Source organism: [Clostridium] polysaccharolyticum (assembly GCF_900111595.1).
Lineage (GTDB): Bacteria > Bacillota > Clostridia > Lachnospirales > Lachnospiraceae > Clostridium_AI > Clostridium_AI polysaccharolyticum.
The window spans coordinates 1-57,671 of sequence record NZ_FOHN01000009.1; the positions used below are offsets into that span (position 1 = coordinate 1).

Annotated in this window: 46 protein-coding genes, 2 pseudogenes and 1 other annotated feature (1 of these 49 running past the window's edge); of the genes and pseudogenes, 42 read left to right on the plus strand and 6 right to left on the minus strand. The window is 36.6% G+C overall.

From position 1 onward, the window contains the following. Positions 1-244: pseudogene (locus BMY85_RS07280) on the minus strand (IS21 family transposase); the annotation flags it as partial. A 196-nt stretch (positions 245-440) separates the two neighbouring features. Next, positions 441-1,623, minus strand: a pseudogene (locus BMY85_RS16260) (IS6 family transposase). Positions 1,624-1,827: 204 nt separating this feature from the next. Between BMY85_RS16260 and BMY85_RS07290 the strand changes: the two are divergent. The 15 genes from BMY85_RS07290 (at position 1,828) to BMY85_RS07350 (ending at position 21,076) form a co-directional block, all read left to right on the plus strand. Next, a complete protein-coding gene (locus BMY85_RS07290; RefSeq protein ID WP_092477620.1) occupies positions 1,828-2,625 on the plus strand; it encodes a polysaccharide pyruvyl transferase family protein in 798 nt (265 codons plus the stop codon). Positions 2,626-2,651: 26 nt separating this feature from the next. Then, a complete protein-coding gene (locus BMY85_RS15570) occupies positions 2,652-2,816 on the plus strand; it encodes a hypothetical protein (RefSeq protein WP_177180684.1) in 165 nt (54 codons plus the stop codon). A gap of 506 nt (positions 2,817-3,322) precedes the next feature. Next, positions 3,323-5,239 carry an alpha/beta fold hydrolase gene (locus tag BMY85_RS07295; protein ID WP_092477621.1) on the plus strand — a complete coding sequence of 639 codons (1,917 nt, stop codon included), beginning with the start codon at positions 3,323-3,325 and terminating at the stop codon, positions 5,237-5,239. Further along, the gene (locus tag BMY85_RS07300) at positions 5,236-5,787 is read left to right on the plus strand and encodes a DNA-3-methyladenine glycosylase I (protein WP_092477622.1); all 552 of its coding nucleotides are present in this window, start codon (positions 5,236-5,238) and stop codon (positions 5,785-5,787) included. Before BMY85_RS07295 ends, BMY85_RS07300 begins: the two co-directional genes overlap by 4 nt. Positions 5,788-5,806: 19 nt before the next feature. Then, complete coding sequence (locus tag BMY85_RS07305) at positions 5,807-6,814, plus strand: cysteine peptidase family C39 domain-containing protein (RefSeq protein WP_092477623.1); 1,008 nt, start codon at positions 5,807-5,809, stop codon at positions 6,812-6,814. 36 nt (positions 6,815-6,850) lie between these two features. Continuing rightward, a complete protein-coding gene (locus BMY85_RS07310; RefSeq protein ID WP_092477624.1) occupies positions 6,851-9,277 on the plus strand; it encodes a hypothetical protein in 2,427 nt (808 codons plus the stop codon). A 75-nt stretch (positions 9,278-9,352) separates the two neighbouring features. After that, positions 9,353-9,592 (plus strand): phosphopantetheine-binding protein, encoded by a 240-nt coding sequence (locus tag BMY85_RS07315; protein ID WP_092477625.1) that lies wholly within the window; start codon positions 9,353-9,355, stop codon positions 9,590-9,592. A 13-nt stretch (positions 9,593-9,605) separates the two neighbouring features. Continuing rightward, complete coding sequence (locus tag BMY85_RS15575; protein WP_177180685.1) at positions 9,606-10,919, plus strand: radical SAM protein; 1,314 nt, start codon at positions 9,606-9,608, stop codon at positions 10,917-10,919. Continuing rightward, a complete protein-coding gene (locus BMY85_RS07320; protein ID WP_177180686.1) occupies positions 10,912-11,340 on the plus strand; it encodes a VOC family protein in 429 nt (142 codons plus the stop codon). Before BMY85_RS15575 ends, BMY85_RS07320 begins: the two co-directional genes overlap by 8 nt. A 27-nt stretch (positions 11,341-11,367) precedes the next feature. Beyond that, a complete protein-coding gene (locus BMY85_RS07325) occupies positions 11,368-13,710 on the plus strand; it encodes a non-ribosomal peptide synthetase (RefSeq protein WP_092477627.1) in 2,343 nt (780 codons plus the stop codon). A gap of 3 nt (positions 13,711-13,713) precedes the next feature. Next, positions 13,714-15,360 carry a PhpK family radical SAM P-methyltransferase gene (locus tag BMY85_RS07330; RefSeq protein ID WP_092477628.1) on the plus strand — a complete coding sequence of 549 codons (1,647 nt, stop codon included), beginning with the start codon at positions 13,714-13,716 and terminating at the stop codon, positions 15,358-15,360. A 29-nt stretch (positions 15,361-15,389) separates the two neighbouring features. Then, positions 15,390-17,420, plus strand: a complete 2,031-nt coding sequence (locus BMY85_RS15880; RefSeq protein WP_242939696.1) for a phosphopantetheine-binding protein — start codon at positions 15,390-15,392, stop codon at positions 17,418-17,420. A gap of 3 nt (positions 17,421-17,423) precedes the next feature. Then, positions 17,424-17,858 carry a VOC family protein gene (locus BMY85_RS07340; RefSeq protein WP_092477629.1) on the plus strand — a complete coding sequence of 145 codons (435 nt, stop codon included), beginning with the start codon at positions 17,424-17,426 and terminating at the stop codon, positions 17,856-17,858. 256 nt (positions 17,859-18,114) lie between these two features. Further along, a complete protein-coding gene (locus tag BMY85_RS07345) occupies positions 18,115-19,299 on the plus strand; it encodes a pyridoxal phosphate-dependent aminotransferase (protein ID WP_092477630.1) in 1,185 nt (394 codons plus the stop codon). Beyond that, positions 19,286-21,076, plus strand: a complete 1,791-nt coding sequence (locus BMY85_RS07350; RefSeq protein WP_092477631.1) for a non-ribosomal peptide synthetase — start codon at positions 19,286-19,288, stop codon at positions 21,074-21,076. The genes BMY85_RS07345 and BMY85_RS07350 overlap by 14 nt, the downstream gene beginning before the upstream one ends. Positions 21,077-21,160: 84 nt before the next feature. Here BMY85_RS07350 and BMY85_RS07355 read toward each other — a convergent pair whose 3' ends face one another. Then, entirely contained in the window at positions 21,161-21,916 is a 756-nt protein-coding gene (locus tag BMY85_RS07355) for an alpha/beta hydrolase (RefSeq protein WP_092477632.1), read from the minus strand. A gap of 129 nt (positions 21,917-22,045) precedes the next feature. On the opposite strand from BMY85_RS07355, the gene metK reads away from it, so the two are divergent. From metK to BMY85_RS07410, 10 genes are all read left to right on the plus strand, one after another. Next, complete coding sequence (gene metK, locus BMY85_RS07360) at positions 22,046-23,245, plus strand: methionine adenosyltransferase (protein WP_092477633.1); 1,200 nt, start codon at positions 22,046-22,048, stop codon at positions 23,243-23,245. After that, positions 23,246-24,994 (plus strand): ABC transporter ATP-binding protein, encoded by a 1,749-nt coding sequence (locus BMY85_RS07365; RefSeq protein ID WP_092477634.1) that lies wholly within the window; start codon positions 23,246-23,248, stop codon positions 24,992-24,994. It abuts the gene before it with no gap. Beyond that, complete coding sequence (locus BMY85_RS07370) at positions 24,987-26,702, plus strand: ABC transporter ATP-binding protein (RefSeq protein ID WP_092477635.1); 1,716 nt, start codon at positions 24,987-24,989, stop codon at positions 26,700-26,702. Before BMY85_RS07365 ends, BMY85_RS07370 begins: the two co-directional genes overlap by 8 nt. 18 nt (positions 26,703-26,720) lie before the next feature. Further along, complete coding sequence (locus tag BMY85_RS07375; protein ID WP_092477636.1) at positions 26,721-28,373, plus strand: B12-binding domain-containing radical SAM protein; 1,653 nt, start codon at positions 26,721-26,723, stop codon at positions 28,371-28,373. Between the two features lie 33 nt (positions 28,374-28,406). Next, entirely contained in the window at positions 28,407-29,684 is a 1,278-nt protein-coding gene (locus BMY85_RS07380; protein ID WP_092477637.1) for a hypothetical protein, read from the plus strand. A 359-nt stretch (positions 29,685-30,043) separates the two neighbouring features. After that, positions 30,044-30,265, plus strand: coding sequence for a helix-turn-helix domain-containing protein (locus tag BMY85_RS07390; protein WP_092477639.1), 222 nt, complete (start codon positions 30,044-30,046; stop codon positions 30,263-30,265). 15 nt (positions 30,266-30,280) lie between these two features. After that, on the plus strand, positions 30,281-30,787 hold the full coding sequence (loaP, locus tag BMY85_RS07395; RefSeq protein WP_092477640.1) for an antiterminator LoaP: 507 nt from the start codon (positions 30,281-30,283) through the stop codon (positions 30,785-30,787). Positions 30,788-30,828: 41 nt separating this feature from the next. Continuing rightward, positions 30,829-31,857: a cysteine peptidase family C39 domain-containing protein gene (locus tag BMY85_RS07400; RefSeq protein ID WP_092477641.1), complete on the plus strand. Its 1,029-nt coding sequence runs from the start codon at positions 30,829-30,831 to the stop codon at positions 31,855-31,857. 256 nt (positions 31,858-32,113) lie between these two features. Next, a complete protein-coding gene (locus tag BMY85_RS07405) occupies positions 32,114-32,521 on the plus strand; it encodes a DUF4430 domain-containing protein (protein ID WP_143066343.1) in 408 nt (135 codons plus the stop codon). A 2-nt stretch (positions 32,522-32,523) separates the two neighbouring features. Further along, positions 32,524-33,033, plus strand: a complete 510-nt coding sequence (locus BMY85_RS07410) for a hypothetical protein (RefSeq protein WP_092477642.1) — start codon at positions 32,524-32,526, stop codon at positions 33,031-33,033. Between the two features lie 129 nt (positions 33,034-33,162). Here BMY85_RS07410 and BMY85_RS07415 read toward each other — a convergent pair whose 3' ends face one another. Further along, complete coding sequence (locus BMY85_RS07415) at positions 33,163-34,773, minus strand: CTP synthase (protein ID WP_092477643.1); 1,611 nt, start codon at positions 34,771-34,773, stop codon at positions 33,163-33,165. Between the two features lie 223 nt (positions 34,774-34,996). Here BMY85_RS07415 and ftsH point away from each other — a divergent pair, with 223 nt between their 5' ends. The 11 genes from ftsH (at position 34,997) to pfkA (ending at position 50,252) form a co-directional block, all read left to right on the plus strand. Next, positions 34,997-36,991 (plus strand): ATP-dependent zinc metalloprotease FtsH, encoded by a 1,995-nt coding sequence (gene ftsH, locus BMY85_RS07420; protein ID WP_092477644.1) that lies wholly within the window; start codon positions 34,997-34,999, stop codon positions 36,989-36,991. Between the two features lie 645 nt (positions 36,992-37,636). Beyond that, positions 37,637-38,440 carry a Cof-type HAD-IIB family hydrolase gene (locus BMY85_RS07430; RefSeq protein WP_092477645.1) on the plus strand — a complete coding sequence of 268 codons (804 nt, stop codon included), beginning with the start codon at positions 37,637-37,639 and terminating at the stop codon, positions 38,438-38,440. Positions 38,441-38,460: 20 nt separating this feature from the next. Then, entirely contained in the window at positions 38,461-40,347 is a 1,887-nt protein-coding gene (gene uvrC / locus BMY85_RS07435) for an excinuclease ABC subunit UvrC (protein WP_092477646.1), read from the plus strand. Positions 40,348-40,447: 100 nt separating this feature from the next. Beyond that, on the plus strand, positions 40,448-41,374 hold the full coding sequence (gene hprK / locus BMY85_RS07440) for an HPr(Ser) kinase/phosphatase (RefSeq protein WP_092477647.1): 927 nt from the start codon (positions 40,448-40,450) through the stop codon (positions 41,372-41,374). 80 nt (positions 41,375-41,454) lie between these two features. Beyond that, positions 41,455-42,396 (plus strand): ROK family glucokinase, encoded by a 942-nt coding sequence (locus BMY85_RS07445; protein WP_092477648.1) that lies wholly within the window; start codon positions 41,455-41,457, stop codon positions 42,394-42,396. A gap of 52 nt (positions 42,397-42,448) precedes the next feature. Continuing rightward, positions 42,449-43,372, plus strand: coding sequence for a UDP-N-acetylmuramate dehydrogenase (murB, locus tag BMY85_RS07450; protein WP_092477649.1), 924 nt, complete (start codon positions 42,449-42,451; stop codon positions 43,370-43,372). A 46-nt stretch (positions 43,373-43,418) separates the two neighbouring features. Beyond that, positions 43,419-44,279 (plus strand): RNase adapter RapZ, encoded by an 861-nt coding sequence (rapZ, locus tag BMY85_RS07455; RefSeq protein WP_092477730.1) that lies wholly within the window; start codon positions 43,419-43,421, stop codon positions 44,277-44,279. A 2-nt stretch (positions 44,280-44,281) separates the two neighbouring features. Further along, entirely contained in the window at positions 44,282-45,235 is a 954-nt protein-coding gene (gene whiA, locus BMY85_RS07460) for a DNA-binding protein WhiA (RefSeq protein WP_092477650.1), read from the plus strand. Positions 45,236-45,238: 3 nt separating this feature from the next. Then, positions 45,239-45,496 (plus strand): HPr family phosphocarrier protein, encoded by a 258-nt coding sequence (locus tag BMY85_RS07465; RefSeq protein ID WP_092477651.1) that lies wholly within the window; start codon positions 45,239-45,241, stop codon positions 45,494-45,496. Between the two features lie 148 nt (positions 45,497-45,644). Continuing rightward, positions 45,645-49,169 (plus strand): DNA polymerase III subunit alpha, encoded by a 3,525-nt coding sequence (locus tag BMY85_RS07470; protein ID WP_092477652.1) that lies wholly within the window; start codon positions 45,645-45,647, stop codon positions 49,167-49,169. 108 nt (positions 49,170-49,277) lie between these two features. Continuing rightward, positions 49,278-50,252: a 6-phosphofructokinase gene (gene pfkA / locus BMY85_RS07475; protein ID WP_092477653.1), complete on the plus strand. Its 975-nt coding sequence runs from the start codon at positions 49,278-49,280 to the stop codon at positions 50,250-50,252. 99 nt (positions 50,253-50,351) lie between these two features. Here the strand turns inward: pfkA and BMY85_RS07480 are convergent, their stop codons facing one another. Continuing rightward, on the minus strand, positions 50,352-50,636 hold the full coding sequence (locus tag BMY85_RS07480) for a hypothetical protein (protein ID WP_092477654.1): 285 nt from the start codon (positions 50,634-50,636) through the stop codon (positions 50,352-50,354). Between the two features lie 61 nt (positions 50,637-50,697). Then, complete coding sequence (locus tag BMY85_RS07485) at positions 50,698-52,203, minus strand: L,D-transpeptidase family protein (protein ID WP_092477655.1); 1,506 nt, start codon at positions 52,201-52,203, stop codon at positions 50,698-50,700. A gap of 275 nt (positions 52,204-52,478) precedes the next feature. Next, positions 52,479-52,794, plus strand: a binding site (T-box leader). 72 nt (positions 52,795-52,866) lie between these two features. Here BMY85_RS07485 and trpE point away from each other — a divergent pair. The 6 genes in view from trpE to trpB are tightly spaced (at most 32 nt apart) and all read left to right on the plus strand, a layout consistent with a single transcriptional unit that may run on beyond the window. Further along, on the plus strand, positions 52,867-54,276 hold the full coding sequence (gene trpE, locus BMY85_RS07490) for an anthranilate synthase component I (protein ID WP_242939697.1): 1,410 nt from the start codon (positions 52,867-52,869) through the stop codon (positions 54,274-54,276). An 11-nt stretch (positions 54,277-54,287) separates the two neighbouring features. Then, complete coding sequence (locus BMY85_RS07495) at positions 54,288-54,857, plus strand: anthranilate synthase component II (RefSeq protein ID WP_092477656.1); 570 nt, start codon at positions 54,288-54,290, stop codon at positions 54,855-54,857. A 26-nt stretch (positions 54,858-54,883) separates the two neighbouring features. Continuing rightward, complete coding sequence (gene trpC / locus BMY85_RS07500; protein ID WP_092477657.1) at positions 54,884-55,681, plus strand: indole-3-glycerol phosphate synthase TrpC; 798 nt, start codon at positions 54,884-54,886, stop codon at positions 55,679-55,681. A 14-nt stretch (positions 55,682-55,695) separates the two neighbouring features. Beyond that, the gene (sfsA, locus tag BMY85_RS07505; RefSeq protein WP_092477658.1) at positions 55,696-56,382 is read left to right on the plus strand and encodes a DNA/RNA nuclease SfsA; all 687 of its coding nucleotides are present in this window, start codon (positions 55,696-55,698) and stop codon (positions 56,380-56,382) included. 13 nt (positions 56,383-56,395) lie between these two features. Beyond that, on the plus strand, positions 56,396-57,019 hold the full coding sequence (locus tag BMY85_RS07510; RefSeq protein ID WP_092477659.1) for a phosphoribosylanthranilate isomerase: 624 nt from the start codon (positions 56,396-56,398) through the stop codon (positions 57,017-57,019). Positions 57,020-57,051: 32 nt separating this feature from the next. Then, positions 57,052-57,671, plus strand: partial view of a tryptophan synthase subunit beta gene (gene trpB / locus BMY85_RS07515; RefSeq protein WP_092477660.1) — the 5' portion only. Its footprint extends 568 nt past the window's final position; the window shows 620 of its 1,188 coding nt (coding positions 1-620); the start codon lies at positions 57,052-57,054; its stop codon lies off the right edge, out of view.

Consider the following 57,671-nt stretch of genomic DNA (forward strand, 5'->3'; position numbering starts at 1 on the left):
AATCGGAAAGCAGTTCTTCTATGATAGAATGAAAGTCATCTATAACAGATTTTTTCTTTCTTGTATGAGATTTTTCAAATCCATGCAGGTATTTGTCAACCGTTCGTCTATCGACGTTCCGTTCACGAGCAATTTGGCTCTTATTAATTTTCAATGTTGAATCCTCCAGAAAAGGTTTTAATTTAGTTAAATCATTTAAGGAATATATAGTTAAATCAGTGGTTATATTAGTTTGAATGATCATAATAGCGCCTCCTATCAGGAATCTATTATAATCAGCTTTTGTACATATTTATATTAGATTTTCTGTACTTATTTATGTTAGCATTTATAGGAACAGTTAAGTTTCACCGTCTGCTTCACAGCATTGTAGCATTGTTTCTATGTGCTATCAAGGGCACGTCCCTTCGGGATGGCTGGTATTCCCTCGGACTTGGAATCTAGGAACAGTCAGGCAGGTCAGTTTTTTGGAGCTGAAGAATTGTCTGCTGGCCTAAGAAAATAAGCATCTGCCACTTGGCAGGCATGTTTGGTGCATTTTCCAGCGTTTCAACCCTGTTCAGAACCTGATACTTGTTGTGTTTGTGTGGGCGCAGGAAGTTGTAGTAGGCAACCCACAGGGTAAGATCGTAGTTGGCACCGTTGTAGCTGTCAAAGCCGTTTGTAGGGCGGTAGGACATTTTGTAGGTGCGGTTCAGCCGTTCGATCATCTGTTTGTATGGTCGATGCTTCTTAGATACCTCATCATCATTGGTGAGGCCAATTACCTGTGTGATATCAAACTTGAATTTACCTTTCGATTCCAGATCAAACTGCTGGGCTGCAAGGGGATAGGCACTGTAGCCATCGGCAATGAATTTAAAGTTTTTTGGAAGCTTTTCTAAATGAAGAAATGCCTGGCGCATGGCAAGAATGCAGGGACCAACCCCGCGGTTGTCGGAAACCCGGTAGCCGATGATGGAGCGTGAAGCGGCATCCATGATGAACCAGATAAATCCTTTTACGCCACGAACCTTGATGTAGGTTTCGTCGGCGGTAAATACAGAGCTTTTTGGATAATGATAGTTGTCCACAAAAGGTTTTACGACAAGTGCTGCTGTCTTGCAGTAGCTGGCAACCTGCTGGTGTGAAATTTCAATTCCGTAGAGGTCTTTGAGAGCCTGTGCGGTCTTTCTTGTGAACCAGGGCATGGGAACAGTGGGGACATTTCAGAGTGTACTGTTTGTGAAAGCGGTTTTCTTCTGGTGAGAAGGCGGTCTGGCACACTTTGCATAGAATCTGGCCTTTCTTGCCATTGTTACGGTAGAGATAGGGCATGGGAGCGTTGCAGGAAGGGCAGTGGCAGTCTTCGGAGATGTCACATTCCTTGCGGCGTGCAACGGGTTTCAGCACCTTATTGTAGCGTTTGGCATAGTATTTTAAGAGGTCATTCCAGTCCCAGTCCTGCTTGTGGCAGATGACTTTTGGAAGATCATCGGTTTTAAATTTCTGGTACTCAGGGGAGTGGGAATCATCAAAAGCCCACTGCTTGAGATGGATGTATCTGCAGATAAATTTGATAAGAAAAATATTTTGTTGATAAAGGTATTGAATAATTTGTAGAAGATAAAGTATAATGTTCATGGCAATGATATCCTTTCATGTTGGGTTTGTTAGGCGATGAACATTATAACAGAAAAAGGGGGTCATTGCTTTTTTATTTGAAAAAAGTTAGAAATCCTTGAAAATAGAAGGTTTGAAAAATAGAAAAGGTAGTTAGGCTTTACACTACCTTATAGAAAGCGAGAGGAAGTTAATGAAGAAAATATATATATTCGTGCAGGTGTTTTGCCATATGAAACAGTTACTCCACAAGATTGTTTGATGAGAAATGTGGTAGGTGGCAATGCGGGAAACTTAGTGTATCAATATAGTGTATTTAATTCTCTTGCCACAGAGGATATGGAATTTGAAACAACTCGTTACCAGGCAAATTTAGAAGATGCAGAGCGTATCAGTCAAGAGTGTCAGGCATTCGTTATTCCATTAGCAGATGCATTTCGTCCGACTTTTATGCAATACTTAAAGGATTTGACCGCACTGATAAAGAAGCTTACTATTCCATGCATTGTAATTGGAGTAGGGATTCGTGCAGCTTATGAACCTGACTTTTCCGGTTTGGCATTCTTAGACGAAGATGTAAAGAATTTTGTAAATGCTGTATTAGAAAAGTCAGCTAAGTTAGGTTTGCGTGGAGAGTTTACAGCAACCTATTTAAAAAAATTAGGATATCGTGAAGAAAAAGATTTTACCATAATTGGTTGTCCTTCTGCTTACTTAAACGGAGCAGAGCTTTGTGTGAAAGAAGTTAAACTGAATACGGATTCTAAAGTTAGTCTTAATTCAGATATGTATCCCAATCTTCAATTTTCAGAGTTTCTTAGAAATGTTCAAAAAGATTATCCGAATTATCGTTTTGTAGGTCAGATTCATAATGAATTACGTTTGTTGTATACTGGTTGCCCATTTCCAGCAGGAGAGGCTTATCCTTGCAAGAATACAGAGTCACCTGCATATGTTAATCAGAATGCCAGATATTTTATCAATGTTCCATTGTGGATTGAGCATATGAAGAAAATGGATTAGATCATATATATAAACATGAGGATGGAGTGAATTACTTACAGCAAAGAATGGCTAGTGTGGATTTAAATCCAGGGGTAAAACCGTGGTTAGGCATTTTAGAGGAGGAGTATAGGTATCGAGTTGGATTAAGTTATGACTGGCTTGTAGATGAATGTTATAAGAAAAAAACAATTAAACTTTTAATAGTATAATAATTATAATAAGTAATTGCGAAGCTTATTCGCAATTTTAAACATTGACAAAGAAAAATTCTAGCAAAGTACGAATTTCAAAGTAAAATACGGAAAGTTGTGATTTTAGGTACACTTAAATAAGCCTTATGGCTTATGCAGTTGATAAGTCTTATGTTATAAGAGGTTTTAAGTTTCGAATGTATTCATAATGGTTGATTTTGTCTGCAAGAATACTGTAATAATCCAGGAAATACATGGAAGAATTAGATTAGAATGTAAGGTTTTCTCATTTTTAGTTCTGTGGTCTGCAAGGCAGAGGTTGTCTCCATAAGCTTGTAAAATACAAGCTGTAAATTATCTAAAAAATCCTGCTTAACTATACCTATAGCACATTTACGCATATGGAAATATAGGGTATGATAAAGACAATCTAATTCTGTTTCGGCGAATAGATATACAAGTGAATATAGAAAAACTGCGGTGGTCAAGATTCTGACAATTGAAAAAGCTAGGAGGAAATATTTTTGAAAAGAATAGTATTTTTCTTCAATATAAAAAGTTTTGTAGAACTTCGGTTAGCAGGACAGTTTATTGACAATGGGGATGTTGTTTACAGTAAAATCAGTAAATCCTTTTTTGATGTAGTATACGATATTCGGAATATTATGGAAAGAAAAGAATTTATTCGAATTCTTGAATGTATACATAGGATTACTTCAGAAATGGGTGGAAACGAAGACTATAAACAAATCTGCAAGGAACAGGAAGTTGTTGTCTGGCTTACGGACAGCTTTTGCGAACCAGTATTTCAATTTCAGCCATTCTCTGATGAAGTGAGGAAGCGACAGGAAGTAAAGAAGAGAGAAGAAGATAGGAAATATCTTCTTGGGGAGCTAAAGAATATTAAGGTCAGTGAACTTAACATAATTACTTCCATGTACAGAGACAGGGAGAAGGAACTTTCTTGCTTGTTGGAAAACATTATGGTACCAGTGAATTTTTATTATGTACCATGTTTGACCTATGATGTGGCAGATGGTGAAATGGATTTAATAAAGAGATGTGCGTATTGGCTTGCCTATTTCATAAGATGGGTTGAGCTAAGAATTCCAGATTATTTTTTAAAGCACAAACTTAATCTTCAGTATTATAAAAACAAAGTGCTCACCCTTGCAAATGAAATGGAACTGGTAAATTGGATTATGGAATGCTATAATAGAAAGGGGAAAAACAACAAATACTGGTTCCAATCAGGTGTTAAGGTTCTAGCTGAGTTTTTTTTAAGTAAGGTATGCGAGGGAGTTCAGAATGACAGCATAGAAAAAATCCAAATTGAATGGGTTGATTCTTTCAAGAAGCAGAACCTCATAGACAATCTGTTTCAGCGGATTATGGAGAGTTACCTTTCATTTTTGGTGGAAGAACAAAGGAACGAGGAGCATTGCAGCACGACAGAACTGGCTTCTGATGCTGGTTGGACATTATTTGCATGTACGAAAGATTCAGCTGTAAAATGTCTTTTAGAAAAACGGAGAACTGTACATAAAAATGTAAAAGTTATTACGATTGACGAGGAACAGAAATTAACTTACTACACAGTAGGCAATGGAATTCCGATTGTGATTGTGAATGCTTTGGGTGCATTTGTAGAAGCTTGGGATAATCTGATTTATGAGCTTGCCAAAAATTATTATGTTGTAATTTGGGATATCCGTGGGGTTGATACAGGTAATCAGGAATTATTTGCTAAAGGACTATTCGGAGTGGAATCACAAGTCAAGGATATAGAGAGAGTTGTGGCGAATGAAAAGTTACAGGATTTTCATTTATTAGCCTGGTGTTCGGGTGCAAAGTCATCAGTTATATATTCAGTACGGAATCCAGATAAAGTAAAGTCTCTCATGTTTTTGTGTGGTGATTTTGCACCTTATGATGGAATGAAGAAGATTTCGTCAAAGTTTCAGGACAATCTGCCTTTAGTAAAAGAGCTGTTAGATGGAAAGAGCAATCTGCTTAAAATTTATATGAATCTGATTTTTGATGGAATATTCCGAAATCCACCAGAAGAAATACCAATTGAAGAAGATTTTCAGTTTTTCGAAGTTCTGCCAGTTGAGTACAGGGATTATCTGTTAGCATTATTTCAGTCTGAGCAGCAGACTGCTAATTTTCTGCGGATCTGTATTGAATACTATGAACATGACATAACAGAGTATTTACAGCAAATAGAACACAATGTACTGCTTATTACAGCAGAACATGATAAGGTTGCTCCTATGGAGCAATCATACTGGGCTTATCAGCAGATAGAACATGCACAGATTTATTGTCTGCCTGCAGCAGTACATGTCATTATGATGGAAAGAAGCAGAGAAATAATGAATTATGTAAAGTATCACATTGATATGTGTGAGCAGAAAGAAAAGGGGAATTGGAAATGACAAAATTACGCAGATGCATATGGGTAGATGACTATACACAGAAATATCATGATGAGGAATGGGGAGAACCTGTTTACGATGACAGATTATTATTTGAAATGTTGGTACTGGAATCCTTTCAGGCAGGATTATCCTGGGTAATTGTTTTGAAGAAACGCGAAGGTTTCCGTGCCGCATTTGATAATTTTGATCCAGAACTTATTAAGGATTACTCACAGGAAAAGATAGAACAGTTGCAAACAGATGATCGTATCATAAAGAGCAAAGCAAAAATTGTAGCGACTGTAAATAATGCCAAAGTCTTCTTAGCAATACAGCAGGAATTTGGCAGTTTTGCCAATTATTTATGGAAGTTTACAGATAACAAGATTATAACCATTCATGATAATCAGTTACCAGAAGAATATCAGGGGCTAGCTGCTAAGATCTCGAAAAATTTAAAGAAAAGAGGGATGAAATTTATGGGAGAAGTTACAACCTACTCTTATCTGCAGGCTATTGGTGTTGTGAATAACCATGATAGTTTCTGTTATAAGTGCCAGGGGTAAAAGCTCTCGGAATGTAGTCATGAAAAAAATAGAACATATGGAACCATTCAATGAATTTTTTTATCGGGATTGTTATTATAATTCTTTATTCTCAATCCTTAAGCATTTTGAAGTTGATATATGGTCAGTAATTGCCAATGAGGTATTTTTATATTGCAGTACTCCTGAAAACTGCTTACATGGGACAGCCAGTTATCTATGTGCAAAGTCAATGGATCTGGTCTTGCGGGAACAAAATGTGAAATGCAGTTATGTTTACCAGCGAGAGAATATTATTCAACATGCGATTGAGGCCATAGACTATGACAGTCCAGTAATTGCCTTGGTAGACTGTTATGAGGAGGAGATAAGGAAAGATTTTTTCCATAAGGAACACTTGGATCATAGTATGTTGCTCTATGGATATGACGAAGTGGAAAAAGAGTTCATTGTAATGGAGCAGACGAAAAAAAATACTTTGAATTATTCCGAGAAGAGAATATCATTTCAAAGTTTGGAAAATGCTATAAATAGTTATCAAGAATTATATGGAAGACACAAAGCAGATGAGCCGTTACTCACCTGCTTTTCTTATGCCAAAAATGTAAAAAAACAAGAAATTGAAAGCATAAAGGAATCTGCTAAGTCCATATATGCAAGAAACTATCTTAAGATGTTACCTGAATTTGCAGTGCAGGACATGATAAGGATGCAGATGAAGAACAAGCTGTCGGAATATCTGTCGGATGGAGAGTATGCTGACGGGGTAATGGAGGAAGTTCTTGAGAGCCTAAATGCAATCAACAATGCATATCTTGTTGAGAAAATAAAATGGAATTTATTTTTGGAGAATAGAGAGCTAGAACAGCTTTTAGAGTCCATCTTAAGCAATTGGCAAGTGGTCCGTCTGGCAATTCTGAATACGATTTTCGAGGGAAATAACCTAGAAGAGAAAAGAAAAGAGGCAAAGAAGAAACTGATTCTATTAGAAGAGGAGGAGAAAAAACTAAATAACTTAGTTTTTTTTTATTTGACCAAAAATCTATGAAAAAACGCATAAAGCAAAGAAACGAGGTGATTGATAATGGAATATAAAGGAGTCCAGTTCCAGTGTGAGAATATTCATATAGAACAATATCTTGTGCTTGATGTGGAACAAGAAATATCCTTTGATTTGTTTTCTTTGGAGATACCTTCCAGGGTGCAGGACAAAATCAATTTGATGGAAGAACAGAAGGAAATGAATTTTCAAGTGTTTGAAGATACGAATATTTATTACGCCAATGATCTTAGCCGATTTGGAGAACAGAACACGGTTTATCTTTACGCAAAGGTTTTGACTGGATTTGCTCAAAAGGCATTTTTAGAAAGAGACATGCCAGGATTTAGTAAACTTTGGCTCAATGGAAGGCTGATTGATGCCTGTTCCGAAAGGCAGCAGGCAGTGCAGTATCAAGTACAGCTTAAGAGTGGGATAAACCATATTGTTTTAGCATTCCACAGAATACGTAAGAGTGTATTTCCGCCCTATGTATATCTTAACTTGTTGCCTTATGAGAATATAAACCATGAGTGTTTTCCTTTTCGCAGAAAGGAAATCTATCAGAAAGAGCATGTTTTGTTGCCAAGCCAGTATGATGACAAGGAGCAGATGCTTTGGTTCTTCCTGATACCACACAATAGTGACAGGCAGGAATATTCCATTATAATTGAGAAAAACCAGAGTGTGTATGATGAAATAATAATAGAACCATTTAAGCCATATAAAGTATCTGTTCCGTTACAAGAGAATGAATTGATGCAGGTAAAGGCAGTATGTGATGTTTTCACATATGCACCTGAAATTTATATAAAGCTGCCAGAGAAGAAAGTAGAACAGATAGTAGAACAAGCAATTCATTATATAGCATATCACAAAGAATGCAAGGAAGAGTGTTTTGGAAGGATTGCAAAAATCCAGAATGATTTAACATTCGAGAAAGATATATACCAGCTTTGTCAGGAACTGATGCAGATTTTCAATGGAAAACCATTAGAAGAAAAAATAATTAAGAGTGTATATTACTTATCAGATTTAGATTTATCCTATCAGGAAATGCAGGTTATGCTCCCCGCTGATTATGACAGAGATAAAACGTATCCTGTTATTTTTTGCCTTGGAATTCTAGATTTTGATTATATAAAGCTTGAGGAATTACCAAAAGAGCATATCATTGTAAATCTTTCAGGAAGAGGTATTCTAGGTGGAAGTTATATAAGTGAAGCTGCATATTTTGAAGGAATTGAGAAGATAAAACAGCTGTATGAGATAGATACAGACAGAATCTTTCTGATAGGAAAAAGTAATGGTGGTTATGGAGTATGGTCTCTGATTCAGAACTATCCTGACTTAGCAGCAGCAGCATTTCCAATATCGGGATATCCGTACGAGCCAAACATAAGAAATGTCGCAAATTTAGATGTGTACAATGTGATTTCCAATATGGACAGCTGCTATACAGGAAAAGAAACCGTGCTAAAAGAGCAGCTTGGAACCAATGACCGTTATAAGGAAATACGAGAGGATGGACTTCTTCATCACACGGTTACGAATTTTTCAATATACGATATTGAGGCGATATTCCAAGGAAAGATAAGAGAAGAGTATCCCAAGGAAATTTATTTCCGTACGGAACGCAATCGGAATATCAAAGCATACTGGATTTCTATCTGGGGAATTCAGAAAGGACAAAAGAGTGGATTGGTAAAAGCAAAAATACAAGAGGATGGTAATATTCTTCTCATTACAAAACATACAGAAGGAATTACAGTAGTTCTCCCACCAGAAGTGAACAAAAGAAAATTTTATGTGAATGTGAATGGTAATCTGGTATGGTTCTACAAATATAACAGAAATGAGATCGAAATTCGATTCCATGAAAAAGGTTCCTTTAAGATAAATCCCGATAGAAAACCTGAGAGAGACATGGCTAAGGGAAATGGACTTCTTGATGTATATACTGGTTCGGTACGGATTGTGGTGCCAAAGTGGTATTCGGACAAAGAGATGAGTGTTGCGAAAAAGTTCCAGTCACCAAAAAGTAATGGATATTACAACAGCATTCACGTCTGTTACCCGATTTATCAGACGGATACCATAAAGGAAGAACAAAAAAGCAAGAATCTGATTCTTATCAATCTGGATAGGAAACAGCTGGAAGAACAATATGGAATTTCATTGAACCGTTATATTTCGTTTGAACAAGAAGGATTTTTTTATGAAGGAAAAGAATACTGTGGACAATATTGTGTGATGCAGGTGATTGAAAATCCATCTAGGAAAGAGAGCAGTATTCTGCTCGTCAATACCAATGATGAGACGATGTTCCGCCACAATATGTTTCTTCGCAAGATTGCAATCCCGTTTGTTGTTTATGGGATGCATGAATACTGGAATAATGTAGCATTGATCCAGTGGCAGGATGATTTTTATGGGGTTTATGAATGGGGAAATGTTATGAAACCACTATAGAACATAAAGAGGGAAGTATTTGCAATATAATGCTTTATATTATAAATGCTTTAGATAAAAAAGGAGGACAAATGTATGACAATTGAAAAAGTTAAGTCAATAATGAAAACAATCATGATTGAAAAATTATCAATTGAGCTGCAGGAGGCTGATTATGAAAAAAAATTATTAGAGCTGGGGTTAAATTCTCTGCTTTTCATTAAGCTTCTTATAAACATGGAAAAAGAGCTGGATGTGGAATTTCCTGAGGAAATAATTGATCCAAATGGAGTAACCAATCTAAATCAGTTGGCACAGATTGTTTTATCTATGTAAAAGGAGGAGAACTATGTTTATTGATCAGATTATAACAGAGATTTGGAAACCAGTTACAAAACAATATAAGGAGGCATATGAAGCAGCAAAAAAACTTAGTGCAGAGGAACTGTACGAAAGACATATTGCGTCTGAAATGAAGTATTTTCCATATATTGGTGTAAATATGAATTATATTGACACATGTGGATGCCCATATAGAATGGCAGGAGGTCAGTTATCCGGTTGTAGTATGTGTGATTATCAGTCAGAACTTGCAAAACGTCAGGGAAGTCTGCTGGCTCTTAGGGAAATGTCTCCTGCTTTGTATGCCAAAGCAGTCAAACAAGGATTTATCAACTCACGAGGGGAAAATGCAAAAAGCAATGTAATTGAGAATGTATCTGGTTATGATTCGCTTGACCATAGTGAGGTACCAGAAGAATTATGTGAAGAGTTATTCAGAGAGGACATTTTTGAAGATGCACCTTTTATTTATAATGTAGAGGCTAGAGCATCAACTGTTACAGAAGAGAGACTTAAGTCGTTTAAAAAATCTGTTGCCAACCGAAAACGTGTTTCCATTGATTTTGGTGTTGAAGTATCTGATGAATGGATTCGAAATGAATGGCTAAACAAGAGTGTAACAAATGCACAAATCCAAGATGCAGTGGAACTGTTGCATAAGAATAAGTTTAAGGCAGTTGGGAATGTACTGTTTGGAGTGCCAGGATTAACAGAAGAACAGATGATAGAAGTGTTTGTCAATTCTGTATTATGGATGGACAGTATCGGAATAGATAAAATTGTCATTCATGTACTAAACCGTAAGCAGTATACATTGCAAGGATACATTTATCAGAAGCTTCGAAATGATGAGGAACTGTTGGAAAAAGGATTGGTTCAGGGTGAACATACAGGACTTCCTTGGGTATTTTCTGTCATTCGTGGACTAGAAAAGCTCTATAGGAAAAAGTCAGATATTTTCAAGAAAGCAGTTGTAACAAGAGTGGATGTGAACTTTAACTCTATTTCAAATAAAATCTGTTACAATGAAGCCGAAGGAGAAGAGAGTAACAAATACATTGATTATATTAACGGTTTGGCATTGAATAATAAATATGATACTCTTAAAGAGATGGTAGAAACCATAAAACAGGATACTGCGTATAAGGCGTATGAAGCATTACTTGAAAAACAGAAGAAATGTGGTAGCTTTGCAGATACATTTAAGCTTATGGGGAAAAAACTGGCTCAGTGTGTTGGTGGAGACAATTGGGAAACTTTATACTCTGAATTTGAGATTCCAGAAAAATTTATGCAGGAAAGAGGAAATAAAAATGAATAAGAAACGGTTACCAGAAAAGTATAGACTTCATCATATTGGGATTGTAGTCAAGGATGTTCATACAGCATTAAGAACATATCTGGACCACTTTGAGAGAACGGATATAACGTACAAATTCGAATTTGTTCCATCTCAGAAGGTGGAAATCTGTATGATAAGTACACTTGATCAGACAACAGTGGAATTCATAGAACCAGCAGGTGAAGATTCACCTGTTTTTGAATTTTCCAGAGATGGCGGAGGTTTACATCATCTATGCTATGAAACTGAAGATATTGAATCTGCCATTAAGGAGCTAGACATGAAGATAATTGAGAAGCCTGTTATTGGATTTGAAAGCAGGAAAATTGCATTTGTTTTCGAAAAGACAGGTGACATGGGTGTGTCTTTAATAGAATTGGCACAAACAAAAAACAATTAATCAGGAGAAAGAAGGGAGAATTTGGTTATGAATAAACTTGAGATATGTGGACAGCTCATTTACAGGGTATCAGAAGAATCTGTTACACTAGAGAATACGATGTTAGCCTGTTATGCAGTTCTGTTATCCAGAATGTATCAGAAGAATCAAGTAAGAATTCATGTAAAGAAGGGTGACAAAGCCTGCAACGTAAACTTTGAAGTAGAAGAGGATACGACAATAAAAGAGCTGATATGTCAGATGAAGCTGGAAACACTTTGTGATAAAAAACAATGTGCAGATGGCTTTTTTCATTATATAAAATCAGAAGTGGCTGAAGGCATGGAAAAGGAAGATAATCCAGTATGTGGCTGGCATCTTCAGTGTACGGAAAGGCAGAATGTAATTGAGATGCAGTTTTTGTGCAATGGATTCTGTGACACTTATTACAGGCTGATGTGTGGGCGGATGGATAAGCTAGTTGCACAGTTTACTTATGATGCAAATATGAAAGTTAAAGACCTAGATTGGAAAGCCAGAGAAGAAGCTCTTCTGCTCAATGAGTTTACAAAGATAACACGTAATGAGATAGATGATGTTACCTTTCATGAATTATTTGAAAGACAGGCAGCCAGTCATCCAGAGCGCATAGCTGTGCAGTGTGGGGCGGAATCTATTACATTTCAGGAGCTAAATGAACGTGCTAATCAAGTTGCACATTATATTTGTGAAATGTTAAGTGGCAGCCAGTCTTTTATTGGAGTATTTATGGAACGATCCATTGCATTTATTACGGCCATTCTTGGTATTATCAAATCAGGAAACGGTTATGTGCCAATCGATCCGGATACATTAAATCCAGGACATAACGGTGTATTTCCTACAAAGCGACTTAAATTTATGTTGGATGATATTCAGATGGAAATGATTGTTACTAATGACAAATACGAAGCATACCTTCCAGCGGGCAGCCAGCTCATGCTTAATGTGGATAAGGATATCCTTAGCTGTTATCCAAAGGAGAATCTAGATTTTCCAATCCATAAAGGTAACATTATATATGGAATCTATACATCTGGTTCCACAGGTTATCCTAAGTTATCCATTGTAGAACATAAGTCAGTAATTAACCTGTATCAGAATTTAGTGAAATATACATATCCATGTCTAGATGGAGTTGAAGTACCAGTCGTATCACAAAATGCACCATTTGGTTTTGATGCATCAGTACAGGAACTTGTTGGACTCCTTCATGGATATTGTGTCGCAATTATTCCAGAAGCAGTTCGGAATTCTGTTCATAAGATGCTTCAGTACCTGAAAGACAAGAAGGTAAATGTTTTTGACTGTACACCATCTCAGATGGATTTACTTCTAGAACAGCATATTCTGGATACCTGTCGTGATAATCTGAAACTTGTTCTTTTAGGTGGAGAAGCGATTCCTGCGAAAATGTGGAATGTTCTCCGAGAAGAAAAAGAAATTCAAATATTCAATGTATATGGACCTACTGAATGCACGGTTGACACTACATTCTATAAAATAAACGGCTGCGAATATGATTACCCAGTTCTTGGACGTCCGATCGATAATATGCAGATTTTCATTCTGGATGAGAATTTCAAAGAAGTACCTATTGGCTGCGAAGGAGAAATTTTTATTGCAGGAGAAGGTGTTTCGAGAGGATATTTTAACAGACCTGAACTAAATAAAAAATCCTTCTTGGCGGATGCGCCAGTTCAGTTTGAAGGCAGATATCTCTATCGTTCAGGAGATAAAGGAATTTACCTGTGTGATGGAACTATTCAGTATATGGGGAGACTTGACAGCCAGGTTAAGATACGAAGCCACAGAATTGAGCTGAATGAAATTACAACCATACTGAACCAGCATCAAAACATTAAGGATTCCCTTGTTGTCCTAGATAAAAGTACAGGCTATGAAAAAATCATTGCTTACATCAGATGGAAAGAGGCAAAGGAATTTGATATCGAGGAGCTGTCTCCTTACTTAGCACAGTATCTGCCATCTTATATGATTCCAAATCATTATATGGAAATTTATAAATGGCCTTTGACAGCCAATAATAAGATTGACCGGGCAAGACTCCCGCTTCCAGGTAAAATACGGAAAGAAAAAATGGAGAATGGAAATGCTCCAAAAGATGAGTTACTGAAAGGGATCACGGAAATTGTCTGCCGAATACTTAAGGTAGATAATATTCAACCTAATGAAAATTTTATGTTACTAGGTGGAGATAGTTTGCGGGTTATGACATTATTAGCTGAAATACTTTCATCTTATGGAGTTGAGGTTGATTTTGAGGATTTCTTTACGAATCCAACAATCTCCTATTTATATAAGAAGGTTAAGGAAGGAGGAGAGGTATAAAGTATGGATGTAGCAGGAATCATTATCGGATTCAATGATGAAAAAATGGAAACTATAATTAAAAGGATTGAGCCATATAAAACAAAAGGTGCATCTTATGAACATATGATTTCCAGATCTGCGTTAGTGGATGGAAAACGCCTCAAATATAGTGAACTTGTCACAGAAAGTATTACTCGGTCACTGGGGATGAAAAGTGATTTGTCTATTTACAGAATGCCAAATATGGCAGTTCATTACATCTGTAACTATTTCCAGAACCGAAATGTAATCATTGAACCAATTAATAATTACAATTTCGGCAAGGAGAGACTTCGCTATCTGCTTCAGAACAGTACACCGAAGTTCGTTGCAGTTTCTTCTACTTGTATCGTGGAAGCAGCTCCACTTCGAGAAGAAATAGAATACATAAGAAGCATTAACCCAGATGTAACAGTAATTGTAGGTGGACCATTTATCAACAGTATTAATTATGAGTATCATGATGAACAGCAGAAATATCTTTTGCAGCGAATTGGAGCAGATATTTTTATCCATGAACGTCAGGGAGAAGAAACCTTATATCGTGTTTATTTGGAATTATGTAAAGAGAAACCAGATTTGGCTTCTGTACCAAATATTTTATATAGGGAAGGAAACGAAATCCGAAGAACTGTAAAACAGGCAGAAAACCTGTCACTGGATATGGATCCAGTTAAGAAATTTACATTTTATGAAAATCACATTTTGCCACCAGTCTATGTGAGGACAGCCATTAGCTGCAGCCTGCATTGTGCATTCTGTCGTTATCCAATTCTTGGTGGAGAACTTATGTACATGCAGTTGGAGTCCATTGAAAAGAACTTTGATTATATTCACTCCATAGGTGTGAAGTACATTACCTTCATTGACGACTCCTTGAATATTCCGCTTGAAAGATTTAAGGCAATTATGCGTCTTATGATCCGCAAACAGTACAATTTCCGTTGGTGTTCCTTTTTCCGTATTTCTCATTCTGATGAGGAAACTTACGAGTTGATGGAACAGTCAGGATGTTTAGGAGTTATTCTGGGAATTGAATCAGGAAGCAATACCATTCTTAAGAATATGGACAAACGTGTTACTCGCGAAAAATTGTTCTGGGGTATCCAGCAGCTAACAAAGCACCATATTATCAGCTATGCATCTTGTGTAATTGGTTTTCCAGGTGAAACGAAAGAAACAGCAGCAGAAACCATCCGTTTTATCAGAGAAGCAAAACCTACGTTCTATGATTTGCAGTGCTGGTTTTTCGAAAATGCAGTTCCAATTAACGATGAAAAAAAATATTACAATTTAGAAGGTTATGGATACAGTTGGTCTCATAAAGACATGAACAGTGCAGAGGCAGGAAAAATCGTTACAGAAGCAATTCGTTCTATAGATGAAACATATTTCATGCCAGCACTGTCGTTTAATTTATGGTCACTTGCCTACTATATATCACAAGGAGCTACTATTAAGGAATTCTTTGAGTTCTCCAATATATTCAAAAACTTAATTAGTACAGAGCAAGATCAGGTAAATGAGTTTTACCAACAGAATGTAGATAAGCTTATGCAAGTATTCCGTAACAATAAGGCACTGGAAGCAAACTTGCGGATGCGGAATTCTTCGAAACAGGATGTTTAGTATAAAAAGAAGAAAAGGCAGGAACCAGTATGGAAAAAGTGTTTGCATTTACAGGAATTTATAGTGAAATGGAACAGCAGATAGCAAGTGCTTTGTCGGCTGCATATCAGATTCCAGTATATGATTTAGAAAGAAATAAAGGTGAACTAGTAGGAGATAGAGTGATTTTATGGTGTTTTGATCATCTTGTTTTTTTTGGTGCTACCTATATGGAGACGATGCAGGAAAAGTTTGAACAGTACAAGTTATGGATTGCCAAGGTGCTAAAAAACTTTCTAATTGAAGAGATACACTTAGTAGGAAGTATATACCAGGAAAGAGAAGCAGATGCTAAGAAAAAATCTGTATTTCAGCTTCAGCAGGAGTTGGAAAAATATCTTTGTAAGATTGCAAAAGAAAATCAGATACCAGTCCGGATTTATCAAACTCCTTATCTGGAGTTTGGTGAAGGAATGCCTGAGGATGGTGATATACGAAGTATTCTCGACTTAAGAATTCAAGATTTTGTTACTTGGGTTAACGATAGAATTCCTTCTTACTTTGAAGAATATCCATTGTTACTTTGTGAGAATGGAAACAGTGAAGTTTACAGCATTGAGAAAGAAAGTATTGTGAAAGAGATTGTAAAATTGGCAAGTAAGCCGATACAAGAAGATAAGGAATGTTATCAGCTGAGAAATGACAAAACAATATCATTGTCCGTATATTGTCAAGAACGACTCCGATTACAGTATAGGATAGACTCTAGACTGGATAAACAAGAAAAACTTGGAGTTATTGATCGTATTTTCTGGAACATCTATCAGGAATACATCCCAAAATTCCAACTGAAACCTGAAGAAAAGAAGAAAATCTTATATTCTATAAATGAGCATATTGATACAGAAGAAGTTGAGCAGAATGAAGTTCCTTTGCAACAAAAACAAGTGCTTTTACAGAATGGAAAAGAGTTAGTGTACTACACAGTAGGACAAGGAACTCCTATTCTAATTGTAAATGCATATGGAGTAGATTACAAAGCATGGAATCCATTGGTTTCCATGCTTTCCAGACACTACTATATGATCTACTGGAATATAAGAGGGATGTATGATATTGAGAAACCAGGTGAAGAGAAAGACTACATCTGTGGTGTAATGGATCAGGTCAAAGATATTGAGGCAGTCATTGAGAAGGAAGGAATCAGTAAGTTTCATTTGATGTCATGGTGTTCTGGTGCAAAAGCTGCTGTATTTTATAATATTTATCATCCAGAAAAACTATTGTCACAGATTTTTGTATGTGGGGAATTCGCACCATTTGAGGGAAGTAAACCATATCATTCAAAATTCCGTGAGAATATACAGCTTATTGCAGAGCTGATTCATAATAATCCTAAAATGTTGGATTTCTATATGAAAATTATACATAACGGTATGTTTAACAGGCCGATTAAAGATACAGAAGCATTAAGCGGAAACTATATTTATGAGATTATGCCAGCGAAACATAGAGAGTGTCTCCTGGCTCCATTTTCAATAAAAGAAACCATGGTGAATTTTTTAAATATGTGTATGGAATACTACACATACGATATAACAGAATTGTTGCAGCAGATAGAGACGCCAGTTTTATTCATTGGTGCAGAATGTGATCAGGTAGCTCCTTATATGCAGTCTGGATTTGCTTCTTCAAATGTAAAAAATTCACAATTCTCATGTCTTGTTTCAGGAACGCATTTAGTAATTTTAGAGCGTACCAAAGACGTATACAGGCTGATTCGACAGCACATGAAATATGTTGTTTCATTGGAAGGAGGTGAGAACATGAATATGAGAGAAACTGTGAAAGAGTATCTTTTAGCAAATGTTATTCATGATGTAGAGGATTTAGAAGATAACCAGCAGCTGATTGATAGTGGTTTTATTGATTCTATCAGTATTGTTAAGGTAATTATTTTCTTTGAAAATGAATTTGGTATTTCCTTTACTGAAGAAGATATGGCACCAGCTAATTTTGAAACATTAGGTGCAATGGTAGCAACTATAGAGAAAAAGATAAGTGAAAAGGACAGGAGATAACAGATGTTACTGCATGTTGATATTTTTGTAAACTCTATGGAGGAGATGATTGATTTTTACTGTGGTAAATTAGGAATGGAAATTGTGGCAGATCATGTAGTTTCTGGAGAACTGGTACGCTTTGCATCAGAAAACCGCTATGATTCATATCGGATTGTATTATTACGAATATCAAAAAGTGGTGCAATGATTGAACTGCTTCAGTACGTAAAATATGGAGTTCCATGTAAGGTGATAGAAAAAAGATCTGCGACAATAACGCTTCTGACCCTTTCTATTGAGAATAAAATCAAGCAGCTTAAGCAGCTTGGAGTTGAGAGGGAAAGTGAAATATTTGAAGTAGATATTCCAAAAGCAGGAAAGTCAAGAATTGTATTTTACAAAGATCCAGAAGGAAACAGGATTGAATTTCTTCAAATGGTTGAGGAATTTACCTAGAGAAGAAAACATTTGTGATTGCGATAGAAGATAAACTATCAAAGTCAATAAGTAAATGAAAAAAGTTTTTTACATATTTCGAGGATACTTATGCATCACAAAAAACTGCAAAAGCAAGTTTGAAAATATGTAGAAGAGAAATGATTATTCACGAAGTGATTGTATTTTATTGCATCAAAAAAATTAGCAATGACCAGTAGCTTCCATATCCACTTCAACTTATCAATCTAAATATATTATATAAGGAGAATTTAAAATGAAGAGTAGATTAGATATTGACTTTACAGACGAGCGCTTTCTCATGTTTGTAATAGATGATATGGCAAATCATATGGAATATGATGAAGGAAAAGAAGTAATCAGACTTACATTGGGAAAATCAGAACTTCCTCTCCATGATGATATTATCAAAGTCATGCAGAATGCACTTGGTGATTTTAAGAAGAGTGCACTGGTTTATCCTGGTGGACTCCCAGTTCTAAAGGAGGAACTTTCAAAATACTATAAGGAGGAATTTCAGGTTGATATACCAGCAAAAAACTTTATTATCGGACCTGGTACCAGTACCCTGTTCAGGAATTTGTTCGCAATTCTTTCGGACAAACGAGATGATGTGCTGCTTCCTCATCCATATTATTCCCTTTACCGATTTTCTGCAATGCTAGCAGGAGCGAATGTAAACTATTACAAGATTGATCCAAAAACAAAGCGGCTAGATTTAGATTCCTTCAAAGCTAACTTTACAGATAAGACAAAGATTGTTGTAATTAATACTCCAGGAAATCCTTTAGGAAATGTATTGACAGACGAGGAATTATATGCGATTGATGAAATTGTAAATGGACAGGCTGTTATCATCAATGACGAGATTTATGCGAATGTATACTTTGATCAGAAAAACAAATCCGTAATGAACTTGAAAAATACAAAGTCCACTTTCATTACAACGAATGCATTTTCCAAAGCATACCGAATGTATAGCAGAAGAGTCGGATATTGTATTGTTCCAGATGACTTTATCGAGCCTATGACAGTTATGTTACATCATACCCAGCTGACAGTTGATCCAGTGGTACAGTTTGGAGCAATTGAGGCATTGCATAAGCCGGAAGAAGTAAAAACGCTGGTGAAAGGGTATAAAGAACGCCGAGATTACACCACAGAGAAATTAAGAAATATTGAGGGAATTAAACCTATCCACTCGGAAGGAGGTTTCTATTATGTGGTAGACTGTGAAGAGTATATGAAGAAACATAACTATCCTACCAGTTTACGGCTAGCAGAAGACCTTATAATGCAGAAACAAGTAGCTACAGTACCTGGATCAGACTTTGGTTTGCCATACACAATCCGATTATCCTTCTCTGCAAAAAAATATAAGGAAGGTATTGATCGTTTAGTAGATTTTTTTCGAGAAGGAAGAATGAATGATGCAGACTAATATTTTTGATTCAATCAATCAAACAGACAAAAATTACCCTGATATTACCTTAAGTGAGTTTATCTTACAGGAGTGCAAAATATACCAGAGTCAGGTTGCAATCATAGATTACGAGAAAAAGATTACATATAAGGAACTAGGTCATGTCATTTTGCAAATTGCTTCGAATCTGCAAGGTTTTCATCTTGAGCCTAGAAGTGCAGTAATCGTACTAGGAGACAGGAGCTTTGAATTGATTGCAACAGCAGCAGCGGTTATGCATTGCGGAGGAATCTATGTCCCAGTTGATATTTCCTATCCTGCAAAACGGATCGAATATATGATAAAAAATACAGGTGCATCTATGGTGATTGATCTGACAAGGGAAGTTATTACCAGGAAAATCAAAGGACTAGAGAACATAAGATATACCTACAGCGAAATTGTCGGTAACCAGAATGAAAAAGAGCCACTGATGAGCAAAATACAAAATACAGATTCAACGGCTTACATCATCTATACTTCTGGTACAACAGGTAAACCAAAAGGAGTTGCTGTATCACACAAAGCAATTATGAATACATTATTCTGGTTAAGTGAGCAGTTTCTGCTTAATCAGAAAGATGTCATTGCGTTTAAAACTTCGATTGGGTTTACAGATTCCATATGGGAAATGTTTTGGCCTTTGCTCAATGGAGCAAAGCTATCTATAATCAAAAATGAGGACGCAAAAAGCATTTCTTTTTTGTATAAGTGGTTTGAGAGAGAGCAGATTTCCTATACGCAGTTTGTACCATCTATGATGAAAGTCTTTTTAGAGTATATAGAAGAGCAGGAAATTGAAAAACCTCTTCCAAATCTTTCTTGGGTATTTAATGGTGGAGAGCATATAAGCATTGATTTAGTTAAGAAATTCAATGACTGCTTTGAAAAAGCCAGAATAGCAGATATATATGGAATGACGGAATCTGCTATTTATGCTACCTATTACCTGATTGAAAAAGAACTGAATGAAAAATGGGACGAAACGCCAATTGGGATACCTATCGCCAACACAAAAGTCTATTTGTATCGTGAAGATGGTACGTTATGTACCCAAAATGAAATGGGTGAAATCTGTATAAGTGGCATTAGTATGGCAAAGGGTTACTGGAAGGATGAAGAAAGTACAGCCAGAAAGTTTGTTAAGACAGATGACGGGCAGGTGCGATATCATACAGGAGATTTAGGTATGATTGATGATTCTGGAGTATTATGGTATTGCGGCAGAATAGATGGACAGGTAAAAATCAGGGGAAACCGAGTTGAGATAAACGAAGTGGAGAAAGTGCTACATAATATTCCATCTATTGGACAGGTAGCAGTAATTGCCCAGAAGAATCACTACGGTGAAACAATACTGATATGCTTTCTGGATAATGAAGAAAAAGCATTTGCAGATATTCGGACATATCTGCGAGAAATCTTGCCAGAGTATATGGTACCGCAGAAATACTATTATGTAAAAGAGATGCCATTATCAGTAAACAACAAAATTGACAGGACTAAGTTACAGGAGATGTACAGTTATTTTATGGAAAACAAAGAAAAAGAGGAAGACAAAGAGGATTTGTTATATACAATCTGGAAGAATGTACTAGATCTGGATGAATTTAGTGGACAGGATGATTTCTTTGATATTGGAGGAGATTCAATTGGATTGGCAAGAGTGCAGATAGAACTGGAGAAACAAGGATATGCGGTTTCTTATGAGCAGCTTATGTCCAATCGTACGTTTGAAAAAATGAGAGCATTATGAAGGAACAGGTTTCAAATCATTAATCAGTAAAAAAGAGAATATGTCGAAAAATGTAATACGTACATATTCTCTTTGGATTATGTTTTATGCATAGTACTTATCTAAAACATGTTTTAAGGATTCATTCCAGAAATGCCAATTATGTTCACCGTCCCAGATTTCGAAGGTGTAGTCGAGATTAAGCTGTTTCATTTTCTTGCTGAAATCAATATTCGGTTCATATAGAAAATCCTGATTGCCAATGGACATATAAATTTTAGGGCTAAGGTCGGATTTATTTGCTTTTTTCGCAAGTTTAAGAAGCTCATCATCGTCATTGCATTTCAGTTCAGAACCAAATACAGATAACATATTGGGATTCTGGATGTCTTCCTTTTGTTCACGGAGTTCGTCCAGATATTCCCTAACTGTAACACATGCTGTGGAAAAAGAAGCACATAGGCTAAATTTTTCAGGATGCAGCAACGCACATTTTAGTGCACCATAAGCTCCCATGGAGTTTCCCATGATAGCAACATTTTCCCTGTCTGTAGGGAACTTAAAGATGTTACTAATCATGTCAGGCAGTTCCTGTACGACATAAGTAAAGTAATTACCACGATAAGGAATATCACGGTACCAGGTATTGCCGACTTCAGGAAGAATAAATACCACATTATATTCTTGGGCATATAGTGGAAGCATGGTGTTTTCAATCCAGTTGGAACTGTTTCCAGATGAACCATGTAGCATGTAGATTACTTTTGGGGGAACACTTTGGCAAGAACGGTCTGGATATACAATATGTAGCCATGTGTCAATATCAAGAGATTGAGAATAAATACTACCAGTAAAAATCATGTGATTAACTTCCTTTCAAAATAAATTTGTGTTATTTTTTAATACAAAAAAACTATAGCATAGGAAAAACAGAATATCAATATTTGCATGTATAATTTTAGAATTAGTTAGAAGTTATAGGAGGTCAAAATGAAAAATTATTTGTTTACATCAGAATCTGTAACAGAAGGTCATCCAGATAAAATCTGTGACCAGATCTCGGATGCGATTCTGGATGCATATTTAAAAGAGGATCAAAAAGCAAGAGTTGCCTGTGAAACAACGATTACAACAGGTGTAATTTACATTATGGGAGAGATTTCAAGTAAAGCCAGAATTGATATTCCTCAGATTGCTAGGAAAGTAGTCAACGATATCGGTTTTTGCGATGAGAGGTTTGGATTCAATGCCAATACTTGTGCAGTGATTACATCCATAGACAAACAGTCAGAGGACATTGCCCTTGGTGTTAATCAATCATTGGAACAAAAGAAGGGGGATCAAGTCAAAGAACTGGAAACAGGTGCAGGAGATCAGGGAATGATGTTTGGATATGCCTGCAAGGAGACAGAACAGCTTATGCCACTTCCAATCGAATTAGCTCATAAGCTTTGTTTTCAATTAACAAAAGTCCGTAAAGAAGGTCTGCTCTGTTACTTAGGACCTGATGGAAAATCTCAGGTTACCGTAGAGTATAAAAATGGAACTCCTGTCCATATCCATACAGTTGTTGTTTCATCACAGCATACAGACGAAATTTCCATGGATAAACTTCGTGAAGATATTGTAGAATATGTCATTAAGCCAATTCTTCCAGCAGATTTATTCAATGAAGAAACCAAGATTTTAATCAATCCAACTGGAAGATTTGTAAAAGGAGGACCTCATGCAGATAGTGGATTGACTGGAAGAAAAATTATTGTAGATACATATGGTGGCTATGCAAAACATGGTGGTGGAGCATTTTCAGGAAAGGATCCAACAAAGGTAGACAGAAGTGCCGCTTATGCAGCACGTTGGGTGGCTAAGAACATTGTTGCAGCTGGTTTAGCACAAAAATGTGAAATTGAGCTTGCTTATGCAATTGGTGTAGCAAAACCTGTTTCTGTATTAGTTGAAACATATGGATCCAGTATGATTCCAGAAGAAGTAATTGTAAAGGCAGTAGAAGAAGTATTTGATTTATGTCCTTCCACAATCATTGAGCAGTTTGACTTACGCCGCCCAATTTATCAAAAAACTGCTGCATATGGACATTTTGGCAGATGTGATGTTTCTTTGCCTTGGGAGCGTACCGATCAAGTGGAGAAACTAAAAAAAGCAGCTAAGCATATCATGGAGAATCAATAAATGAAGAAAGAGAATGAAAAAATCAAGTATTGTAAACTGTTTTTCTGGAGTCTTCAATATCTAAAAAAGTATGTTGTTTTTTTCGTACTTGCAATTCTGTTCCGTATTCTATTTGAAGCAGTTTCAGTTATGGTACTGATGTTGCTTCAGACATTTATTGATGCATTAGGGGATGAAACAACAGAAAAGATACTCGGGAAAATGCCTTGTTATCTAGCAATTCTTGTGATTGTCATGATAGCAGCCTACATACTCTTAAAGACATTTGAAATGATATATGCCGAGTGGGGAACCAAAGAAGTGCAGTTAGCTGTTTACAACAAGACAAGAGACATGGGAATGCATTACATTAACGAAGTTTCCATAGGAGAGGTTCTTTCATTACTTTCCAATAACGTAATTTCCTTTTATTTTTTATTTTCAGAATGTCTCCCTAAGTTTGTGACAGTTATTATTTCCAGTTTGCTTGCTGTTATCATGCTATGCATTCATCAAAGTTTCTGTCTTGCGGGAATCGTAATAGCTAGCTTTTTTTGTGTCGTGTTTTGTAATGTTTGGCTTCGGGAAAGAATCGAGAAAAATGGTCATGAAAATGCAGATGCAACCATGGAATTCAACCGGAATGCTTATGACATTATAGAAGCAGCTGAAGAGGTCAGAATTTTCAAGGCACAGGACTGGAGCAAGAAACGTCTGAATCAGGCATTGGAGAAAAGTATTGACACCAATATAAAGCGTTTTTTGCTAAGCAGTGAAAAAACAAGTGTGTTTTACATCTGCAAGATGATAGCGTTTTTTGTATATGTCTACCTGTGCTTGCTAGAAACAAGGAAAGGAAGTCAGTGTCTTGGAAAATGCATAGCAGATTTTCTATATGTAAACATGGCATTTTCAGCAATTGGAAATCTGGATCAGGTAATTGTGAACCAGGATAAGCATATTTATAATATCCAGAAAGTATATGATTTTATGCAGCAGCTAAAAGAAGAAAGAGTTACTGGTACTACAAGACAAATAGAAAGAGGAGATATTGTCTTTCATAACGTAACATTTGCATATAAGGGAAAGCCAGTTGTGCTAAGCCAGCTTGATTTTACCATTAAGCATGGTGAAAAAGTAGCATTGGTAGGGGGAAGCGGAGAAGGCAAGTCAACAATACTAAAACTTCTTACTGGAAGCTATCAGGTTGATTCTGGAGAAATATTAATTGATGGCAGGCAGATAAATGAGTATGATGCAAAATTTCTTCATCAGAATATGAGCATTGCACTACAGGAAAGTTATCTGTTTGCTATGTCCATTTATGAAAATATCCAGTTTGGAAATCTAGATGCCAAAGAAGATGAAATTTATAAAGCTGCCCAACTTGCACAAGCAGATGAATTTATTACAAAACTGCCAGAGGGATATCATACAGTGCTTAATAATCATGGAGACAATCTGTCAGGCGGGGAAAGACAGCGAATTATACTGGCAAGATGCCTTCTTAGAAATTCAAAAATACTGCTGCTTGATGAAATTACATCCAGTTTGGATTTTTTGGTGGAAAAAAGAATTATTGCGTCACTAATGAATCAGAATCAGACGGTTCTTTTTTGTGCCCATCGGCTTTCTGTAATTAAGAAAGCGGATCGAGTTCTGGTACTTGATAATGGAAAAATTGTTGAGGATGGAACATACGACGAACTGATTCGTAAGAATGGATATCTAGGAAAATTAGTTAGTAAAGGAATTGTGGAAAATGATTAGTAAAAGTATAAGGGAGATACAGTGGATTCTTAGGAAAGCAAAAATTAAGCGAGAGCTTTTTATTTCCAGTGTATTACTCTGTCTATCAATGACATTTTCTGTACTGGAAGTATGGGTTCTAAAATATGTAATTGATATGTTAGCCGAGTCAGACTGTAATCATGGAATGGGATTTGCACTGGGTATTATACTCATGATTGCAATGAATGGATTCTTTCTCTTTTTGTTGCAGCATTATATTTTAATCCACATAAAGAATCCAGTCAAACGGTGCATTGTATATAGTACCTTAGCTTGTGTATATAATCTTCCATTACAGAAATTAAGTAAAAAGAAGCGGCAGTATTATGTAGAGCTGTTAACGCACTATGCGGAAGAAATCAGCAATGATATCTGTAATAAACTAGTTGGGCTTCGATACTTGTTACAGACCGTTGTAGTTGCTTGTGTTCTTTTGTTCATAAACTGGGCAATTTTTTCGGCTGTCATTGTGCTTACGCTTCTCTATGTTGTGACTGGACGCTGGTTTATGAGACAGTTCTGGAAGAAATTTTCTGTCTATATGGATAAGACAAATCAGCTGCATGCAGTGATTGAAGAGGGACTGGCAGCAACACAGGACATTCTCTTAAATAACAGGCGGAAATGGGAAATAGACCGTTATCATGAGTATTTCAGACGGTATTACAAGGAAGCAAAACGCATTAACTTTTATGGTAATTTGAACTTTAGCATAACCAGTATTTTGAAATGGATTGTAGTTGCACTTGTTTTGTTTTTTGGTGGAAGTCTTGTGGCAGATGGAAAACTTTCCGTTTCTTCATATATTATCGGGTATCAGTTCTGTTACATGCTGTTAGGAAATATGGAGCAGGCTTATTCGGTAATTTCAGACCTTACAAATCTTGGTGCTAAGATTGACAGGCTTTATGAGATTTGCAAAGAAGATGAGAAGCAATTAGGATTCCAGCCACTTAATAAAATTGAAACAATGGAACTTAAGGCTGTCAGCTACTGTTTTTTTGAAAAACAGGAAAATGTTCTGGATCATGTGGATCTGGAGATACAAGCAGGACAGAAGATAGGGGTGATTGGAAAAAGTGGATCTGGAAAATCAACACTTGTACGGATTTTGCTCTCACTTCTAAGTCCGACACAAGGTACTGTCTGTGTCAACCAAGTAAATATGAATGATGTAGACCAGAATGCATTCATTTCAAAAATTGGATACTGCCGTCAAAACCCATATATCTTCCCAGATACTATTCGGAATAATATTACACTGGGAAGAGAAATAACAGATGCGTTACTAGATGAAATATGTAAAGTGACAGAAATCTATGACTTTATTATGGAGCAGGAAAATGGCTACGACTCTATTCTTGGAGACAATGGAATCAATATCTCTAGTGGACAGAAACAGAGAATTTCAATTGCAAGAACATTATTAGGAGAACCAGATGTTATGATACTAGATGAAGCAACATCAAATCTCGATATCCAGAATGAGAAAAAAATTATGATGTATCTGGATGAAATGTGCAAAGCAGGAAAAACATTAATTGTGATAGCACATAGGTTATGGACTGTGGAAAATGCAGATATCATCTATACGATTGATAATAAACATGTGGTTGAGTCGGGAAGTCATACAGAACTAGTAAAGAACAAAGGTATATACTATGAGCTCCTTAAGGAGCAGGAATAATTATTTTGAGGTGATAAGATGAATAAGAAAACGAAAATATTGTTATTAAGTGTATTAACTGAAAAAAATGCAATTATTACAGAAGAGATTGGTATCTGTTCCATTGCAGCATATCTAGAAAAAAATGGTTTCAATACAGCACTTGTAAATTCCACACGCTCGTACCTGAATTATGATTTGATTTATAAACATAAACCAGATATTATAGGTATTCCAATGTATTCCACAACAGAGAAAGTTGTAATAGAAGTGTGTGAACTTTTGAAAGAACATTTGCCTGATACTAAATTTATTTTAGGTGGATACTGGCCAACTCTCTATGGTAAGAATCTTCTTGAGAAATACTCTATTATTGATTATGTCATAGTTGGAGAAGGAGAGCAGGCCTTCTTAGACTTTGCCAATACATTTGAAGCAGGTGAAGATGTTACAACAGTAAAAAGTTTATTATATAGAAAAGATGGGAAAATTGTAGCAAACGAAAGACAGCCACTGATTGAAGATTTAGACAGTTTACCTTTCCCAAGGAGAGATTTACTAGAGAATAATAAACTTCGTTATGCGTACATTTCTACAAGCCGTGGATGTAAAGGTAACTGCAGTTTCTGTTGGCATCAGAACTTTTGGGGTACAGATGGAAGCAACCGGTGGAGAGGAAGAAGCCCTGAAAAAGTGGTAGAAGAAATTAAGCAGATCGTGGACCGTTATGGGGTAAACCGTTTCTGGTTTATAGATGACAGCTTTGAAGATTATGCCCATCAGGATACAGAACGTATGTGGAAAATTGCAAAAGGTATCGTAGATGCGGGTCTTAATATTACATATGAAACTTATTTCCGATCAGAGGTATATAAGAAGTTTACCGACGAGAAAATGCAGCTCATAAAAGACTCAGGACTTGTTGGAATTGTATTTGGTACAGAATCAGGAAATGAAGAAGATCTGAAGCTTTATCGAAAGATTGCAAGTGTGGAGGATAACTTACGCAGTATTGAATATTTCCGTGAAAATGATATTGCAGTCGATATTGGATTCATAAATTTTAATCCATACTCTACATTTGAAAAATTAAGAACGAACATAGACTTCCTGGAAAAGACCTGTTTTGCATCCGTACTATATTATATTGTAGAGCGTTGTGGTATTACAGAGTTTTCACCACTGTACTATAAAGTAAAGAATGATGGGCTTCTAATTGATAATCCATCAGATGATGGCTGTTATTTCTATAACTATGTAAATAAAGAAATTGGAAAACTGTCAAATTACTTGTACTATAAGTACCATGAAAATGAAGATTCCAAAGTGTATTTTTATGCAAAAAAGATCGGAAGCATTATCCGTGAAGAATTCAAGCTGATTAATTATCTAAAGAGAAACTTTACTCCGAAGTTTCCTTCAATTGCACCAATTATTGAGAAAAGTGAAAAGAAGGCTTGGGAGTTACTAGGAAGAGTGAACAAATCAAATGCGGAGTGTTTTCGAAAACTGCTTGACATGACAGAGAAACAATTCAGTGAAAAAGAAGCAGAAAAGCTGACAGAAGCATATCTTAATCTGGATTATATAAAAGGAATCAGTGATGCACTTGAACAGAACAGATTGAGTTTGTACGTAAATCTGAATAAAGAGGGATTGCCTCCAGAAGCGTATTTTAATTTTAGATACTAATTATACATACATGTAAAAAAGGAGGAATTTTTAATGCCCAAGCTGCCAGTTAATGTTAACACTAAAATACGTTCCTATGCATACGATGCTTTTACGAATTTGATTGCAGATAATGAAATGACCACAAACCTGTGCCTTGCTTGCTTTTGGATTAGTATGGAGGAATGTGATTATGAAATGGTTTATCAAAATGTAACAGTATTGAAGAAAGAACAAGATATTTCTGTATATGGAAAACCATATGAAACTGACATGGAACTAAAGATAACAAAAGATGTGCAGGTTGGCCAAGAGATTGTGCTATTCATGAAAAGACATACCATTGCACATACAAGAAGTCGTTTGGAAATTCATTTTAGTGGAGTTCGAATGGATAATGGCAAAGTAGAAAGCTGGTGGATAGAACGATGTGCAGGTGGAAAATGTTCTTATTTTGAAAATGGAAAGGAACAAAATCTGGTAATGAACAGATCAGATAAGTATGAACCATACTACATTAAGTTTTTGTATCAGGAACAGACTGTTTTGTTTCAATATTCGAGAGATAATGTTGACTGGATAGAACTGGGGACTGTAAATGTTCAATTGAAAAACTATTCCACAATCCAATGGGAAATACGAATATTATGTCCTGGTTATATGTATTATGACTGGTTATTTTCAAACTATATTCAACTACAATACGATTCAACGTATGGACTCCCATTAGAGCATACTTCCTTGACTCGAAAATCTTTTAGCTATTATACAGCCAATGCTTTACTTGATTATGCCAGAATAGAACATTCCTTTTTATGCTTTACAAAAAAAAGTTTAGTTGAATTTACAAAAATGATGATTGACACAAAGAAGTATCTGGAAGTAGAGCTAGATGAATTTTATGTCCAGGGAACTTGTGCACAAAAAGCACAGTTCCATTTTTCACACCAGAATTTAATATATGGATATGATGACGAAAAAGAGGTAATTTACTGTATCAGTTTTATTGAAGGAAAACTCAATGAGACAGTTATCCGTATGGAAGATTATGAAGTAGCATATCAATCGAAAAGAAGGACAAGTTGCTTTTATATACTAGAGCATGAATATGACTGGGAAGTTGTCCATTTTAAGCTGGACCATTTTTTGGCTGAGCTAAAAGAGTATTTAGAAAGTACCGTATCTGTTCGTAAATATGGCGGATGCACAGATTCCACTACTAATATAAGTGGCATAAAAATATACGATGCTATTTTATATGATGCAGATTATCAGAAGTTGTTTCTAAATGATATTAGAATTAGTTATATCCTATACGAGCACAAAAAATAATGATGGATCGCCTTCACTTTTTGGCAGCCCGTAACATTATAAAACCTGATCGTGTAGCTCTGTATACGGAACAATATCAAAATGTCGTAGAGCTTTCAAGAAAGTTAAAAGATAAAATGATTTATAACATACTGAAGGGTAGTAAAATTATGAAGCCAGACATAAGGAAAAATGTCGAAATCTTAATGGAACAGGAAAAAGAAGCCTTGTGGAGGATATATTACAACACAGAAAGAGACAGCATAATTAATGAAACAAGCTAAATCGGTAATTATACCTTTAGGGAGTTTTCAGTTTTTTCTATAGAGAATAGAATAGAGCTATAAGTTACATAAAATAATTCACAAGGGGTAATTTGTATGAATAGCATGTATTTTGAAGCAGGAAAAAGAATTAGAAAGCTACGTGAAAAATTAAATTATACAAGAGAGGAAATGGCAGAGATTGCTAATATTTCACCGAAATTTCTATACGAAATTGAGTCAGGGCAGAAGGGATTTTCTGCAAATACACTCTTAAAAATTGCTAAAGGGTTATCTGTAACTTGTGAAGAGATTCTCGTAGGAGATAAAGAAAAGTAGGAAGTGGTGAGAATAATGGAGTGGTATGTGATCTGTGTGGAAAGCAATAACGAGGAGCGTGTAAGGAATTATATTGAATATATATTACATGACTTAGACATTGCTTACTCAATTCTGATTCCGAAAAGAGAGCTGGTAGAACGAAGAAAAGGAGTGAATAAGAAAGTACTAAAATGTCTTTTTCCAGGTTATATATTTGTAAATACACCACAAATTGTTGATTTTTATTATGGTGTCAAAGTCATTCCATCTATTCACAAGTTTTTAATGAGCGATGGGATGTTTCTTAAAGTGGAAGAGGCAGAAATTGAGCAGCTATATCTGCTGCTCAATTGTGAAGGTGTTGCCGTTTTTTCAGAAGGCCGTTTAGTCGGAGAACGTGTGATTATAGAACGTGGACCACTATGTAGATGTACGCAAAATGTGGTTAAAATTGACAAAAGAAAGAAGAGAGCCAAAATTGCTATACAATTAGCCAAGAAAGTGATACATGTACAATTAGGACTGGATGTAAGAACTTAAGGGAAATTTCATTTTATGAGATTGAATATAAGGAGTGAGATATGAGAAGAAAAGTAGTTTTGAAGCTGGATAAGCCGATATTTGATGTCTATAACTATGATGCATTTATACTGGCTATACTAGCAGGTAATAGTGATAATTATTTTTCATGGGTATTCAGTAATTATATACTGGTTAAGGCCAATCGGGATCTTTCAAAAAATGGTGACGTTTTTCTAAGGTTTGCTGATGCAGAATCAATAAAAACTGAATTATTATCGAGACAGTTTTTAAGTTGGTCCACACTATCAAAATTAAATCTTAACATAAATGAGATAGTGAGGAAGCTTATTGACCTAGAATATTATGCATACTTTCAAGTAGATGAGTATTATATACCGCATACATTTTCCTATCAGAGAGAGCATTTTGTTCATGATATATTGATTTATGGTTATGACATAGAAAAGCAGATTTATTATATTAGTGGATATAATGAGGAGTTTTTGTTTAGTAGGAAAATATGTACATTTGCAGAATTCCAGAATGCCCTTTACGCAAATAAGTGTGAGAAAGATAAGGTGTGGACTGACAGGATACGATTTTACAAGTATGATCATACAAAACAGTTTCCATTAAATATAAAGCTTATAAAACTCTACTTAGAGGATTATGTAAGAGCAAAAAGTACTTTTGCAAGTTATGAAAGATTCAACTGTGACAAAGAGGATGTGGTTTATGGCATAGGAGTATATGACGTGATCCTCGAGCATATTGAACAGGTAAAGAAAAGCAGATCTCATCAAGAAAAAATGCGTAATCTGGATTTTCGGATTTTCCGGTTTTTATTGGAGTACAAAAAGGTTATGTTGATGAGATTAGAATGTATCAGTAAAAATGATATAGATTTAGGTGAAATATTTGAAGAATATAAAGAAGAATGCGTACGTTCAGAGAAAACACATGGGTTGGCTATGCGATTTGAACTGCTTAATGATACTAGCATTTTAGATAAGATAAGCAGAAATATTTTAGAAATGAAAAAATATGATAGTATAATTTTGGAGAAAGTTATAGGCAGGCTGTCGTAAAGGTACAAATTGAAAGGCAGACTATTAAAAGCCAATAAGTAAATGAAAAAAGTTTTTTGCATATTTCGAGGATATTTATGCATTACAAAAAAATTGAAAATCAATTCTGAAAATATGTAGAAAAGAAATGATTATTTTTTTGATATTTTACCAAAAATATCAGACAGGATAAACCTGAATAATTATACAAGAAGTAAAGTAAAGGGTTATAGGTTACCTTTATTAACCTAAATATATTATATAAGGAGAAAACACAATGAATCAGAACGAATCAAAAAGAGATAAAATAGTTGCAATGATTATGTTTGCACTAGCAATACTAATAATATCTGGTGTGAAAATACATAATAACATGCAGAAGAATGATAATGAGAAATCCATTCTTATCCATGTCATAAAAGCAGATGAAAATTACAGTAATACATATAAGGTAGATACAAAAGAGAATAAACTAGGTGATGTCTTAAATTCTCTAGGGGTTGCAGAATTCGAAGAGAGCCAGTATGGAAGATTTCTTGTTTCAGTTGATGGCTATGAAGCAGATGATACCAGACAGGAATGGTGGAAAGTGCTTGAAAATAATCAGTTATCGAAGGTCGGTATTGATGAGCTTCAAATACAAAACAATGGGTCATATACCTTACAATTTTGTGTAGGGTATTAGATATGAAAAGAGTTAATGTTCAGAAAATGATTATTCTGGCAGTATTGGCGGATATTATTTTTGTTTGTAAGTATATGCTTGCCTCTATGCCAAACGTTGAACTGGTGACGTTTTTAGTTATTCTTTCTACACTTCTGTTAGGAAAACATGTTGTGTATACAGTTATTCTCTATGTTTTTCTGGAAATATGTACATATGGTTTGGGATTCTGGACGGTAGGATATGCCGTTTTGTGGCCTGGCCTAGTAGTGATAACATGCCTGTTTCGTACCCAGTTAGAAAATAGTAATAGTAAACGGGCGATTCTGGCAGGTATATTTGGATTTGCATTTGATTTGGTTTATGCGGTTGTGATAAGTCTGCTAACTGGACTTCGGTCTGGAATTGCCTATTTTATTTCAGGTCTTGGATTTAGTGCAGTGCATATGATAAGTAATTACCTGATCATGTGGATATTAGGAAACACCATCTATAATGCAATGAAAAAAGCAAGAGACAGTATGTTTTTTTAGAGTTAAGGAAACACTTGAAGATACTAGATAAAAACTAATATTTTCAAGTGTTTTTTATGTGTTTCAATAGTAGGAGAGAATCAGTTTCCGGTAATTGTTTGGCAACCTTTATAGTACACAATGTTTTAACTATTTACATTCTTTATTCTTAATAGATGCACCTAAGAAACCAGCAAATAATGGATGTGGTCTGTTAGGCCTTGATTTGAATTCCGGATGGGCCTGAGTTGCTAAGAACCAAGGGTGGGAGTCAATTTCACACATTTCCACAATACGTCCATCTGGAGATAAGCCAGATAAATTCAAACCGCCTTTCTGCAGTTCTTCACGGTAGTAGTTGTTTACTTCGTAACGATGTCTGTGTCTTTCATGAATTTCATGTGTGCCGTAAACAGCTGCAGCAAGAGATCCTTCCTGAAGAACACAAGGATAAGAACCAAGTCTTAAAGTTCCGCCAAGATCTTCAACACCGTCTTGTTCCGGCATTAAGTGAATCAATGGATGAGTCGTAGAAGGATTCAATTCCACGCTATGTGCATCTGTAAAGCCTAATATATGTCTTGCGAATTCTACAATTGCAAGCTGCATGCCTAAACATAAGCCTAAGAAAGGAATCTTGTTTTCTCTGGCATATTTTATGGATGTAATCATGCCTTCAATGCCACGGTCACCAAATCCGCCTGGAACAATAATACCGTCAACATCACCTAAGAATTCTGCTACATTTTCCTCAGTTACATCATCGGAAGCAACCCATTTAATCGTTACACTTGCATTGTGTGCTACGGCACCATGTTTTAAAGCTTCAACAACGCTGATGTATGCATCATGCAAAGCAGTGTATTTTCCGACTAAGGCAACGGTTGCTTCCTTAGCTGGATTTTTAAGAGCATGTACCATGTCTTCCCATTCTTTTACGTCGGGTTTTGGACAAGCTAAATGCAAACACTCACATGCAATATCTGCAAGATGTTCTTTTTCCATAGCAAGCGGTGCTTCATAAAGAGTTTCTACATCTAGATTCTGCATAACATGTTTCGCAGGTACGTTACAGAATAATGCGATTTTATCTTTGATTTCCTGTTCCAAAGGAACTTCTGTACGGCAGACAATAATGTCTGGCTGGATTCCCATTCCCTGAAGTTCTTTTACACTTGCCTGTGTAGGCTTTGTTTTGATTTCACCTGATGCCTTTAAATAAGGAATCAGTGTAACGTGGATTAAGATGGCATTTTCTCTGCCTACATCGTGCTGGAACTGACGGATGGATTCTAAGAAAGGCTGGCTTTCGATATCGCCAACGGTTCCACCTACTTCGATAATTGCAATTTGTGTATCCTTACATCCGTCATTACGGTAAAACCTGCTTTTGATTTCATTTGTAATATGAGGAATTACCTGTACTGTGCCTCCGCCAAAATCACCTCTGCGTTCTTTGGATAAAACGGACCAGTAAATTTTACCTGTTGTGACATTGGACTGTTTTGTTAAGCTTTCGTCGATAAAACGTTCATAGTGACCGAGATCTAAGTCAGTTTCTGCACCATCATCTGTAACAAAAACCTCACCATGCTGAATTGGATTCATTGTTCCTGGATCGATATTAATATAAGGATCAAATTTCTGCATGGTTACGTTATATCCACGCATTTTCAGTAAACGTCCTAAAGAAGCTGCAGTTATACCCTTTCCTAAACCAGAAACTACGCCACCTGTTACAAAGACATATTTGACAGACATTCTATTTCCTCCTTGGCTGTACATCTTACATTAGTTCTATTATTTTTGAATACTTGCTTAGTATTTATATATTTCCGTAAAAAATATAACTGTTCCATTATAACCTTATCGAGATAAAAAATCTAGCTGAAATTGAAAAAAATTTAGAGAAAGTTAAGATAATAGCATATTGATTTATGGTTAAACTACATTTATAATGGGAATATCGCAAAGGAGGTTGAATATGGATAACCGAATGTACAATAATAACCACAGCAATCGTAATAGAGATAACAATAACTGGAATGGAAATAATAGTAAGAATAATAGAAATGGAAGAAATAATCCGAAATCTGGCATTATTATTTGTTTGATTCTGGCAATTGCTGTATTTATGGGATTTTCACTTATTACTTCAAGAATTGAAAAAATGACGAACATAGAAATTGGATATAATGAATTTATTTCCATGCTGGAACATGGAGAGATAGATTCCATTGTACTTACAAGTACGAAGATAAAAATAAAGCCAAAGGTGCATCGTACGAATCTGAATGAAAATTATTATACAGGCCGTATTGGAAGCGATTTATATCTGGTAGAAAGGCTTAATAAGTCAGGGGTGTCTTATAAAGCTGAAATACAGGATACAAGTTCCAATATTCTCAATTTATTTCTGATCTATGTATTTCCGCTTTTGTTATGCTGGGTAGTTTTCTGGTTTTTTTACCGCAGAATATCCCAAAGCGGCGGTGGTGTCATGGGGGTTGGCAAGAGCAATGCCAAGATATATGTAGAAAAGGAAACGGGCGTTACTTTTAAAGACGTAGCGGGGCAGGAAGAAGCAAAAGAGTCCATGACAGAACTGGTAGATTTCCTTCATAATCCAGGCAAGTATACGCAGATCGGTGCTAAGCTTCCAAAAGGTGCATTATTAGTAGGGCCTCCAGGAACAGGAAAAACCTTATTGGCAAAAGCTGTTGCAGGAGAAGCCAATGTTCCATTTTTCTCATTATCAGGTTCCAGTTTTGTGGAGATGTTTGTTGGTGTTGGTGCATCTAGAGTGCGTGACTTGTTTAAACAGGCACAGCAGATGGCACCGTGTATCGTATTTATTGATGAAATTGATGCGATTGGGAAAAGCCGTGATTCTCAGTATGGTGGCGGCAATGATGAACGTGAACAGACACTTAACCAGCTGCTTGCGGAAATGGATGGTTTTGATACTTCTAAAGGCCTTGTTGTGCTGGCAGCTACCAATAGGCCAGATGTATTAGATAAAGCATTGCTGCGTCCGGGACGTTTTGACAGAAGGATTATTGTAGACAAGCCGGATTTAAAAGGAAGAGTGGATATTCTGAAAGTCCATGCAAAAAATGTACGAATGGATGAAACAGTAGATTTTGAAGCAATTGCCCTTGCTACATCGGGTGCGGTTGGTTCTGATTTGGCTAATATGATTAATGAAGCGGCTATTATGGCAGTAAAAGCTCGAAGAAATGCAGTTTCTCAGGCCGATTTGTTTGAAGCAGTGGAAGTTGTCATTGCAGGAAAAGAAAAGAAAGACCGTATTTTAGGCAAGGAAGAGAAAAAGATCGTTGCTTCCCATGAAGTTGGCCATGCATTAGTAGCTGCTTTACAGAAAAATGCAGAACCTGTTCAGAAAATTACCATTGTTCCTAGAACTATGGGTGCTTTAGGTTATGTAATGCAGGTGCCTGAAGAAGAAAAGTATCTTATGAGCAAAAAAGAAATGCTGACGGAGATTACAACTTTCTGTGGTGGACGTGCGGCAGAGGAAATCTGTTTTGAATCTGTGACGAGTGGTGCATCCAATGATATCGAGCAGGCAACAAAGCTTGCACGTGCAATGGTTACACAATATGGCATGTCAAAGCAGCTTGGTTTTGTAGGACTGGAATCTGTGCAGAACCGTTATTTGGATGGACGTGCTGTCATGAACTGCAGTGAGCAGACTGCTAGGGAAATTGATAAAGAAGTTCGTGATATTATAGAAGAATGTTATGTGAATGCAAAAAAAATGCTGGAAGAAAACATTTCTATTTTAAATGAAATAGCAGAGTATCTCTATGAGAAGGAAACGATTACAGGCAAACAGTTTATGGAGATCTTTCATAGGATAAAAGGAGATTTGGAGGATAAGGAAGAAGCTTCTGAAAGGTTAGAGGATGCCAAAGCAGAGGAGACTGTGGAAAATCCTGAAAATAAGGCAGATTAATTTTGGCAAATATGGGATAAGACATAAAAACCGGTTCGTTTTGATAGGGAACCGGTTTTTATATATGTTTTGCTTTAGGATAGGGAGAAGATTGGGATAATGTAAGAAAAAAGTAAAAACAATGTAGCTGTTAAGTGCTATACTAAGCATTAAGAAACAGTAAGATATTTGCCTGGAATCTTACAAGCGCCCAATGTGATGTCTGTTCTAGGCTGTTAAGTAAAGCTTTCTCATATGACAAGTCTTTAAAACCAAGAAGAAATAAAGAGGCGGCATATTTTTGCAAGGGGAAACCATATACCCATAAATATAACGTATATACATTGTAAATTTACATACAATTTTATATGTTATTAGCAGGTAATCATCAAATAGGCGAATACGTTTTGTTCCATAAAGAGTCAGTTGGTAATTACTAAATAAGTGTAGCAGCGATCAGACTGTTACGCTTTCAATATCTTACAATCTGGACCATCTTATTTATGTTTTTTTCTAGGACTTTTTCTCATTTTACCGAACAAATTATATGGAAAAATTTAATATGCCATCATCCCTTTGCACATAGTAAGGAAATGTGATACTTTAATAGAGAAGATAAACTGTACGAAACGATAAAGTTTTTAACAAGGTCAGGAGGAGAAGAAAATGGCATACGAGATTTTAGTATTAGATATAGACGGTACATTGACAAATTCAGAAAAGTTAATTACTGGAAAAACAAAAGAAGCATTGTTTGCATTACAGGAAAGAGGCCATAAGGTTGTATTGGCATCTGGAAGGCCAACGCCTGGAATTATACCAGTTGCAGAACAGATCCGCTTAAAGGAATATGGTGGCTATATACTTGCATATAATGGAGCAAAAGTATTGAATTGCCAGACAGGAGAAGTGATATATGAAAAATCTCTTCCAAAAGAAAGCATAAAGGAAATATATGATGCTGCGAAAGAGTTTAAAACAGGCTTGTTAAGCTATGATAAAGAAGGCATTATTACGCCTAGAGAACCAGATGAATACATTCAAAAAGAAGCAATGATTAATCATCTTCCAATAAAAAAAGTGGACAACTTTGTAGAATACATTGACTACCCAGTAAACAAGTGCCTTCTGACAGAAAATGGCCTGTATTTAGCAGAAGTAGAAAAAGAATTAAAGAACCGTTTTCGTGGCAAGTTAAATGTATACCGTTCCGAGCCATTTTTCTTAGAGATTATGCCAGAAAATATAGATAAGGCATATTCCCTTGGAAAGTTATTAGAAAAGTTAGGAATGACAAAAGATCAGATGATATGTTGTGGTGACGGCTATAATGACCTTTCCATGATTGAGTATGCGGGAATGGGAGTTGCTATGGCAAATGCCAATGATCAAGTAAAAGAAGCAGCTGATTTTATCACACTAAGCAACGATGAAGATGGCGTAGCCCATGTAATAGACCGATTTATGTAGGCAGAAAGGATGTGTGATGCGTGTTTGTCATTAGCGAGGAGCTAAAGAAACTTCCCGATAAGCCGGGTGTTTATATTATGCAGGATGCAAAAGATGAAATCATTTACGTTGGGAAGGCAGTCAATCTGAAAAACCGTGTCCGTCAGTATTTTCAGTCAGGAAGAAACAGGACTTCCAAAATAGAACAGATGATTGCAAGGATCGATCACTTTGAATATATTGTCACAGATTCAGAACTTGAGGCCCTTGTACTGGAGTGTAATCTAATCAAAGAACATAGTCCAAAGTACAATACCATGTTAAAGGACGGAAAGGCATATCCATTTATTAAAGCTACCGTAGGAGAAGCTTATCCAAGACTGCTTATGGTCCGTAAAATGGAAAAGGGCAAGAAGGAAGATGCCAGAAAGGTAAAATATTTTGGGCCATTTACCAGTTCAACTGCCGTGAAAGATACCTTAGAATTAGTCCGGAAGATTTTTTTTGTGCGCAATTGTAACCGAAACCTTCCAAAGGATATAGGCAAAGCTCGCCCTTGTTTATATTATGACATTGGACAGTGCAAAGCACCATGTTACGGTTATATCAGACAAGAAGATTACCAGAAAGATTTTCAAGGTGCTTTAGAGCTGTTAAATGGAAATTATGGACCAGTTGTTTCCATGCTGGAAGAGAAAATGTACGCAGCTTCTGAGAAGATGGAGTTTGAAGAAGCGGCACAGTACCGTGATTTGGTCAACAGCGTAAAGCATATTGTCCAGAAACAGAAAATTACCAGTTCCGAAATGGAAGACAGAGACATTATTGGAATGGCACGTACTCACGATGAAGCAGTGGTGCAGGTATTCTTTGTCCGTACAGGGAAACTGATCGGGAGAGATCATTTTTACTTTAAACATGTGAAAGAGGATAGTAACGAAGAAATTATTACAGCATTTATCAAACAGTTCTATGCAGGAACGCCGTATATTCCAAGAGAGCTGTTTATACAGACAGAGTTAGAAGAAGCAGGACTTTTGACAGAATGGCTTTCGAATAAAAGAGAGCAGAAGGTCTACATCCGTGTTCCGAAAAAGGGGCAGAAAGAACGTCTAGTAGAACTTGCAGAAAAAAATGCTTCTATTATTTTACAAAAAGATGCAGAAAAGATTCGTAGAGAAGAAGCAAAGACAATTGGTGCTGTGAAAGAGATTCAAGACTGGTTAGGTCTTGGCAGTATATGCAGAATGGAATCTTATGATATTTCCAATACCAATGGATTTGAGTCAGTAGGTTCTATGGTAGTTTTTGAAAATGGAAAGCCAAAACGGTCTGATTACCGCAAATTTAAGATAAAAACCATTACAGGCAGTGACGATTATGGAAGCATGTATGAGGTGCTTACAAGAAGGTTTACGCATGGATTGCGGGAACAGCAGGAAATGAGGGAGAAAAATCTGGACGAAGCTCTTGGCAAATTTACAAGATTCCCAGACCTGATTCTGATGGATGGTGGAAAAGGGCAGGTTAATGTGGCATTAAAGGTTATGGAGGAACTAAGATTAAATATTCCAGTGTGTGGGATGGTAAAAGATGACACACATAGTACAAGAGGACTTTATTATAATAATATTGAAATTCCAATTGATACCCATTCAGAGGGATTTAAACTGATTACAAGAGTACAGGATGAAACCCACCGCTTTGCAATTGAATACCACCGTTCCCTCAGAAGCAAGACCCAGGTACATTCCATTTTGAATGATATTGAGGGTGTAGGGGATGTAAGACGTAAAGCACTGATGAAATATTTCAAATCCATCGAAGCAATCCGCAATGCTTCATTAGAGGAATTAGAACAGGCCCCTTCCATGAATGGACTTGTTGCGGAAAAAGTGTATCATTTCTTTCATAAACAGGGAGAATAAGCAAAAGTATTTCAAGTTGCAGTGAGTACCCTTATATGGTAGAATTTACACTAGAGTTGCCAAGAGAAAATGCTTAGTTACGAAAGAGAGGAATGCTCAGATGGCGTATACTGTTGAATTGACGAAAGTAATTGAAAAAATGAATTTAGAGGTGTTGACACCGGATGTGGATATTGCCGAGATTCAGGTGTCACAAACGGATGTGAATCGTCCTGCACTTCAGTTAGCAGGATTTTTTGATTATTTTGATTCCAACCGTATTCAGGTAATTGGACAAGTTGAATATACTTACATGCAGAAAATGGAGAAAGACCATGGCGTGGCCATGATGGAAAAAATCATGGAATCCAAGGTGCCATGTATTGTGTTCTGCCGTCAGCTTGAGGTGGAACCAGACTTTTTAGAGTTAGGAAAAAAATATGGTGTGCCAATCTTAAGAACAACTAAGACAACCTCTTCCTTTATGGCTGAAGTTATCAGATGGCTTAATGTGGAATTAGCACAGCGCATTTCCATTCACGGTGTATTAGTTGATGTGTATGGGGAAGGCCTTCTTATTATGGGAGAAAGTGGAATTGGTAAAAGCGAAGCTGCTTTGGAATTAATCAAACGGGGACATCGTCTTGTGTCTGATGATGTAGTGGAAATCAAACGTGTAAGTGATGAAACCCTAATTGGAAGTGCACCAGATATTACAAGGCATTTTATTGAGCTTCGTGGTATTGGCATTATTGATGTAAAAACACTGTTTGGTGTAGAGAGCGTTAAAAATACACAATCGATTGATTTGGTTATTAAACTAGAAGAATGGGATCGTGAGCAGGAATATGATCGGCTAGGATTAGAAGAACAATATACAGAATTTTTAGGAAATAAAGTTGTGTGTCATTCTATTCCAATTCGGCCAGGCAGAAACTTAGCAGTTATCTGCGAATCAGCAGCAGTTAACTATAGACAGAAAAAGATGGGCTATAATGCAGCTCAGGAGTTATACAACCGAGTTACAAACAATCTGATGAAAAAATAAAAAAGGTAAGAAAAGTGTGGCTTCATGAAGAAGAATAAAACAGTATAAAAGAAGCTGCAGAACTTAGAAAGGTGGACAAAATGGCTAAGTATTGCATGGGTATTGATGTTGGGGGAACAACCGTAAAAATGGGATTATTTACAGAGGAAGGCAAGGTATTGGATAAATGGGAAATTCCAACAAGAAAAGAAGAGAATGGTTCTTTTATTTTGCCGGATATTACAGAATCCCTTCGGCGTAAGTGGGATGAAAAATCCATTGCAAAAGAAGAGGTGACAGGAATCGGTATTGGCATTCCGGGACCTGTTATGGAAGATGGAACAGTATTAAAATGTGTAAACTTAGGCTGGGGCGTTTTCAATGTTGTAGAGGAAGTGAGAAAACTTACTGGCATTGAAAATGTCAAGGCTGGTAACGATGCTAATGTTGCTGCATTAGGTGAAGTATGGCAAGGCGGCGGCAAAGGTTACCAGAACATTATTATGATTACTCTAGGTACTGGAGTTGGCGGCGGTGTCATTCTTGGCGGCAAAATCCTTACTGGTTCTAAAGGAGCAGCAGGAGAAATCGGACATATTACAGTAAATTACGAAGAACAGGATACTTGTGGATGTGGGAAAAAAGGCTGTCTTGAACAGTTTGCTTCTGCAACAGGTATTGTAAAAGAAGCAAAAAGACTTTTAAAAAAATCAGACAAACCATCTGCTTTACGCAATTTACAGCATTTATCAGCAAAAGCAATTTTTGACTGTGCAAAAGAAGGGGATGAACTTTCGATTGAGTTAGTAGAGCAGTTAGGCAAGTACTTAGGATTAGCAGCTTCTCATATTGCAGCAGTTGTAGATCCGGATGCTTTTGTTATCGGAGGCGGAGTATCAAAAGCTGGTGAGGTACTTACCAGTGTAATTAAAAAGCATTATGAGAAAAATGTCATGTTTGCATTACAAGGGAAAGAATTTAGATTAGCTGAATTAGGAAATGATGCAGGTATCTTTGGCAGTGCTAAAATGGTACTTGAATAAAAGAGAAAGAAAAGCATATATATAGGCATATATAGATTAAAAGAGGTAGAAAGTGTATCGGGAATTCAAAAACGAACTGTGTAACAAGTTAAAAGAGGGGCAGTTAAAAGAAGCTGAGCCTATGAAAAGACATACAACATTCCGTATTGGAGGACCTGCAAGGTTTTATGCTGTTCCAAAAACAGAAGAAGAATTAACTGCTGTTATTCAAATGTGCAGACAGTATCAGATGCCATTCTTTATTTTGGGTAATGGAAGCAATCTGCTAGTAAGTGACGAAGGCTTCGATGGGGTAATTATTGAAATAAAGGAGCAGTTTGCATATTACACCGTGGAAGAAAAAGAAGATCGGACATTTGTTACAGCAGGTGCAGGAATTCTATTATCCAGGCTTGCAAGCGAAGTGGCGAAACGCTCACTTAAAGGATTTGAATTTGCTTCTGGGATACCAGGGACTTTAGGCGGGGCTGTGGCAATGAATGCTGGAGCGTACGGCGGTGAAATAAAAGACTGTATCGTTTCTGCAAAGATACTTACAAGAGATGGCTGTGTAAAAGTGCTATACAAAGAAGATTTAGAACTTGGATATCGGAAAAGCATAATTACGAGGACAGCAGATATTGTGTTAGAAGCAGCATTTGCTTTTGAAAAAGGAAATGAAGAAGAAATACATGCACAAATGAAGGATTTTAATAGAAGAAGAAGAGAAAAACAGCCATTAGAATATCCTAGTGCGGGAAGCACATTTAAGAGGCCAGAAGGTTATTTTGCAGGAAAACTTATTATGGATGCGGGACTACGTGGATTTAGAGTTGGAGATGTCATGGTTTCTGAAAAACATTGTGGTTTTGTCGTAAATGTTGGGAATGGTACAGCTACACAGGTGAAAGAACTGATAGAACAGGTTTCTTTGAAGGTAGAAAATCAATTTGGAGTAAGATTGGAACCAGAGGTTCGTTTTGTAGGCAGGTTTTAAAGGAAATAATTGCAGGATGAAAAAAACGAGAAAGGTTTGGTGCCACATGAGATTTGTCATAGTTACGGGGATGTCCGGAGCTGGAAAAAGTTCTGTGTTAAAAATGCTAGAGGATGCAGGATATTTCTGTGTAGACAATCTGCCAATTCCTCTAATTCCAAAGCTGTCACATTTTATTATATACGAAGAGCAGACGGTGACCAAGGCTGCCTTAGGAGTAGATATCCGAAATGGACAGGCTTTAGAAGAATTGGATGATGTATTGAATCAATTGAATCAATATGAAGTAGTTCCGGAAATATTGTTTCTGGATTCTACAACGGAAGTTTTAGTGAAGAGATACAAAGAAACAAGACGGAATCATCCTCTTGTAAATGAGGGCAGGGTTGATAAGGGGATTGAAATGGAAAGAGAACGTCTGCAGTTTATAAAGAAACGTGCGACGTATATAATCGACACAAGCCATATGCTGATCCGTGAACTGAAAACGGAGATTGATAAAATCTTCATTCAGGGAGAACATTATAATAATTTCTTTATCTCTGTTGTATCTTTTGGGTTTAAGTATGGGATTCTGTCTGATGCGGATCTGGTATTCGATGTCAGGTTTCTGCCAAATCCATTTTATATACCAGAGCTTAAGAAGAAAACAGGAAGAGATAAAGTGGTATATGATTATGTAATGGACTTCCAGGCAGCAGATGATTTTTTGAATAAGTTGGAAGATATGCTGAAATTCCTGATTCCCAATTACATTATAGAAGGGAAAAACCAGCTTGTAATTGGGATTGGATGTACAGGAGGAAAACATCGTTCTGTAACCATTGCAAGGGCAATCACAGAACGTTTGTCTAACCTGCAGTATGGAGTGAAAATCGAGCACAGGGATGTAGAAAAGGATGTTTAAAGATGTCATTTTCCAGTGAAGTGAAAGAAGAATTATCAAGGCAGATGCCAGTTTCCAGACATTGCTGTGTAGCAGAAATTGCAGCACTTATCAGCTGCTGTGGGGAACTGGTTCACAATAGGAAAGGTACATTGGCCTTAAAAGTTCATACAGAAAACTTGACAGTCGCAAGAAAATATTTTATGTTAATAAAGAAAACATTCCAAGTGAAAACTGAAATATTAGTGAAGCGCAATGTATCATTGAAAAAGAGCAAAAACTATTTTATTTATATACGTTTACAACATGATGTGGAAAAAATCCTAAAGGCAACGAAACTTCTTAAGGGACAGGACTTTCATTCGATAGAATTGGTTCCAAGCCATTTAGTGACGCAAAATACATGTTGCAAGCGGGCCTTTTTAAGAGGGGTATTTTTGGCCACAGGATCAATAACAGATCCTTCTAAGACATATCACTTTGAAATTGCAGCGCCAAGTCAAGTGAAAGCCGCTTACATTGCAGAAATTTTGCAGTCTTTTCAGATTGATGCTAAGATTGTGGTACGGAAAAAGTATTATGTGGTTTATGTAAAAGAAGGATCTCAGATTGTTGATGTACTCAATATTATGGAGGCTCATCTTGCACTGATGAATCTGGAGAATGTAAGGATTCTGAAAGAAATGAGGAATTCTATCAATCGACAGGTAAACTGTGAAGCAGCGAATATTAACAAAACGGTTGTTGCGGCATCTAAGCAGATAGAAGATATTTTGTATATTCGTGATAGGGTCGGCTTGAGTGAATTGACAGAAGGGTTAGAAGATGTTGCGAGGCTCCGAATCGAACAGCCGGATGCATCGCTAAAAGAATTGGGAGCATTGTTAAATCCACCGTTGGGAAAGTCTGGTGTTAATCATAGGTTAAGACGTATAAGTAAAATTGCGGATAGTTTAAGGGAACAAAAGGAGGAATAATGTATGGTAACCAAAAAAATGACAATTAAAATACCAACGGGTTTAGAAGCTAGACCTGTTGCAGTCCTTGTACAAGTAGCAAGCCAGTTTGAGAGTTCTGTTCATATTGAATGTGAAGACAAAAAGGTGAATGCCAAGAGTATTATGGGGATGATGAGTCTTGGACTTGCAGCTGGAGAGGAAGTTATTGTAACAACAGATGGCCAGGATGAAGAACAGGCAATGGAAAAAATTGAGGCATATTTAAATAGTGGAAAATAAGAACGCTTGAATAGATAGGATTTTGAGAAAAAACGGCTGTATTTGTGAAAAGTACAGCCGTTTTTTGCACATAATTTCAAGTTTTCAATTATGCATAAATATGATAGAATAAATTTTAAACGACTAATGCAACAGGAGGGGAGAAAACGTGAATTTTACCCATCTTCATGTCCATACAGAGTACAGTTTATTGGATGGCTCTAGTAAAATCAAAGAATTAGCAGAAAGAACAAAAGAATTAGGGATGGACAGCATTGCGATTACAGATCATGGTGTTATGTACGGTGTGATTGATTTTTACCGTGCAGCCCATGCAGCAGGTATTAAGCCGATCATTGGCTGTGAAGTTTATGTTGCACCAAATTCCCGTTTTGATAGAGAGAACAGTCAGTCTGAAGCCAGATATAACCATCTTGTGTTACTTGCTGAGAATAACACAGGTTACGCCAATTTAATGAAAATTGTATCCAAAGGTTTCACAGAAGGCTTTTATTATAAACCAAGAGTAGATTATGAAGTGTTAGAAGAATACCACGAAGGAATCATTGCTTTAAGTGCGTGCCTTGCTGGTGTTGTGGCTATGAATCTGAGGCGGGGCATGTACGAAGAAGCCAGAAAAGAAGCGTTTCGCTTAAGAGAAATATTTGGCCAAGATAACTTTTTCTTAGAACTTCAGGATCACGGAATGCAGGAACAGCAGGTTGTAAACCAGCAGATGGTCAGACTGAGCCAGGAAACAGGAATCCCGTTAGTGGCAACCAATGACGTGCACTATATTTACGATCAGGATGCTACGCCTCATGATGTGCTTCTTTGTATTCAAACTCAGAAGAAAGTAACGGATCAGAATCGTATGAGATACGAAGGAGGACAGTTCTATCTGAAATCCCCAGAAGAAATGGCCAAGATATTTCCATACGCCATAGAAGCACTGGAAAATACCCATAAGATAGCAGAACGCTGTTTTGTTGAAATAGAATTTGGCAACTATAAGCTGCCCAAATTCGATGTTCCAGATGGCTATACAGCATGGGAGTATTTACAAAAGCAGTGTTTTGAAGGATTAGAAAGGCGTTACGGGAATCCAGGCGAGGAATTAAAAAAACGTCTGGAATATGAATTAGATACGATCCATTCCATGGGATTTGTAGATTACTTCCTGATTGTCTGGGATTTTATTAAATATGCAAAAGACAATGGGATTATGGTAGGACCGGGCCGTGGTTCCGCAGCGGGAAGTATCGTATCCTACTGTCTGGAGATTACAGATATTGATCCAATCCGCTATAATTTGCTGTTTGAGCGATTCCTAAATCCAGAACGTTTGACCATGCCCGATATTGATATTGACTTCTGTTTTGAGCGAAGACAGGAAGTCATCGACTATGTAATACGGAAATATGGAACTGACCGGGTAGTGCAGATTGTTACATTTGGTACTATGGCAGCCAAAGGTGTTATTCGTGATGTTGGACGTGCATTGGACATGCCATATTCTGCAGTGGATGCTGTTGCAAAAATGATTCCGGCAGATTTGGGAATGACCATTGAAAAGGCCTTGAAACAGAATAAAGAGTTACGGGATTTATACGAAAATGATGCGGAAGTAAAAGAGTTAATTGATATGTCTTTGCGTCTGGAAGGATTGCCAAGACACACATCCATGCATGCGGCAGGTGTTGTAATCAGTAAAGAAGAAGTAGATAAGTACGTGCCACTATCTAGAGCATCAGACGGAACTCTTACAACGCAGTTTACCATGACTACCTTAGAGGAACTTGGACTGTTAAAGATGGATTTCCTTGGCCTTAGAACTCTTACGGTAATTCAGAACGCTGTAAATTTAATCAACAAAAGGTTAAAAAGCTTAGATAAGTCTAGCAAGGAATATAAAGAACTGGCTGCAAAACATGGCGATCAGCTGGATATGGGCAAATTGAATTACGAAGATAAAGAAGTATACAAGAGCATTGGAACTGGTAATACAGAAGGCGTATTCCAGCTAGAAAGTGCTGGAATGAGAAGTTTTATGAAGGAACTGAAGCCGGAAAGCATTGAAGATGTAATTGCGGGGATTTCCTTGTATCGTCCAGGTCCAATGGATTTTATTCCAAAATATATTAAAGGCAAGAATGACCAGAGCAATATTACTTATGAATGCCCGGAACTGGAACCGATTTTATCGCCAACTTATGGCTGTATTGTGTATCAGGAGCAGGTTATGCAGATCGTACGTGATTTAGCTGGATACAGTTACGGCCGAAGTGATCTTGTACGTCGTGCTATGTCCAAAAAGAAAGCTTCTGTAATGGAAAAAGAGCGACAGAACTTTGTATACGGCAATAAAGAGGAAGGGGTAAAAGGATGTATTGCCAATGGTATTGATGAAGCAGTTGCGAATCATATTTATGATGAGATGATTGACTTTGCAAAATATGCCTTTAATAAATCTCATGCCGCTGCATATGCTGTAGTTTCTTATCAGACAGCATATTTAAAGCATTATTTTCCAGTGGAATTTATGGCCGCTTTGATGACTTCTGTTCTGGATAATACAGACAAAGTATCAGAGTATATTATGACATGCCGTAAGCTTGGTATTGAGATTCTTCCACCAGACATTAATGAAGGGGAATCAGAATTTTCCGTTTCGAATGGATGCATCCGGTATGGATTGTCTGCAATTAAAGGACTTGGGAAACCAGTAATTCATGCCATTGTAGAGGAACGTACGTTAAACGGGCCATTTACTTCACTAAAGGATGTAGTTATGCGCTTGTCCAACAAGGAGATTAACAAGCGTACAATGGAAAGTTTTATTAAGGCAGGGGCATTTGACACATTGCCAGGGACCAGAAAACAGAAAATGCAGGTCTACATTAAAGTAATTGATAGTGTAAATCAGGAAAAGAAAAATAATTTATCTGGTCAGATTTCCCTATTTGACCTGTTCAGTGATGAACCAGAGTTCTCAAACGAAATTGAAATGCCAGATGTAGGGGAATTTGAAAAAGAACAGCTTCTTGCATTTGAAAAGGAAGTGCTTGGAATCTACGTCAGCGGGCATCCGATGGAAGAATACATGGAGAAATGGGAGAAGCATGCAAAGAAGAAAGCGTCAGATTTTAACATAGACGAAGAAGGCCATGTGAAAGTAAGAGATGGCTCTCTTGTGACAATTGGCGGCATGATTGTGTCTAAGGTTATAAAGACAACGAAACACAATACTATGATGGCATTTGTTACTTTGGAAGATCTGTACGGAACAGTAGAAGTTATTTTCTTTCCAAGGGACTTTGAAAAGTACCGTCCGTATTTAAATGAAGATGCCAAAGTGTTTATCAGGGGACGGGTAAATGTGGAAGAAGATAAACCAGCAAAAATTATCTGTCAGGATTTTGTGACTTTTGAGCAGGTACCTGAGAATGTGTGGGTTCAGTTTCCTAGCACGGAAGAATTCAAGAAAAAGGAACTGGACTTAATAGAACTGTTAGAAGAGTATCCAGGAGTTTCGCCAGTAGTGGTATATTGCAAGGAAGAAAAACAGCAGATAGTTTTAAAAGTTAAGGTAACAGTAGAAAAAAGTCTCTTAATTCGATTACAAAAAGAATATAAGGATAAAAATATCATTGTTCAGCAAAAGAATATTGAAAATATATTCAAAAAGAGTTAAAATTGTAACATGAGTGCGTTTGAAAAAGCTTCAGTTAACTGCGGCTGCTAGTCAGAAGGCTTGTGCTGAAGTGATAGTATATATTGAGAATCCTTTGGAGGTATTGAAATGGCAAAAGAAATTAATACAATTGGCGTTTTAACAAGTGGCGGAGATGCACCAGGCATGAACGCAGCAATTCGTGCGGTTGTAAGAACAGCATTGGCGAATGGCAAAAAAGTAAAAGGTATTAGAAGAGGCTACAGTGGTTTATTAGAAGAAGACATCATTGATATGGATGCTGTAAGTGTTGCTGATATTATTGACCGTGGAGGTACAATTCTATATACAGCAAGATGTGCTGAAATGAGAACAGAAGAAGGCCAGCAAAAAGCTGCTGAAATCTGTAAGAAACATGGCATTGATGGTTTAGTTGTTATTGGTGGAGATGGTTCTTTCCAAGGTGCAAAGAAATTAGCTCACTTAGGCATTAACACAATTGGTGTTCCTGGAACAATTGATTTAGACATTGCTTGTACAGAATATACTATCGGTTTTGATACAGCTGTAAATACAGCAATGGAAGCGATTGATAAAATCAGAGATACTTCTACTTCTCATGAAAGGTGCAGTGTTATTGAAGTTATGGGCAGAAACGCTGGTTACATTGCATTATGGTGTGGTATTGCAAATGGTGCAGAACAGATTTTAGTAACAGAGCGTTATGATCATAATGAAAATAAAATCATTGATAATATTATTGAAAAAAGAAAAACAGGCAAGAAACATTACATTATTGTAAATGCAGAAGGTATTGGAAATTCCGAAATTCTTGCTAAGAAAATTGAAGCTGAAACAGGAATGGAAACAAGGGCAACTATCATTGGACACATTCAGCGTGGTGGCAGCCCAACATGTAAAGACAGAGTTTATGCATCAACTATGGGTGCAAAAGCAGTTGATTTGCTTTGTCAAGGAAAGAGCATGAGAGTTGTCGGTTATAAAAATGGTGAATTTATCGATTACGATATTGACGAAGCTTTAGCAATGAAAAAAGATTTAGATGAATATATGTATGAAATGAGCAAAAAACTGTCCAGATAATATTCCTCTTGTAAATTACAAGGAGGAAGTTTAAAGGAAATGAAAAAAGAGATAGAATACAAAAGTTCTACCTCTTTTTTCATTTCATGCAAATAATTGCTATCTGTTTGCTTTAACATTAGCATCTCCAGATTTCCCTGCATCCATGTCCAATGTGGTATATCCTCGCTTGAAAGTGCTTTCTTTAGGGGAATCGTTGTCCTCAGAATTTTCAGAATTATCAAAGTCCTCAAAGTCTTCAAAGTCCTCGAAATCCTCGAAAACGTCAAAGTCCTCATTTTCTTTATCTGATTTTTTGAAAAAATTCTGGTAACAATAATATGCACCACCTGCAATTGCAGCAAGGGAAAGAGTTGTAGCAATAAACTTACCAAGTTTTTTCATAGGTTATACTTCCTTTCCTTATCCATTATACCCTTACGTATTTCGTATCATACTTAAAGAATTATCTATTTCTGCTTGTAGAAGCAGGCTTTTTGCTAGCGTGTACGCTTGCAGAGGCAACAGTCTTTTCTTTTTTTGTATTGGAATCTGTATTAGAACAGACTGTTTCTTTCTCCTCCAGATTGCTCTGGTAGCAGACGATAGGAGTTCCTTTTTCAACAGTCGCAAAAACTTTTTCCGCAACGTCGGGAGGAAGGTTGACACATCCATGAGAACCGCTTCGCTTGTAAATACTGCCTCCAAAGCTGTTACGCCAAGGAGCATCATGTAAACCTATATTGTAGTAAAAAGGCATCCAGTAAGTTACATCAGAACTATAATTTTCACCTACTAAAGTTGCGTTATGTTCTTTATATGTTATCTGATAGATACCTGTCGGGGTATCAAAACCCCTGCTGGAATTTCCTGTTACACAATCAGATTCTACTATCAGTTTACCGTTTTTATATACCCAGATGTGTTGTAGAGACAGATCGATTTCAACATAGCTGTCTCCAATATCGTTGATGTTCCGAGAGCGGGCAACTTGAGAGTAGGTTGGTTCAATTTGAACATTTTTACCTTTTTGCACTAATTTAATTAAGCGGGCTGTTTCAGCTGCACGGTCTATAAGCCAGCCATAGTCACCGCCAGTTACCTCAATAATATTTCCATTATGGTCGATGAAGTCTCGTGTTTTCCCAAATGTATTATAAATACGTGCAATGGAGTCTACATAAGCACGGACCTTTTCGTGATTAAATGTGACTTGAAATGAATCATCAACTTCCAGCCAATCCTGTATGTGGGTTTTGTCGCATATTTCATATCTATCACCAAAATCATAGGTAATAGTAACGGTAATATATTGATTCATTGTATCAGCCAGTACTTTGAGTTCAGTCGAAGAAGATGTATACTTCGGATTTTGATAGCATTGCAAATCATCCGAATTCATATAAGTATCACCAGACTCAATGGCTGTAATAACGGAAGATGTGAATTTGTCCAGATCTAATGTTGTACCATTATTTTCTGGAATAATTTCGTACTTGCCAGATGCATCATTGTATTTTACAAGGGCATCTGCTGGTGGAGTGGTATTTTCTTTCTTAAAAAATACAAGTGAATGAATCTTATCCTTTAATTTCTGGTCATCAAATGTGGTTGTAACCTGTAAGTCAGATTGATTCTTTCGGAATAGACTTACAATCCATGTAAATGATTTTTGTTTTTTTAACAGCTGTTTTACTGAGCCATCAGGCATAAATTCATAGTCGATGTCGTCAGCAGTAATTACATCTGTCAGATGATTACGTCCATCAATTTGTAATACATAATTTTTTATTTCTCGCCGTATATTCTCTTCAACAGCTTCGACGCATTTGTTGCTGGCGCTGATTCCATTGATGGAAGTGCCAAAAAAGAAATGCGACTTAAAATAAAATGATATGCCGATATATAGAGCCAGCAGGACAAGAAATGTAATCGTTAAAGCGATAACTGTTTTTTTATGCTTTCTCTTCATTTTTCCCTTCTCTTTTCTTATATATTTTATCTACCGGATTCTTTGGTATCATTCGGAACTAGTATACCATGTTTTCCATGTAAGTTCCAATGAAACTTTTATGTGATATGTATTACAGAAATATCTCATAAATATGAAATGCCTATTTAGTATAGGATATAGAAAAGCTTATGAAAATATGACGAAAAGCCAATAACTGATTATTAAAATTGATGAAAATAGAAAAAAGGAATTGACATTATGTGGCATAAATGATAAAATACAATCAAATAGATTTAAAGTCTTTGAGCAAAGAGAGTACTTCAGAACGTACATCACAGAGAGTCGGTGTCTGGTGTGAGCCGATATGGAAGTCTGTAAGGAATGGGTTTGTGAGATGTCAGGTGAAGCGTTTGTACGTGTGTAGCTGCGGCCGTGTCCTCACGTTACAGAGGGTAGATATCGAAGAGATTCTGTATCGGTAATGAGATAATGTAAATGGTGGCGAGTATTTCCAGTTTCGGAAATGCTTTTTTTTATCTTTATCTAAAAAGACAATTTTCATCATTTAGATTATGAACAAGGGTGGCACCACGATAATTCGTCCCTAGCAAATGAAATGAAAAATTTCGTTTGCTAGGGACTTTTTTTACATATTCAATTTATAAGAAAAGAGGGATAAAGGTGAGAAGTTTAAAAGCTTATCGTAAGACAATTAGCATTGTAAATGAAACCACAATCGGATTATATGAAAATTTAGTTGGAAAGAAAACAGGTTTTCTGTTAGAGAGTTATGATAAAAATAATGGACGTTATTCTATTTTTGGAAAAGAACCAGAAGAAATCATTTCATCTAAGGGAAATAGTCTGGTGATACAGAAAAAAAATGGCGAAACAGAAGTCAGGGAAGGAAATCCTTATGAATTGTTAAAAGAGTATTATAGTGATTTTCATGTAGTAAAAGAGGACGGAGAATTAGCTTTTATTGGCGGATTGGTGGGAAGCATGGGGTATGACTTTATCCGTTATACTGAAATTCTGCCAGATAACAATGAAGATACGATTGGAATAGAAACAATTCAGTTAATGCTTGCAACAGAGTTTATTGTAATTGATCATGTGGCAGAGACTATGACAGGAGTAGTCTTAGAGGAGGATAATGAAGAAGGCAGAAAAAGAGGCATGGAACGTGCCACAGGTTTATTAGAAGAAGTGATGAAAGATTACAAAGATGAGGAGAAAGAAACATTTGTCCAGGACGGAAAAATTACAGATAAGTCGGATTCCATTGAACAATACAGTGAAAAAGTAGAGAAAATCAAAGATTACATAAAAGAGGGACACATTTTCCAGACGGTATTATCACAGAGATGGACCGTTGAAACGAAACAAGATGGATTTATCCTATACAAAAAACTTCGTGTATTAAATCCATCTCCATATCTATACTATTTTAAATTTCCTGAATTTGAGATAATAGGAAGTTCTCCTGAGATGCTAGTGAAAAAAAGTGAAGATAAAGTGTACACCTGTCCCATTGCAGGAACAAGAAAACGCGGTGCTACTCCAGAAGAAGATGAAATGTTAAAAGAAGACTTGTTAGGAGATGCAAAGGAGAGGGCAGAACATGTTATGTTAGTGGATCTGGCCAGAAATGATATGGGACGAATCGCTCAGTTTGGAACGGTTAAAGTGACACAGTTTATGAATGTCCAGAACTATTCCCATGTAATGCATATCGTCTCACTGGTAGAGGGACGAAAAAAGGGAGAATCCCATCCGTTAGATCTAGTTGCATCTTTTCTGCCTGCGGGAACATTAAGTGGAGCTCCAAAGATTCGTGCAATGGAAATCATTGATGAATTAGAAACCTATAGACGTGGTTTATACGGTGGTGCAACAGGATATTTAGCATTCGATGGAAACATGGATTTCTGTATTACCATCCGAACCATGATAAAGAAAGCGGATAACGTGTATCTGCAGGCAGGAGCTGGAATTGTTTTAGATTCTGTTCCTGAGAACGAATATAATGAATGCTGTAACAAAGTAATGGCACTGGCAAAGACATTAGTAAAAGAAGAGAATTTATAGGGGGTGCGGGTATGATTTTATTAATTGATAATTACGATTCCTTTACTTATAATTTATATCAATATATTGGAACATTTGAACCAGACATAAAGGTAGTTCGCAATGACAAAATAACCCTTGCGGAAATCAGGAAAATGAATCCAGACAGAATTGTGTTATCACCAGGACCAAAGAGTCCAAAGGATGCAGGAATCTGCATGGATGTAGTAAAGGAATTTTATAAGGAAAAGCCGATTATGGGAATCTGCTTAGGACACCAGTGTATTGGAGAAGCATTTGGTGCAACCGTATCCTATGCAAAAGAAATCCTTCATGGAAAACAGTCTTTGGTTGCTCATAATGGAACTGGTATTTTTACAGGGATTGATACGCCACTAAATGTAGCAAGATATCATTCCCTGTCCATAGTAAATGAAACAGTTCCAGATTGCCTGACAGTAACCGCAAAGACGGATGATGGCCAGATTATGGCAGTTCGACATAAAGAGTATCCAGTGGTTGGACTTCAGTTTCATCCAGAATCCATTTATACAGAACACGGGAAACGATTAATCGAGAATTTTGTAAATGGACGTATTTAAATCCAATGGAAAGGAAAAGGTGCTGTATGATATTAGATGAAATCGTAAAAGATAAAAGAAAAAGGTTAGTGGAACATAAAAAAAATATCAGCGAACAGGAAATGAAAGAGCTGGCTCTCCAGTCACAAAGAAAAAGCGTTTCCTTTTACGAGGCGCTAAAAAAAGAAGGCCTGTCAATTATTGGGGAGTTTAAAAAGGCATCGCCTAGTATGGGTGTTATATCATCTAAGATTCCATTGGAAGACAGAATTGACCAGTATAATCAGTCAGTAGATGCCATTTCCTGTCTGACAGAAGAGGATCATTTTCATGGCAGTGCAGAATATCTAAAACAGATTCGGAAAATATCTCCACTGCCAATTATCCGGAAAGACTTTATAATAGAGGAATATCAAGTTTATGAAGCAAAAGTGATTGGTGCAGATGCCATTTTGCTAATTGCAGCTATTTTAAATGAGGATGAGATGAAAAGGCTGTATGAATTGGCATATGATCTTGGATTAGATGTATTATTAGAAGTTCACAATGAGGAAGAAATGCAGCGGGCTATTGAACTGGGAGCTAAGATAATTGGTGTGAACAACCGGGATTTGAGGGATTTTACGATTTCCTTAGATACAACCAGAAGACTGATTCAGTATTTAGAAGAAAGAACTGGTAAGGAAAGGCCAGTATTTGTATCGGAAAGTGGGGTTACCACAACAAAAGACATTGAGGTTTTGAAAGCATGTAAAGTAGATGCACTGCTTATAGGAAGAGCATTTATGGAAGCAGAGCAGCCTAGAGTGGTAGCGAAGGAATGGAAGGCAGTTTATAACGGCTAAGAAAGGATGATGCCATGAGATATAAAAACATAAAAAAAGGAAGATTCCTTGGAAGGCCAAATCGTTTTATCGCTCATGTGGATTTGAATGGAGAAGAGGCTGTATGCCATGTAAAAAATACGGGACGTTGTAAAGAACTTTTAATTCCTGGAGAATCAGTGGTTTATATTGAGGATCATGGGGAAGATGCCAGACGGAAGACCAGATATTCTTTAATAGGAGTGGAAAAAGGAAATCTGATGATTAATATGGATTCTCAGGCACCAAATAAAGTGGTAAAAGAGTGGATTGCCCAAGGTGGTTTTTTACCAGGGATTACTTTGATAAAACCAGAAAAGAAGTATGGAGACTCTCGCTTTGATTTTTATCTGGAACAAGGGGATAAGAAGATTTTTATGGAGGTAAAGGGAGTTACCCTTGAAGAAAATGGAGTTGCCATGTTTCCAGATGCCCCGACAGAACGAGGAATCAAGCACATGGAAGAACTTATTACCTGTAAGGAAAATGGTTACGATGCCTATATTCTTTTTGTTGTACAGATGGCTGGAATGAAGGTGTTTAAGCCAAATGACAGAACACATCCTGCTTTTGGGGAGGCACTTCGTAAAGCAAAGAAGCATGGTGTTGAGATTCTTGTGAAAGACTGTCTTGTGAAAGAAGACGAATTAAAGATTGCTGGAACGTTGCCATTTGAATTATAGAAGGGAGAAAGTTATGCCGGAAATTAAAATATGTGGTCTTACCTGTGAAGAAGATATTGAGCTGATAAATGCATATCCTGTTTCTTACGCAGGCTTTGTATTATTTTTTCCAAAGAGTAAGCGAAATCTTACATTAGAACAGGCACAGCATTTAAAAAGGAAACTGAAAGATTCTGTGAAAACGGTCGCTGTGACGGTAGCTCCTTCCTTAGAGCAAGTAAAGGAGATTGAAGGGGCTGGATTTGATGTGATTCAGATTCATGGTACCTTACATAAAGAAGTAGAAGAGAAAGTTCATATACCAGTTTTCAGAGCTGTAAATGTGGAAAAGGAAGAAGATATACGCAAGGTATTTTCAGAGCGTTCGCCTAAGATTTCCTATTATGTGTTTGATGGCAAGCGGCCAGGAAGCGGAGAAGTATTTGACTGGGGATTTCTTAAAAAGAATGTGGATAATACTTCCAGAATTATGCTGGCTGGTGGATTACATTCAGAAAATGTTGCCAATGCTATTAAAGCAGTACAGCCTGGGATTGTGGACGTAAGCTCTGGTGTTGAAAAAGAGCATGGAGCAGGAAAAGATAGAGAGAAAATAGAGCGTTTTGTTCAAGCGGTTCTAAAAACAGATTGCAGATAGATGAGAAAAAATGAAGAAAGGCAGGTAGAGTTATGAATACTTATTATGGAGAGTTTGGAGGACAATATGTAGCAGAGTCCTTAATGAATACACTAGAAGAGGTGGATCGTGCATTTGAAGAAGCCATTCGTGATCCGGAATTCTGGGAAGAATTTGATTACTATATGAAGGAATATGTAGGAAGGGAAACTCCTCTTTATTATGCCTCTCGTTTAAGCGAAAAGTATGGACCTAAGATTTATTTAAAAAGAGAGGATTTAAATCATACAGGTGCACACAAAATTAACAATGTAATTGGCCAGATTTTACTTGCAAAGCGTATGGGAAAGAAGAAGGTAATTGCGGAAACAGGTGCTGGGCAGCATGGTGTAGCTACAGCCACAGGTGCCGCATTATTTAATATGGATTGTAAAGTATATATGGGGGAAGAGGATATTAAACGACAGGAATTAAATGTGCTTCGTATGAGAATGCTTGGAAGTTCTGTACATAGTGTAACTTCTGGAAGCCGTACCTTAAAAGATGCAACCAATGAAGCGATTCGCACATGGGCAAAAGAAGCAGAGGATACTTTTTATGTAATTGGTTCAGCGGTTGGTCCTTACCCTTATCCAAAGATTGTGAAGACTTTCCAAAGCGTAATTAGTAAAGA

Excerpts from the sequence above, each read along its gene's own strand:
- BMY85_RS07445 (WP_092477648.1), top strand. The coding sequence starts at position 41,455 with ATGGCTAAGTATTGCATGGGTATTGATGTTGGGGGAACAACCGTAAAA.
- BMY85_RS07480 (WP_092477654.1), bottom strand. The coding sequence starts at position 50,636 with ATGAAAAAACTTGGTAAGTTTATTGCTACAACTCTTTCCCTTGCTGCA.
- BMY85_RS07305 (WP_092477623.1), top strand. The coding sequence starts at position 5,807 with ATGAAAAAAATAGAACATATGGAACCATTCAATGAATTTTTTTATCGG.
- BMY85_RS07415 (WP_092477643.1), bottom strand. The coding sequence starts at position 34,773 with ATGTCTGTCAAATATGTCTTTGTAACAGGTGGCGTAGTTTCTGGTTTA.
- loaP (WP_092477640.1), top strand. The coding sequence starts at position 30,281 with ATGGAGTGGTATGTGATCTGTGTGGAAAGCAATAACGAGGAGCGTGTA.
- metK (WP_092477633.1), top strand. The coding sequence starts at position 22,046 with ATGAAAAATTATTTGTTTACATCAGAATCTGTAACAGAAGGTCATCCA.
- BMY85_RS07320 (WP_177180686.1), top strand. The coding sequence starts at position 10,912 with ATGAATAAGAAACGGTTACCAGAAAAGTATAGACTTCATCATATTGGG.
- sfsA (WP_092477658.1), top strand. The coding sequence starts at position 55,696 with ATGAGATATAAAAACATAAAAAAAGGAAGATTCCTTGGAAGGCCAAAT.
- BMY85_RS07390 (WP_092477639.1), top strand. The coding sequence starts at position 30,044 with ATGAATAGCATGTATTTTGAAGCAGGAAAAAGAATTAGAAAGCTACGT.
- whiA (WP_092477650.1), top strand. The coding sequence starts at position 44,282 with ATGTCATTTTCCAGTGAAGTGAAAGAAGAATTATCAAGGCAGATGCCA.
- BMY85_RS07405 (WP_143066343.1), top strand. The coding sequence starts at position 32,114 with ATGAATCAGAACGAATCAAAAAGAGATAAAATAGTTGCAATGATTATG.
- ftsH (WP_092477644.1), top strand. The coding sequence starts at position 34,997 with ATGGATAACCGAATGTACAATAATAACCACAGCAATCGTAATAGAGAT.
- BMY85_RS07350 (WP_092477631.1), top strand. The coding sequence starts at position 19,286 with ATGATGCAGACTAATATTTTTGATTCAATCAATCAAACAGACAAAAAT.
- BMY85_RS07310 (WP_092477624.1), top strand. The coding sequence starts at position 6,851 with ATGGAATATAAAGGAGTCCAGTTCCAGTGTGAGAATATTCATATAGAA.
- BMY85_RS07410 (WP_092477642.1), top strand. The coding sequence starts at position 32,524 with ATGAAAAGAGTTAATGTTCAGAAAATGATTATTCTGGCAGTATTGGCG.
- BMY85_RS07355 (WP_092477632.1), bottom strand. The coding sequence starts at position 21,916 with ATGATTTTTACTGGTAGTATTTATTCTCAATCTCTTGATATTGACACA.
- BMY85_RS07430 (WP_092477645.1), top strand. The coding sequence starts at position 37,637 with ATGGCATACGAGATTTTAGTATTAGATATAGACGGTACATTGACAAAT.
- BMY85_RS07485 (WP_092477655.1), bottom strand. The coding sequence starts at position 52,203 with ATGAAGAGAAAGCATAAAAAAACAGTTATCGCTTTAACGATTACATTT.
- BMY85_RS15575 (WP_177180685.1), top strand. The coding sequence starts at position 9,606 with ATGTTTATTGATCAGATTATAACAGAGATTTGGAAACCAGTTACAAAA.
- BMY85_RS07325 (WP_092477627.1), top strand. The coding sequence starts at position 11,368 with ATGAATAAACTTGAGATATGTGGACAGCTCATTTACAGGGTATCAGAA.
- BMY85_RS07380 (WP_092477637.1), top strand. The coding sequence starts at position 28,407 with ATGCCCAAGCTGCCAGTTAATGTTAACACTAAAATACGTTCCTATGCA.
- BMY85_RS07495 (WP_092477656.1), top strand. The coding sequence starts at position 54,288 with ATGATTTTATTAATTGATAATTACGATTCCTTTACTTATAATTTATAT.
- BMY85_RS07345 (WP_092477630.1), top strand. The coding sequence starts at position 18,115 with ATGAAGAGTAGATTAGATATTGACTTTACAGACGAGCGCTTTCTCATG.
- hprK (WP_092477647.1), top strand. The coding sequence starts at position 40,448 with ATGGCGTATACTGTTGAATTGACGAAAGTAATTGAAAAAATGAATTTA.
- BMY85_RS07465 (WP_092477651.1), top strand. The coding sequence starts at position 45,239 with ATGGTAACCAAAAAAATGACAATTAAAATACCAACGGGTTTAGAAGCT.
- rapZ (WP_092477730.1), top strand. The coding sequence starts at position 43,419 with ATGAGATTTGTCATAGTTACGGGGATGTCCGGAGCTGGAAAAAGTTCT.
- BMY85_RS07370 (WP_092477635.1), top strand. The coding sequence starts at position 24,987 with ATGATTAGTAAAAGTATAAGGGAGATACAGTGGATTCTTAGGAAAGCA.
- BMY85_RS07375 (WP_092477636.1), top strand. The coding sequence starts at position 26,721 with ATGAATAAGAAAACGAAAATATTGTTATTAAGTGTATTAACTGAAAAA.
- BMY85_RS07510 (WP_092477659.1), top strand. The coding sequence starts at position 56,396 with ATGCCGGAAATTAAAATATGTGGTCTTACCTGTGAAGAAGATATTGAG.
- BMY85_RS15880 (WP_242939696.1), top strand. The coding sequence starts at position 15,390 with ATGGAAAAAGTGTTTGCATTTACAGGAATTTATAGTGAAATGGAACAG.
- BMY85_RS07300 (WP_092477622.1), top strand. The coding sequence starts at position 5,236 with ATGACAAAATTACGCAGATGCATATGGGTAGATGACTATACACAGAAA.
- BMY85_RS07400 (WP_092477641.1), top strand. The coding sequence starts at position 30,829 with ATGAGAAGAAAAGTAGTTTTGAAGCTGGATAAGCCGATATTTGATGTC.
- trpC (WP_092477657.1), top strand. The coding sequence starts at position 54,884 with ATGATATTAGATGAAATCGTAAAAGATAAAAGAAAAAGGTTAGTGGAA.
- BMY85_RS07365 (WP_092477634.1), top strand. The coding sequence starts at position 23,246 with ATGAAGAAAGAGAATGAAAAAATCAAGTATTGTAAACTGTTTTTCTGG.
- BMY85_RS07330 (WP_092477628.1), top strand. The coding sequence starts at position 13,714 with ATGGATGTAGCAGGAATCATTATCGGATTCAATGATGAAAAAATGGAA.
- BMY85_RS07340 (WP_092477629.1), top strand. The coding sequence starts at position 17,424 with ATGTTACTGCATGTTGATATTTTTGTAAACTCTATGGAGGAGATGATT.
- BMY85_RS07315 (WP_092477625.1), top strand. The coding sequence starts at position 9,353 with ATGACAATTGAAAAAGTTAAGTCAATAATGAAAACAATCATGATTGAA.
- pfkA (WP_092477653.1), top strand. The coding sequence starts at position 49,278 with ATGGCAAAAGAAATTAATACAATTGGCGTTTTAACAAGTGGCGGAGAT.